Origin of the sequence: Devosia epidermidihirudinis (assembly GCF_000971295.1) — a bacterium.
Taxonomy (GTDB): Bacteria; Pseudomonadota; Alphaproteobacteria; order Rhizobiales; family Devosiaceae; genus Devosia; species Devosia epidermidihirudinis.
This window is the reverse complement of the sequence record NZ_LANJ01000012.1, coordinates 1-56,978: the sequence shown is the minus strand read 5'-3', so window position 1 is coordinate 56,978 and position 56,978 is coordinate 1. Positions and strand designations below refer to the sequence as shown.

53 protein-coding genes and 3 tRNA genes (1 of these 56 running past the window's edge) are annotated in these 56,978 nt (G+C 59.8%); 38 read left to right on the top strand and 18 right to left on the bottom strand.

What is annotated here, in order from left to right:
- Nucleotides 1-855, top strand: the 3' portion of a protein-coding gene (gene clpX / locus WH87_RS07310) for an ATP-dependent Clp protease ATP-binding subunit ClpX (protein WP_046140237.1). It extends 423 nt beyond the left edge of the window; the window shows 855 of its 1,278 coding nt (coding positions 424-1,278); its start codon lies beyond the left edge, outside the window; it ends in the stop codon at nt 853-855.
- A 178-nt stretch (nt 856-1,033) separates the two neighbouring features.
- Nucleotides 1,034-1,426 carry an endonuclease domain-containing protein gene (locus WH87_RS07305; RefSeq protein ID WP_046140236.1) on the top strand — a complete coding sequence of 131 codons (393 nt, stop codon included), beginning with the start codon at nt 1,034-1,036 and terminating at the stop codon, nt 1,424-1,426.
- A 58-nt stretch (nt 1,427-1,484) separates the two neighbouring features.
- On the opposite strand, the gene WH87_RS07300 is transcribed toward WH87_RS07305, so the two are convergent.
- Nucleotides 1,485-2,567 carry a citrate synthase/methylcitrate synthase gene (locus WH87_RS07300; RefSeq protein WP_046140235.1) on the bottom strand — a complete coding sequence of 361 codons (1,083 nt, stop codon included), beginning with the start codon at nt 2,565-2,567 and terminating at the stop codon, nt 1,485-1,487.
- A gap of 85 nt (nt 2,568-2,652) precedes the next feature.
- On the opposite strand from WH87_RS07300, the gene WH87_RS07295 reads away from it, so the two are divergent.
- Entirely contained in the window at nt 2,653-3,786 is a 1,134-nt protein-coding gene (locus tag WH87_RS07295; RefSeq protein ID WP_046140234.1) for a citrate synthase, read from the top strand.
- Nucleotides 3,787-4,037: 251 nt separating this feature from the next.
- Here the strand turns inward: WH87_RS07295 and rocF are convergent, their stop codons facing one another.
- Nucleotides 4,038-5,033 (bottom strand): arginase, encoded by a 996-nt coding sequence (rocF, locus tag WH87_RS07290; protein ID WP_046140233.1) that lies wholly within the window; start codon nt 5,031-5,033, stop codon nt 4,038-4,040.
- A gap of 282 nt (nt 5,034-5,315) precedes the next feature.
- Between rocF and lon the strand changes: the two genes are divergently transcribed.
- The 7 genes from lon to WH87_RS07255 all read left to right on the top strand — a co-directional run bounded on the left by lon (nt 5,316) and on the right by WH87_RS07255 (nt 11,380).
- Complete coding sequence (gene lon / locus WH87_RS07285; RefSeq protein ID WP_046140232.1) at nt 5,316-7,751, top strand: endopeptidase La; 2,436 nt, start codon at nt 5,316-5,318, stop codon at nt 7,749-7,751.
- A 156-nt stretch (nt 7,752-7,907) separates the two neighbouring features.
- Entirely contained in the window at nt 7,908-8,267 is a 360-nt protein-coding gene (locus tag WH87_RS07280) for a hypothetical protein (RefSeq protein ID WP_046140231.1), read from the top strand.
- 797 nt (nt 8,268-9,064) lie between these two features.
- Nucleotides 9,065-10,249, top strand: coding sequence for a Tet(A)/Tet(B)/Tet(C) family tetracycline efflux MFS transporter (gene tet, locus WH87_RS07275; RefSeq protein WP_407060029.1), 1,185 nt, complete (start codon nt 9,065-9,067; stop codon nt 10,247-10,249).
- 203 nt (nt 10,250-10,452) lie between these two features.
- Nucleotides 10,453-10,725 carry an HU family DNA-binding protein gene (locus WH87_RS07270; RefSeq protein WP_046140229.1) on the top strand — a complete coding sequence of 91 codons (273 nt, stop codon included), beginning with the start codon at nt 10,453-10,455 and terminating at the stop codon, nt 10,723-10,725.
- A 134-nt stretch (nt 10,726-10,859) separates the two neighbouring features.
- Nucleotides 10,860-10,935 (top strand) — tRNA-Val (locus tag WH87_RS07265).
- A 223-nt stretch (nt 10,936-11,158) separates the two neighbouring features.
- A tRNA-Asp gene (locus WH87_RS07260) sits at nt 11,159-11,235 on the top strand.
- Between the two features lie 68 nt (nt 11,236-11,303).
- Nucleotides 11,304-11,380: transfer RNA gene (locus WH87_RS07255), tRNA-Asp, on the top strand.
- A 177-nt stretch (nt 11,381-11,557) separates the two neighbouring features.
- On the opposite strand, the gene WH87_RS07250 is transcribed toward WH87_RS07255, so the two are convergent.
- Nucleotides 11,558-11,722: a hypothetical protein gene (locus WH87_RS07250; RefSeq protein ID WP_156458145.1), complete on the bottom strand. Its 165-nt coding sequence runs from the start codon at nt 11,720-11,722 to the stop codon at nt 11,558-11,560.
- Nucleotides 11,723-11,858: 136 nt separating this feature from the next.
- Here WH87_RS07250 and msrA point away from each other — a divergent pair, with 136 nt between their 5' ends.
- The 25 genes from msrA to WH87_RS07125 all read left to right on the top strand — a co-directional run bounded on the left by msrA (nt 11,859) and on the right by WH87_RS07125 (nt 37,498).
- Nucleotides 11,859-12,581: a peptide-methionine (S)-S-oxide reductase MsrA gene (gene msrA / locus WH87_RS07245; RefSeq protein WP_052726581.1), complete on the top strand. Its 723-nt coding sequence runs from the start codon at nt 11,859-11,861 to the stop codon at nt 12,579-12,581.
- Nucleotides 12,582-12,656: 75 nt separating this feature from the next.
- Nucleotides 12,657-13,202: an outer membrane protein gene (locus WH87_RS07240; protein WP_046140227.1), complete on the top strand. Its 546-nt coding sequence runs from the start codon at nt 12,657-12,659 to the stop codon at nt 13,200-13,202.
- A gap of 302 nt (nt 13,203-13,504) precedes the next feature.
- Nucleotides 13,505-14,068, top strand: a complete 564-nt coding sequence (locus WH87_RS07235; RefSeq protein WP_046140226.1) for an outer membrane protein — start codon at nt 13,505-13,507, stop codon at nt 14,066-14,068.
- Between the two features lie 170 nt (nt 14,069-14,238).
- Nucleotides 14,239-14,787 carry an outer membrane protein gene (locus WH87_RS07230; RefSeq protein WP_046140225.1) on the top strand — a complete coding sequence of 183 codons (549 nt, stop codon included), beginning with the start codon at nt 14,239-14,241 and terminating at the stop codon, nt 14,785-14,787.
- Between the two features lie 446 nt (nt 14,788-15,233).
- The gene (locus tag WH87_RS07225; protein ID WP_046140224.1) at nt 15,234-15,599 is read left to right on the top strand and encodes an NADH-quinone oxidoreductase subunit A; all 366 of its coding nucleotides are present in this window, start codon (nt 15,234-15,236) and stop codon (nt 15,597-15,599) included.
- On the top strand, nt 15,590-16,171 hold the full coding sequence (locus tag WH87_RS07220) for a NuoB/complex I 20 kDa subunit family protein (RefSeq protein WP_046140223.1): 582 nt from the start codon (nt 15,590-15,592) through the stop codon (nt 16,169-16,171). Before WH87_RS07225 ends, WH87_RS07220 begins: the two co-directional genes overlap by 10 nt.
- Before the next feature lie 11 nt (nt 16,172-16,182).
- Nucleotides 16,183-16,800, top strand: coding sequence for an NADH-quinone oxidoreductase subunit C (locus WH87_RS07215; RefSeq protein WP_046140222.1), 618 nt, complete (start codon nt 16,183-16,185; stop codon nt 16,798-16,800).
- Nucleotides 16,797-17,993, top strand: coding sequence for an NADH-quinone oxidoreductase subunit D (locus WH87_RS07210; RefSeq protein ID WP_046140221.1), 1,197 nt, complete (start codon nt 16,797-16,799; stop codon nt 17,991-17,993). The genes WH87_RS07215 and WH87_RS07210 overlap by 4 nt, the downstream gene beginning before the upstream one ends.
- Nucleotides 17,993-19,306, top strand: coding sequence for an NADH-quinone oxidoreductase subunit NuoE (gene nuoE / locus WH87_RS07205; protein ID WP_046140220.1), 1,314 nt, complete (start codon nt 17,993-17,995; stop codon nt 19,304-19,306). Before WH87_RS07210 ends, nuoE begins: the two co-directional genes overlap by 1 nt.
- An 11-nt stretch (nt 19,307-19,317) precedes the next feature.
- A complete protein-coding gene (gene nuoF / locus WH87_RS07200; RefSeq protein ID WP_046140219.1) occupies nt 19,318-20,625 on the top strand; it encodes an NADH-quinone oxidoreductase subunit NuoF in 1,308 nt (435 codons plus the stop codon).
- Nucleotides 20,626-20,630: 5 nt separating this feature from the next.
- Nucleotides 20,631-22,697, top strand: coding sequence for an NADH-quinone oxidoreductase subunit NuoG (gene nuoG, locus WH87_RS07195; RefSeq protein WP_046140218.1), 2,067 nt, complete (start codon nt 20,631-20,633; stop codon nt 22,695-22,697).
- A gap of 9 nt (nt 22,698-22,706) precedes the next feature.
- Nucleotides 22,707-23,804, top strand: a complete 1,098-nt coding sequence (nuoH, locus tag WH87_RS07190) for an NADH-quinone oxidoreductase subunit NuoH (protein ID WP_082092546.1) — start codon at nt 22,707-22,709, stop codon at nt 23,802-23,804.
- Nucleotides 23,804-24,292: an NADH-quinone oxidoreductase subunit NuoI gene (nuoI, locus tag WH87_RS07185; protein WP_046140217.1), complete on the top strand. Its 489-nt coding sequence runs from the start codon at nt 23,804-23,806 to the stop codon at nt 24,290-24,292. Before nuoH ends, nuoI begins: the two co-directional genes overlap by 1 nt.
- An 11-nt stretch (nt 24,293-24,303) precedes the next feature.
- Complete coding sequence (locus WH87_RS07180; RefSeq protein ID WP_046140216.1) at nt 24,304-24,912, top strand: NADH-quinone oxidoreductase subunit J; 609 nt, start codon at nt 24,304-24,306, stop codon at nt 24,910-24,912.
- A gap of 15 nt (nt 24,913-24,927) precedes the next feature.
- The gene (gene nuoK, locus WH87_RS07175) at nt 24,928-25,236 is read left to right on the top strand and encodes an NADH-quinone oxidoreductase subunit NuoK (RefSeq protein ID WP_046140388.1); all 309 of its coding nucleotides are present in this window, start codon (nt 24,928-24,930) and stop codon (nt 25,234-25,236) included.
- 11 nt (nt 25,237-25,247) lie between these two features.
- Entirely contained in the window at nt 25,248-27,311 is a 2,064-nt protein-coding gene (gene nuoL / locus WH87_RS07170; protein WP_046140215.1) for an NADH-quinone oxidoreductase subunit L, read from the top strand.
- Nucleotides 27,311-28,876 carry an NADH-quinone oxidoreductase subunit M gene (locus WH87_RS07165; protein WP_046140214.1) on the top strand — a complete coding sequence of 522 codons (1,566 nt, stop codon included), beginning with the start codon at nt 27,311-27,313 and terminating at the stop codon, nt 28,874-28,876. Before nuoL ends, WH87_RS07165 begins: the two co-directional genes overlap by 1 nt.
- Before the next feature lie 10 nt (nt 28,877-28,886).
- Nucleotides 28,887-30,332 (top strand): NADH-quinone oxidoreductase subunit NuoN, encoded by a 1,446-nt coding sequence (gene nuoN, locus WH87_RS07160; protein WP_082092545.1) that lies wholly within the window; start codon nt 28,887-28,889, stop codon nt 30,330-30,332.
- Nucleotides 30,333-31,169 carry a biotin--[acetyl-CoA-carboxylase] ligase gene (locus WH87_RS07155; RefSeq protein ID WP_245622321.1) on the top strand — a complete coding sequence of 279 codons (837 nt, stop codon included), beginning with the start codon at nt 30,333-30,335 and terminating at the stop codon, nt 31,167-31,169.
- A gap of 73 nt (nt 31,170-31,242) precedes the next feature.
- Nucleotides 31,243-32,916 (top strand): ribonuclease J, encoded by a 1,674-nt coding sequence (locus tag WH87_RS07150; RefSeq protein ID WP_046140211.1) that lies wholly within the window; start codon nt 31,243-31,245, stop codon nt 32,914-32,916.
- 91 nt (nt 32,917-33,007) lie between these two features.
- The gene (locus tag WH87_RS07145; protein ID WP_046140210.1) at nt 33,008-33,256 is read left to right on the top strand and encodes a DUF1467 family protein; all 249 of its coding nucleotides are present in this window, start codon (nt 33,008-33,010) and stop codon (nt 33,254-33,256) included.
- Between the two features lie 70 nt (nt 33,257-33,326).
- A complete protein-coding gene (locus WH87_RS07140) occupies nt 33,327-33,806 on the top strand; it encodes a hypothetical protein (RefSeq protein ID WP_046140209.1) in 480 nt (159 codons plus the stop codon).
- 296 nt (nt 33,807-34,102) lie between these two features.
- Complete coding sequence (proS, locus tag WH87_RS07135; protein WP_046140387.1) at nt 34,103-35,452, top strand: proline--tRNA ligase; 1,350 nt, start codon at nt 34,103-34,105, stop codon at nt 35,450-35,452.
- Nucleotides 35,453-35,511: 59 nt separating this feature from the next.
- Entirely contained in the window at nt 35,512-36,819 is a 1,308-nt protein-coding gene (locus WH87_RS07130) for an ABC transporter permease (RefSeq protein ID WP_046140386.1), read from the top strand.
- Entirely contained in the window at nt 36,812-37,498 is a 687-nt protein-coding gene (locus WH87_RS07125; RefSeq protein WP_046140208.1) for an ABC transporter ATP-binding protein, read from the top strand. The genes WH87_RS07130 and WH87_RS07125 overlap by 8 nt, the downstream gene beginning before the upstream one ends.
- 121 nt (nt 37,499-37,619) lie before the next feature.
- Here the strand turns inward: WH87_RS07125 and WH87_RS07120 are convergent, their stop codons facing one another.
- From WH87_RS07120 to WH87_RS07085, 8 genes are read right to left on the bottom strand one after another with little or no spacing between them, the layout of a single operon-like run.
- On the bottom strand, nt 37,620-38,036 hold the full coding sequence (locus WH87_RS07120) for an HIT family protein (protein ID WP_046140207.1): 417 nt from the start codon (nt 38,034-38,036) through the stop codon (nt 37,620-37,622).
- A gap of 3 nt (nt 38,037-38,039) precedes the next feature.
- Nucleotides 38,040-39,164: a hypothetical protein gene (locus WH87_RS07115; protein WP_046140206.1), complete on the bottom strand. Its 1,125-nt coding sequence runs from the start codon at nt 39,162-39,164 to the stop codon at nt 38,040-38,042.
- Nucleotides 39,165-39,218: 54 nt separating this feature from the next.
- Nucleotides 39,219-40,397 carry a GNAT family N-acetyltransferase gene (locus WH87_RS07110; protein WP_156458143.1) on the bottom strand — a complete coding sequence of 393 codons (1,179 nt, stop codon included), beginning with the start codon at nt 40,395-40,397 and terminating at the stop codon, nt 39,219-39,221.
- An 18-nt stretch (nt 40,398-40,415) separates the two neighbouring features.
- Nucleotides 40,416-41,243 carry an endo alpha-1,4 polygalactosaminidase gene (locus tag WH87_RS07105; RefSeq protein WP_082092544.1) on the bottom strand — a complete coding sequence of 276 codons (828 nt, stop codon included), beginning with the start codon at nt 41,241-41,243 and terminating at the stop codon, nt 40,416-40,418.
- Entirely contained in the window at nt 41,203-41,955 is a 753-nt protein-coding gene (locus WH87_RS07100) for a glycerophosphodiester phosphodiesterase family protein (protein WP_046140204.1), read from the bottom strand. The genes WH87_RS07105 and WH87_RS07100 overlap by 41 nt, the downstream gene beginning before the upstream one ends.
- A gap of 60 nt (nt 41,956-42,015) precedes the next feature.
- A complete protein-coding gene (locus WH87_RS07095) occupies nt 42,016-42,474 on the bottom strand; it encodes a RidA family protein (RefSeq protein WP_046140203.1) in 459 nt (152 codons plus the stop codon).
- A complete protein-coding gene (locus tag WH87_RS07090) occupies nt 42,471-43,793 on the bottom strand; it encodes a DNA polymerase IV (protein ID WP_046140202.1) in 1,323 nt (440 codons plus the stop codon). Before WH87_RS07090 ends, WH87_RS07095 begins: the two co-directional genes overlap by 4 nt.
- A gap of 3 nt (nt 43,794-43,796) precedes the next feature.
- On the bottom strand, nt 43,797-44,075 hold the full coding sequence (locus WH87_RS07085) for a DUF3572 family protein (protein ID WP_052726580.1): 279 nt from the start codon (nt 44,073-44,075) through the stop codon (nt 43,797-43,799).
- A gap of 99 nt (nt 44,076-44,174) precedes the next feature.
- Here WH87_RS07085 and WH87_RS07080 point away from each other — a divergent pair, with 99 nt between their 5' ends.
- Both WH87_RS07080 and WH87_RS07075 read left to right on the top strand, forming a co-directional pair.
- Nucleotides 44,175-44,546 carry a response regulator gene (locus tag WH87_RS07080; RefSeq protein ID WP_046140200.1) on the top strand — a complete coding sequence of 124 codons (372 nt, stop codon included), beginning with the start codon at nt 44,175-44,177 and terminating at the stop codon, nt 44,544-44,546.
- Between the two features lie 91 nt (nt 44,547-44,637).
- On the top strand, nt 44,638-46,008 hold the full coding sequence (locus WH87_RS07075; RefSeq protein WP_046140384.1) for a PleD family two-component system response regulator: 1,371 nt from the start codon (nt 44,638-44,640) through the stop codon (nt 46,006-46,008).
- A 407-nt stretch (nt 46,009-46,415) separates the two neighbouring features.
- Here WH87_RS07075 and rpmG read toward each other — a convergent pair whose 3' ends face one another.
- The 5 genes from rpmG to WH87_RS07050 form a co-directional block, all read right to left on the bottom strand.
- A complete protein-coding gene (gene rpmG, locus WH87_RS07070; protein ID WP_035096841.1) occupies nt 46,416-46,583 on the bottom strand; it encodes a 50S ribosomal protein L33 in 168 nt (55 codons plus the stop codon).
- Between the two features lie 94 nt (nt 46,584-46,677).
- Nucleotides 46,678-47,073, bottom strand: a complete 396-nt coding sequence (locus tag WH87_RS07065) for a DUF983 domain-containing protein (RefSeq protein ID WP_046140199.1) — start codon at nt 47,071-47,073, stop codon at nt 46,678-46,680.
- A gap of 4 nt (nt 47,074-47,077) precedes the next feature.
- Nucleotides 47,078-49,363, bottom strand: coding sequence for a ribonuclease R (gene rnr / locus WH87_RS07060; protein WP_046140198.1), 2,286 nt, complete (start codon nt 49,361-49,363; stop codon nt 47,078-47,080).
- A gap of 859 nt (nt 49,364-50,222) precedes the next feature.
- On the bottom strand, nt 50,223-52,898 hold the full coding sequence (topA, locus tag WH87_RS07055) for a type I DNA topoisomerase (protein ID WP_046140197.1): 2,676 nt from the start codon (nt 52,896-52,898) through the stop codon (nt 50,223-50,225).
- Between the two features lie 126 nt (nt 52,899-53,024).
- The gene (locus WH87_RS07050) at nt 53,025-53,606 is read right to left on the bottom strand and encodes an ankyrin repeat domain-containing protein (protein WP_342667177.1); all 582 of its coding nucleotides are present in this window, start codon (nt 53,604-53,606) and stop codon (nt 53,025-53,027) included.
- A 199-nt stretch (nt 53,607-53,805) separates the two neighbouring features.
- Here WH87_RS07050 and murB point away from each other — a divergent pair, with 199 nt between their 5' ends.
- Nucleotides 53,806-54,825: a UDP-N-acetylmuramate dehydrogenase gene (murB, locus tag WH87_RS07045; protein WP_046140195.1), complete on the top strand. Its 1,020-nt coding sequence runs from the start codon at nt 53,806-53,808 to the stop codon at nt 54,823-54,825.
- A gap of 348 nt (nt 54,826-55,173) precedes the next feature.
- On the opposite strand, the gene dprA is transcribed toward murB, so the two are convergent.
- On the bottom strand, nt 55,174-56,277 hold the full coding sequence (dprA, locus tag WH87_RS07040) for a DNA-processing protein DprA (RefSeq protein WP_046140383.1): 1,104 nt from the start codon (nt 56,275-56,277) through the stop codon (nt 55,174-55,176).
- Nucleotides 56,278-56,298: 21 nt separating this feature from the next.
- Complete coding sequence (gene plsY, locus WH87_RS07035) at nt 56,299-56,898, bottom strand: glycerol-3-phosphate 1-O-acyltransferase PlsY (protein WP_046140194.1); 600 nt, start codon at nt 56,896-56,898, stop codon at nt 56,299-56,301.
- Nucleotides 56,899-56,978: the final 80 nt, after the last annotated feature.

The following is a 56,978-nucleotide window of genomic DNA, read 5'->3' as shown; positions in this document are numbered from 1 at the left end:
ACGATGGCTGATGCCACAACGCTGACCGAAGCCGGCTATGTCGGCGAGGACGTGGAAAACATCATCCTCAAGCTGCTGCAGGCCGCCGACTACAATGTCGAAAAGGCGCAGCGCGGCATCGTCTATATCGACGAAGTCGACAAGATCAGCCGCAAGTCTGACAATCCGTCGATCACCCGCGATGTATCGGGCGAAGGCGTGCAGCAGGCTTTGCTCAAGATCATGGAAGGCACCGTGGCTTCGGTTCCGCCCCAGGGCGGTCGCAAGCACCCACAGCAGGAATTCCTGCAGGTGGACACGACCAATATCCTGTTCATCTGCGGCGGTGCATTTGCCGGCCTCGAAAAGATCATCTCGGCGCGTGGTGAAGGCTCGGGCATCGGCTTCTCGGCCACCGTCAAGGACCCGAACGACCGTCGCGTCGGCCAGATTCTTGCCGATGTGGCGCCAGAAGATCTGGTGCGCTTCGGGCTGATCCCCGAGTTCATCGGTCGCCTGCCAGTGCTCGCGACCCTCGAAGACCTCGATATCGCGGCCCTGATCGAAATCCTGACCGCACCAAAGAACGCCCTGGTTCGCCAGTACCAGCGTTTGTTCCAGATGGAAGAAGTCGAACTTTCTTTCCACGAGGATGCCCTCAAGGCGATTGCCGAGAAGGCCATCGAACGTAAGACCGGTGCTCGCGGCCTGCGCTCCATCATGGAAGCGATCCTGCTCGATACGATGTACGACCTGCCATCGCTGGAAGGCGTGGAAGAAGTCGTGATCTCGGAAGAAGTGGTCAAGGGCAAGGACGTCCGTCCGCTCTACATCTACTCCGACCGTAAAAAGGAAGACCTCCCCGCCGGGGCATAAAGGTCTACCAGACTGAATTGAAAACGCCGGGCCCCTGGGTCCGGCGTTTTTGTTTTTGAAGAGTACCCCCACCTAGTCTCCCCCTGAAAAGGGGGAGGGACAGATTTTGGTTGGGGCAAGATCGTGGACTGATACGGATCAAGTTCCTTCCCTTTTCAGGGGGAGGCTAGGAGGGGGTATGGGACAGCGAACCGAACTCGCAAGAAAACTCCGCCGCGAACCAACCCCGGCAGAGCTCAGGTTTTGGGAAATCCTCTATACCTTCCGCCAATCCGGCTGGCATTTCCGCCGACAGGTTCCGGTGGGCCCATATATCGTCGACTTCGCCTGTAAACGGGCGAAACTGGCGTTCGAGATAGACGGTGACAGCCATTATTCTGACGCCGGATTAGCCGCTGATGCCGTGCGCACGGCATACATAGAAGAGCGCGGATATCGCGTAGTCCGTTTCACCAATCTCGATGTGTTGGGAAATCCCGAGGGCGTCTACCTGCTCGTTGCGGATGCGCTGAAGAGTGCCCCTCCTAACCTCCCCCTGAAAAGGGGGAGGAACAGATTGGACGAACGCTGAGCGGATTCCTCCCCCTATCAGGGGGAGGTTAGGAGGGGGTACTCCAATCCCTCGGCCATCAGGCCGCCACCGCCACGCTCGGCCCCACATAAACCGACATCGGCCGGATCAGCCGCCCCGTTAGTGCCTGTTCCCGCGCATGGGCCAGCCACCCGCTCGTCCGCCCCATGGCAAAAACGCACGTGAACGTCTCACGCGGAAACCCAAGCGCTTCCAGCAGCAGCGCGGTGTAGAACTCCACATTGGTGTCCAGCGCCCGATCGGGTTTCTTGCGTTTCAGCAAATCCAGCGCCGCGGCTTCCACCGCCTCGGCCAGTGCCAGCCGGGCAGGGTCGATGGCCCCGCCATTGGCCAGCAGACGCACAGCCGTCTTCAATGCATCAGCACGGGGATCACGCACGCGATAGACGCGGTGCCCAAATCCCATCAGCCGATCCCCACGCGCCAACGCGGCCTCGAGCCAGGCGCTGGCATTGTCAGGCGAGCCAACGCCATCCAGTGCATCCAGCACCGGTCCCGGAGCGCCGCCATGCAGCGGGCCCTTGAGCGCGCTCAGCGCCGCCAACACCGACGATGTCAGGCCCGCCTGCGTCGATGCAACCACACGGCTGGCGAAGGTCGAGGCGTTGAGCCCGTGATCGGACACCGTCATCAGATAGCGATCCAGCGCCGCAGTCTGCTCCGGGCTCGGCACGGTGCCATGCGTCATGCGCAGCGTATCGGCGGCGTGGCTCATCGATGCATCCGGCGCAATAACGTCCAGCCCCTGACGCAGCCGGATCAGCCCAGCGGTGAACACTGCAGGGCCGGCAATCAGCCTCAAGGCCGAGGGTAGATCCTCGCCATCTGGCAATCGGGCCAGCAGCGCGCGCATAGCGTCCACCGGCGGCAGCGCGAGGAGGCTTGCGTCAACGACGGCCAGATGCGCGAACACCTCGCTACGCGCCTTGCCGAGCGCGCGGGGCAGGTCGGCTTCGCTAGCAAAGTAGCCATCGAATAGCAGCGCTATGACGTCCTCATAGGTGCTGTGCCCCACCAGATCGTCCAGCGAGTGCCCGCGAATGATCAGGCGGCCATGGGCGCCATCAACATCGGACAGCCTGGTTTCGGCGGCAACGACGTCTTCAAGACCACTTTTCATCGAACTCTCCTGTGGTTGTTGCGCCTTAAGGTAGGTCGTCGTAGGTTGACGTCAATCTTGACGTAAATGATCAATGTGAGGATCAATGGATTGGCTGAGTGCGAGCGAAGCGCTGGAACTGCTGGGCACCCAGCCGCAGACGCTTTATGCCAATGTCAGCCGTGGCCGCATCACGGCGCGGCCAGATCCCGCCGATAGCCGCAAGAGTCTCTATCGCGGCGAGGATGTGCGCCGTTTGGCCCAGCGCGCCGCTGGTCGGCGCAAGCAGGCAACCATCGCCGTCGACGCCATGCGCTTTGGCGAGCCTGTGATGCAGACATCCATTTCCACCATTGCGCAGGGCAGGTTGCTCTATCGGGGTCGCGACGCGGTGAACTTGGCGGACACGATGTCGCTGGAGGAGATCGCCGCACTCCTCTGGGGGAGTGATCCCGTCACCTGTGACCTGAGTCACGTCGCACAAACGCCCGGCTTTGAAGCCGCCTTCGTTGCCTTGGCGCGCCGCGCGGCCAGTGACGTGCCGACCTTTGGTCGCTCAGGTGCCGTGCTCAAAATTGAAGCCGCGTCGGTGCTCTCCACCATCGCCAGCGGCTTTACCAGATCGGTAGCGGGTTCGTTACATGAAAGGCTCGCCGCTACATGGGAGCGCCCCCGCGCTGCTGACGCCATCCGCCGGGCACTGGTGCTGTTGGCCGATCACGAACTCAACGCATCAACCTTCGCCACACGCGTTGCCGTCTCCACGGGCGCATCGTTGGCCGCAGGCACTTTGGCGGGGCTTTCAGCGCTCACCGGGCCGCTGCATGGCGGTGCGGCTGCCTCTGCGCAGGCGCTGGCTCTTGAAGCCGAGACACTGGGCGCAGAGGCCGCCGTGGTGGCCCGCCTCGCACAGGGACAGTCGATACCAGCGTTCGGCCACCCGCTCTATCCAGATGGCGATGCACGCGCCGCTGCACTGCTCTCTATCTTCGAGCCGGCCGAGCCTTTCGCCGCGTTACAGGAGGTCACCGAGCGCATCACCGGCGAGAAGCCGAATATTGACTTCGCGCTCGTCGCCATGGCCGCCAGCTTCGGTCTGCCCAAAGAAGCGCCCCTGGTGCTTTTCGCCATGGCCCGGACTGTTGGGTGGCTGGCTCACGCCATGGAGCAAGTCGCCACTGGCCAGCTGATGCGCCCACGGGCGGAGTATGTGGGACTGGGGGCGGGCGACGCAACCTAGCTGGATCGTCACCCTCGGGCTCGACCCGAGGGTTCTTCAGACATGCAGGAAGTGCAGAGTCCTCGGGTCAAGCCCGAGGGTGACGACTGGGTGGTGGGTGGTCGTTGTTAGGCCTCAGTACCCCCACCTAACCTCCCCCTGACAGGGGGAGGAACAGATCGAGCTTGGGGCATCGTCGCACCCACCCGCCGCGCGAGTTCCTCCCCCTTTTCAGGGGGAGGCTAGGTGGGGGGACTCTTCAATCCCAAAGCCTACTCAGCCGCCCCCGCCTCGTCCTCCGTCACAAACGCCATTGGACCCGGCTCTTCGCCCATGATCTGACGCCCAAAGAGGCTCGCCACCAGATCAACCAGCAGCGTGGCGCTTTGCCCGCCGTGGTCGAGGAACGGATTGAGCTCCACCACATCCAGAGAACCCGCAACGCCGCTATCGTGCAGCATTTCCATGATCAAGTGGGCCTCGCGATAGCTCAGCCCGCCTGGAACCAGCGTGCCGCCACCCGGCGCGATGGATGGGTCCATGGCGTCGACGTCGAGGCTCACATGCAGATGCCCGCCCGCCTTGCGGACGCGCTCAATCACCGTGCGCATCAGCGCCACAACGCCCAGCTCGTCGATTTTGCGCATGTCGAGCACCTCGACGCCGCGCGATGCCAAAAGCCGCCGTTCCTCGCGGTCCACCGAGCGCGCACCGATCACCGTCACATTGCGCGGATCGATCCGCCCCAGCCAGTCGCCGCGATAGCTGTCGTCGAACTCTGGCTCGCCACACAGCAGCGCCAGCGGCATGCCGTGGAGGTTCCCCGAAGGCGAGGTTTCCGGCGTGTTGTAGTCGGCATGGGCGTCGATCCAGAGTACGAAAACCGGTTTGCCTTTGGTTACGCAATGTCGCGCCACCGCCGAAACCGTGCCCATGGCAATCGAATGATCGCCGCCCAGAAACACCGGGAAATTGCCCGCCTCAAGGATCGCCAGCCCCTGATCACTGGCGCGTTCGGCGAGGTCCAGCACGTCGGCCCGCCGCGCATCGGGCAGGCGCAGGCTAGCGGGGCCCGCATCAATAGCCGGGGCTGGCCGGCGCAGATCGCCGTGGTCCGCCACCTCGTGCCCCAGATCGATCAGGGCCTCGGCCAGGCCCGCCACGCGGAGCGCTTCGGGCCCCATGCCGCAGCCGCGCACGGAGGCGCCTGATGCTGTGGCGACACCCAGCAGATCGATGCGACGCTTGTGCGGAGAATTGGTGCTCATGGCGGCCCTTTCATGGAATGGCAGTCTGGTGCTTGAAACATCAGCATGCCGGACGCACATAACGCTACGAAAGCAGGCGGGCGATCAAGTCCACCATGCATTGAGGGTAGGGCAGGCCCGCAAAGCGAGTTAACCGTTATAAAACGGCAAAGGTTGACTTGCGGGGGCCTAGGACAAACCTATTTATTAACTGGAATCAGCTCAGCCTTCTAAGGTCGGGGCTGTCTATAACGGGCGCGCTACCCACATCCTTTCTCCTGCGCGCCCCGGAAAGGATTAAAGATGTCGGACGTCAATCCCACCGGCGGCGATGCCAGCCGGGATCGGGTTTACCCAGTTCTTCCGCTGCGCGATATCGTGGTCTTCCCCGGCATGATCGTGCCGCTGTTTGTTGGCCGCGAGAAATCCGTCAAGGCGCTTGAAGAAGTGATGCGCGACGACAAGCACATCCTCGTGGTGACCCAGAAGAACGCACAGGACGATGATCCGGCTCCGGACCAGATCTATGCGACCGGCACCATTGCCACTGTATTGCAGCTGCTCAAGCTTCCAGACGGCACCGTCAAGGTGCTGGTGGAAGGGCTGAGCCGCGCCACCATCGATCGCTATCTGCAGACCGTGGACTATTTCGAGGCCGAGGCATCCATTTTGCCTGAGCCAGAGGAAGACGCCACCGAAGTGGAGGCTCTTGCTCGCTCGGCCCAGACCGAGTTCGACAGCTATGTGAAGCTCAACAAGAAGATCTCGGCAGAAGTTGTTGCCGCGGTTGGTCAGATTGAGAACCACTCCAAGCTGGCCGACACCATTGCCAGCCACCTCGTCATCAAGATCCACGAGAAGGAAGACCTGCTCTCGACCGTTTCGGTTGGCGAGCGCTTCCAGAAGATTCTGGGCCTGATGGAAGGCGAAATCGGCGTTCTGCAGGTGGAAAAGCGCATCCGGAGCCGAGTCAAGCGGCAGATGGAGAAGACCCAGCGCGAGTACTATCTCAACGAGCAGATGAAGGCGATCCAGAAGGAACTGGGCGACGGCGAGGAAGGCGCGAACGAGATCACCGAGATCGAAGAGCGCATCGCCAAGACGCGCCTGTCGAAGGAAGCCAAGGCCAAGGCGGAAGCCGAGGTCAAGAAGCTCAAGACCATGAGCCCGATGTCGGCTGAAGCCACCGTCGTGCGCAACTATCTCGATGTGCTGCTCGGCCTGCCATGGGGCAAGAAGAGCAAGGTCAAGCGCGACCTGGTCCTGGCCGAAAAGGTTCTGGACGAGGATCACTATGGCCTCGAGAAGGTCAAGGAACGCATTCTGGAGTATCTGGCCGTGCAGGGCCGTACCGGTTCCCTCAAGGGCCCGATCCTCTGCCTCGTCGGTCCTCCAGGCGTCGGCAAGACCTCGCTTGGCAAGTCGATTGCCAAGGCGACCGGTCGTGAGTTCATCCGCATGGCGCTTGGCGGCGTGCGCGATGAAGCCGAAATCCGTGGCCACCGCCGCACCTATATCGGCTCCATGCCCGGTAAGGTGATCCAGTCGCTCAAGAAGGTGGGTAAGTCCAACCCACTGTTCCTGCTCGACGAAATCGACAAGATGGGCCAGGACTTCCGTGGCGATCCGTCTTCGGCACTGCTTGAAGTGCTCGATCCGGAACAGAACCACACGTTTGCCGATCACTACCTTGAGGTCGACTACGACCTTTCGGACGTGATGTTCGTGACGACCTCGAACACCCTGAACATCCCCGGCCCACTGATGGACCGCATGGAGATCATTCGCCTGTCCGGCTACACCGAGCAGGAGAAGCACGCGATCGCCAAGCAGCACCTGATCCCGGAGACGCTCAAGGAAAACGGGCTTGCCCATGGCGAGTTCGAGCTGAGCGACGAGATGCTGACCGCCTTGATCCAGCGCTATACCCGTGAAGCGGGCGTGCGTAACCTCAAGCGCGAAATCAGCAAGCTGATGCGCAAGGCCGTGGCCGAGATCGTCAAGACCAAGGTCAAGTCGATCGTCATCGATGAAGATAAGCTCGCCAAATATCTTGGTGCGGATATCTACAAGCATGGCGTGATCGAAGCCGAAGCACAGGTTGGTCTGGTGACCGGTCTGGCCTGGACCTCGGTCGGCGGCGAGTTGCTGACGATTGAAGGCGTGATGACACCGGGCAAGGGTCGCATGACCGTGACCGGCAACATCAAGGAAGTGATGAAGGAATCGCTGACGGCGGCCACCGCTTATGTGCGGTCGCGGTCGATCGATTTCGGCATCAAGCCACCGATGTTCGACACGCGCGATATCCACGTGCACCTGCCTGAAGGCGCCACGCCTAAGGACGGTCCATCGGCTGGTATCGGTCTGGCAACGGCAATCGTTTCGGTGATGACCGGTATTCCGGTGCGCAACGATGTCGCCATGACGGGCGAAATCACGCTGCGGGGCAGGGTTCTGCCCATCGGCGGTCTCAAGGAGAAGCTGCTTGCGGCTCTCCGTGGCGGAATCAAGACGGTGCTGATTCCGGAAGAGAACGTGCGCGATCTCGCCGAGATCCCCGATATCGTCAAGGAAGGCATGGAGATCGTTCCTGTCAGCCGGATGGATCAGGTCATTGAGCGCGCTCTGGTGCGCAAGCCTGAGCCAATCGAGTGGCACTTCGACGATACGCCTCCAGCCACCACGGCAACGCCCGATACGGCCGCCGACGACGCTGCAGCCGGTCTGCCGCACTAAGTCGGAAGTACATCCAATATGAACGGCGGCCCAACGGGCCGCCGTTTTTGCATCTATTGCACTCTAAAAATCAAAAGACGGCGCGGCTCCGTCACGCTATGTAATCTGGCCCGATGACCAACATTCTGTTGGGTGCACGGCCTTCGAGATAGCGTCATGACCGTAAAATTGCTTGCAGCGCTTGCTGCCACTGCCTTGCTGACCTTTGCTGTTCCCTCTTTCGCTCAGGAAGAAGAAGTCAGCGACGACGTTGATATCGCCCTGTGGTGTGGCGCAGCCTACACCGTCGTCACCAAGATCGACGGCGTCAGTGCAGAAGACGCTGCCGAGGCAAACAAGGCCGCCGATGCCGCTTTCGCCAAGGCGCATGCCGCTCTCATCGCCGACAATATCGAAGAAGCCGAATATGACCGTCTGGTTGAGTTCTATGTCGAGGCCGCAGTCGAGGACATGACCAATGCCGAAGCCGACCTGCGCTACAGCGACGAAGATTGCTCCGCGCTGATCAACTCGTAATTCGCATTTGATCTGATGAAACGGCGGCCCCAGCGGCCGCCGTTTTTGATTCTGGGGGGCGCTGCGAGATCGCAGTACCCCCACCTAACCTCCCCCTGAGAGGGGGAGGAACTCGCTCCACTCGCGGGCGCCATTCCGCCAAGCCCTCAAATCTGTTCCTCCCCCTTTTCAGGGGGAGGTTAGGAGGGGGTATTCTTGCTCGCGATTTCCGCGCAAGCAGCCACACCCACCATGCCACCCCGGCCTTGAGCCTGGGTCCATCTCGAGCTCGCGTCACCATGGCAGGTGGCTCAAACGACCATCACATAATGGATCCCGGCTCAAGGCCAGGATGACACCGAGCTTGAGAACGACGCGCGCCAAACCCACGGTGCCGTTCCTCCCCCTTTTCAGGGGGAGGCTAGGTGGGGGGTACTCTTGCTTCACCGGCACTCCCACTCCGACGCGGCCGACCACCATCACTGCGTCATTCCCGCGCAAGCGGGAATCTCCCTTCTTCAATCCAACCCCAACGGTGGATTCCCGCTTTCGCGGGAATGACGTCGTGGGTGAAATGCGATGCCTGTTTCTCCTCTGATAGGGGGCAACCACTCCACTCACTGGCACCATCCCGCCAGATCCCACCGCGCGCATTCCTCCCCCTGTTCAGGGGAGGCTAGGTGGGGGTACTCGTCTCCCCCAACATCCTGTCGAAATCTGTCAGCACCACTCGTCATAAAAAGCAGTAACATCAGCGCGCCTTTCCCCGCGGGCGATCAGGCGCGAACCAGTGGAGCCGTGTCGTGAACAAGCCGCTTATGGTCATTCTGGCCGCCGTGACTCTCGACGCGATCGGCATCGGCCTGATCTTCCCGATTCTGCCGGCGCTGTTGCGCGATGTGGGGCACATGACCCAGGTCGCGACGACGCTGGGAATCATGTTGGCGCTCTATTCGGCGTGCCAGTTTCTGTTTTCACCGATTCTGGGTGTTTTGAGCGATCGCTACGGTCGTCGACCGGTGCTGCTAGTGTCACTGGCCGGTGCGGCTATCGACTATCTGGTGATGGCTTTTGCGCCTGAGCTCTGGATGCTGGTGCTGGGCCGGGCCATTTCCGGCATTACCAGCGCGAACATGGCCGTGGCGACCGCGTACATCACCGATATTTCCACCGAAGAGGAGCGCGCACGCCGCTTCGGCCTGTTCCATGCCATGTTCGGCGTTGGCTTTATCATCGGACCGGTGCTCGGTGGTGTGCTCGGCGATATCTGGGTGCGGGCGCCGTTTATCGCCGCGGCTGCGCTCAATGGAATCAATTTGGCACTCGCGCTCTTCGTATTGCCCGAGTCGCGCCATGGCAAAGCCGGTGCGAAATTCGACTTCGAGACGCTCAACCCGTTCAAACCGTTGAAATGGGCGCTGACCTTCAAGGCGCTGATTCCGCTGATGGCCATTTTCGTCATCATGAATTTCGTCGGCACCATGTACGGCACGATCTGGGCGCTGTTCAGCGAGGATCGATTCCAGTGGAATGGTCTGATGATCGGCCTCTCCCTTGGCGCCTTCGGCGTTTTCCACGCGGGTGCGCAGGCTTTTCTCACAGGACCCGCCGTCGCGCGCCTCGGTGAGCGCTGGGCTCTGGTGGTGGGGATGGCCTGCGAGCTGACGGCCCTGGTGATTCTGGGCGTGGCAACACAGGGTTGGGTCATGTTTGCCCTCGCGCCACTGTTCGCCTTGGGCGGTATCGGCATGCCGGCGCTGCAATCGCTGACCACAACGCAGGTCGATTCTGAAAAGCAGGGGCAGTTGCAGGGCGTGTTGGCGAGTCTGGTCAGTCTCGCATCTGTTTTTGGGCCGCTGTTCTTTAGCCTCGTCTATTTCGAGGTGCGCGGCATCTGGCCGGGAATCATCTGGATCGTCGGAGCGGGCATTTATCTGCTCGCGCTGCCGCTCATGCTGGGAATCAGGCGGCGGTTGGTCGTGCCCAATCCGGCCGGTGAATAAGTGGGAAAACCCCCGGAAAAGGCCGGATAACCGGCAAAACCCGCAAAGCCTGCTTGCCGGACGAAATTTTCCGGTCCATTAACAGATTTGTACCGCCGAACTGGCTGAGAAGCCCGGAATTCCTTGCGTTTCGATTAGAATCGACAAAGGGTTTGCGAGTTTTGAGTTCGCCAGCGGGCGGGCATTCACTGTGAGGAAACGCTATGAACAAAAACGATCTGGTTGGCGTTGTTGCCGACAAGGCGACGATCACCAAGGCACAGGCCGCCGAAGCGGTTGACGCAGTGTTCGAGGCCATCACTGGCTCCTTGAAGGCTGGCGAAGAAGTCCGCCTCGTCGGTTTCGGTACCTTTGCTGTGTCGGCGCGCAAGGCTTCGACTGGCCGTAATCCTGCTACCGGCGCTGAGATTCAGATCCCGGCCTCGAACCAGGCTAAGTTCAAGCCCGGTAAGGGCCTGAAGGATGCGATCAACTAAGACCGATTCCCTTCGGCAAGCTGATCGGCCCCGAGCGCTTTGCGCCGGGGCCATTTCTTTTCTGTAATTGGTGTTGACGATTCAGGGCAGGGGCCCTAATCAGAGCGCACTTCACGTCGGGCTTCTGCCCCGGCGGGCGATTAGCTCAGTTGGTAGAGCGCCTCGTTTACACCGAGGATGTCGGCGGTTCGAGTCCGTCATCGCCCACCATTTCCTGCTTAGGGCGGGGTCCCAAATTCCACCATGATCAGCGGTACTTGCCTCACTTTTGCGGTGAGGCTTTTTGTGTTTACGCACAGGCGCTTGATGGCAATTTCACTATCTGTCGGGTTTTTCATGAAAATGACGTGCGGAGCATTTCGCTCGCTTGACTTCGATAGGGGTGGTCGCTAAACGGACACCACGTTGCGCGAACGACTTGTTCGCAAGCGCTGCGGGAGTAGCTCAGTTGGTTAGAGCGCCGGCCTGTCACGCCGGAGGTCGCGGGTTCGAGCCCCGTCTCTCGCGCCACTTCTTCACCGAAGTGTGCCGCAGACTATACTAAGCGAACATGACCTCAGGGTTTGTTCGACTACTCTGCGGGAGTAGCTCAGTTGGTTAGAGCGCCGGCCTGTCACGCCGGAGGTCGCGGGTTCGAGCCCCGTCTCTCGCGCCACCTTCCCCCTTGAATATGCAGGGAATTGGAAAGGTGGCGCTCAGCCCGGACGGGCTCAACACACCGCATTTTCTCCCGATTAAGCTAACCGCATCTCCGCTTTCGCGTAGCCATTTGTGAGCCACACGCGACGGCCGAATGTGCGCATGATGTGAATCTCTCCAGCAGAAAAAATGATCAGTCGACTGCCCCGCGGCGATTGCGATCCTGCGGGAAACCGCCACGTGTATGTGGCCGCGGACGCAGCGGGCGGCGCTTGCGGAACTCTTCGGCCAGTTCAAAGGCGTCGGAGCGATTATCCAGCTCCGCATAGGGATCAATATTTGTCGGCGTTTGCGTCATGCCCTCCCATACCGAATCTGTATGGCAGCGCAAAGGCACGGAATCGGTCATTTCCGCGTGAGGCAGGTGCCTGGGGAGAACTAAAGGCCGATAGAATGCGTATCTAAGGGCAAGTTGCACCAATCAGGATCCGCACATGTCATCCGCAGTCATTTCCACCACGCCACAAAGGCGCAGGATTCTCGCAGCCTTTTTGCTCCTTCCCGCGCTCGCCTTGGGGATTTTCGCCGTTGGCGCCCGCGGCCAGGAAGCCCCCGTCGTCATTCCCGCGCCGACCACTGATGTCAGCGATACTGGTGCGGCTGCCGTCGCTGTATTCGCGGGTGGCTGTTTCTGGGGTGTGCAAGGAGTTTTCCAGCGGGTGAAAGGGGTTACCAACGCTGTGTCCGGCTATTCTGGTGGTGCGGCCGATACCGCGACCTATGACCAGACCAGCACTGGCACCACAGGTCACGCCGAAACCGTTGAGATCACCTATGATCCCAAGGTCGTCAGTTATGGGCGATTGCTGCAGATCTATTTCTCTGTCGCCCACAACCCGACCCAGCTGAACTATCAGGGTCCGGACCACGGCACCCAATACCGCTCGACGATCTTCGCGGTGAACGACGATCAGGCGCAGGTCGCCAAGGCCTACATCGCTCAGCTCGACGGGGATAAGCTCTTCACTGGTCCCATTGTCACGACCATTGAGCCGTTCAAGGCATTCTATCCAGCCGAGCAGTATCATCAGGATTTCCTGACGCTGAACCCAACCTGGCCCTACATCGTCATCAACGATCTGCCCAAGGTAACAGCGCTGCAAAAGCTCTTCCCGAATGAATACCGCGATCAGCCCGTTCTCGTCGGTACTCTATAAAGGCGACGGCGCAGCGGTCGGGAACTTGCAGCGCCGCGCTACGTTGCACTGGTGCACTCTGAGTGGGGGAACCCGATGGGCGTATTCATGCAGGTGGGCTTAGCTGCCATCGTTGGCGTCGCACTTATCCCCGCCTGCGCTGCGGCGGATACAATTTCAATCTCAACGAGTGCGCCTGGCGAAATGCCGGTCCACGAAGCCGCCTTTGATTGGAGTGGCTTCTATGCGGGTGTGTATGGGGCGGCTCGGACGAATGCTCCAAGTGAGGCACAACTGGGCGGAGGCGTGCAACTCGGCGTCAACACGCAGTTCGAATTTTACCTCTTGGGGGCCGAGGTCGCGGTCTCGGGGCTGGCCGGCGGCGATCTTGGCAGCGCTGCCTACGGACAGATACTCGGACGTGCAGGGCTCGTGGTGGCAGACGATCTCGTCGTCTATGCCGCTGGCGGCTACGGCATTAGCCTCGACGACACGACGAAGAGCAACGTTTTGGTCGGTGGAGGCCTTGAGATGGCTCTCACTGATAATGTGAGCGTCGAGGCCAGATATCTGCAGAGCGTCCCGGCGGAGGGTAACGACTCAAATAGTCAGTTCACCATTGGGGCGAACTTCCATTTCTGAATAAGGCGGGGATTCGCGCCTAACGGCCAATCAGAGCCTTTTGGTAACTTTTTTGCTTAAGTTTCGCCACATTTGCTTGACGGCGACTCATCTCCCAGTGCAAATGACGGAGCTTCCGGGGGGAGGAAAGCTTGCCTTTGTATCAAACTGGGCCAATTGCGCGGCATTCGCGCAACACCTACCCCCAAATGGTCATTGAAAGTTAGCCGCACTGCCCAATTTTGGCAGCTTTGGGGTTGTTTCGCGCGTTGAGGTGATGCATCTATCGCTCGACTACGGTTAACTCTATGGGAGTGCAAGATATGTTTGTACGTTCGCTTTCTCTCGGTGTGGCAGCTGCCGCGCTTCTCGTTGGTGGTGCTCAGGCTGCTGACCTCATCATCCCAACGACCCCACAGCCAATCTACGAAGCCGCTGGCTTCTCGTGGGATGGTCTCTATGCTGGCGTCCAGGGCGGCGCTGAGTTCTTCGACGGTTTCACCGCTGGCGTCGTTGGCGCACATGTTGGTGTGAACTTCATCGTTGCTGATCCAATCCTGCTCGGCCTCGAAGGCACTGCAGAATACGTTTGGGGCACCAACAACGGTGTTGACCTGAACCGCGGTGAGTTCTTCGTGAACGCACGCGTTGGTGCTGTTGTTACCGACGCAGTGCTCGTTTACGCACTCGCAGGTGCTGGCGTTGCTACGCAGGAAAACGTCGACAACCGCGGCATCTACCAGCTCGGTGGCGGTGTTGAATTCGCAGTGACCGACGCTGTGTCCGTTCGTGCTCAGCTCGTTGGCCTTGGCGATTTCGACAACAACGCCAACAACGACTTCTTCGACGCTGCTAAGGCAACCGTCGGCGTTTCCTACCACTTCTAAGATTTGCAAATGGGCAGGGCGGCTTTCCGCCCTGTCTGCCTAGCGTCTTGCAAACCCAATTCGGCGAACCGGTTTACCGGTTCGCCGTTTTGGTTTTAGCGGTTGCAAATCACCTGTGGCGTGGTCCATCTGTCCCTCGACTACGGTTAAGTCTATGGGGCTACGCATTAATGTTTGTACGTTCGTTTTCTCTCGGTGTGGCAGCTGCTGCACTTCTCGTTGGTGGTGCTCAGGCCGCTGATCTGCTCATTCCAACCACACCACAGCCAATCTACGAAGCCGCTGGCTTTTCCTGGAATGGTCTCTATGCCGGTGTTCAGGGCGGGGCTCAGTTCGACGAGCTCCTGACCGTTGGTGTCATCGGGGCACATGCTGGTGTGAATTTCATCGTCGCGGATCCGATCCTGCTGGGTCTTGAAGGTACGGCAGAATACGTTTGGAACAACGATGTCAGCGCTGGCGAGTTCTTCGTGAACGCGCGCGTTGGTGCTGTTGTTACAGACGCTGTGCTGGTTTACGGACTTGCAGGTGCCGGAGTTAAGACCGCTGAAGGGGCCGACAATGTTGGCATCTACCAGCTCGGCGGTGGTGTTGAGTTGGCGGTGACGGAGGCTGTGTCTGTTCGCGCTCAGCTGGTTGGTCTCAACGATTTCGACGATACCAACAAGCAGCTGTTCGAAGCGGCCAAGGCCACCGTCGGCGTTTCCTACCACTTCTAAGAATCATTCTGGCCGGGCGGTTCGTGCCGCCCTGCGTTCGGAAATTACGCGGCGGTCCGGTTTCCCGGGCCGCCTTTTTTTGCTTTTTGCGCCAGTGCGTGGCCTGTCAGGAGACGATTCTCCGCCGGCAAATTCTGGCATTGTCCGTATCGACGGGTACCGGCTCGCTCATCGCAGCGCGGTGACGTTTAGAGAATGTCCACCGTCGCAGTTAATTGATGCATCCGTCTGCAGCTGCTTGGAAAGAAAATTCAATTCGCTGCGCGAGATGCGCGCCTACCATGCGTCATATATGATTGTTTTGTTCATATTTTCTTTCCCTTGAAACCCACTAGCCAAAGGTCTAAGCCCAAGCCATCAACTGTCGCGTTGGTCCGCTTGCCCAAATTGCTTGCGGGGCTCTCGCGATACCGGTCGCCCGACCGGCCCAGAAAACAGGCTGCCGCATGACTGATTTGCTCAGCGACTATCTGCCGATCGTCCTTTTCATTGGCCTTGCTGCCGTTATTGGACTTGCGCTCCTCGTTGCGCCGTTCCTTATCGCAGTCAAACGTCCTGACCCCGAGAAGGTGTCTGCGTTTGAGGCGGGTTTCGATGCATTCGACGATGCGCGTATGAAGTTCGACGTTCGATTCTATCTCGTCTCGATTCTGTTCATTATTTTCGATCTGGAAGTTGCCTTCCTCTTCCCGTGGGCCGTGGCCTTCCGGGACGTAGGTTGGTTCGGCTTTTGGTCTGTGATGATCTTCCTCGGCGTTCTGACCGTCGGGTTTATCTATGAATGGCGGAAAGGGGCTCTGGAATGGGATTGAGCGAACAAGACGGCACGCTTATCGCGCCGCGCCCCACGGGCCTCATTGATCCGCGCACTAACAAGCCGGCAGGCGCGACTGATCCATTCTTCACCGAAGTGACGGATGAGTTGGCTGACAAGGGATTTCTCTTGTCTACAGCAGCTCAGCTCATCACCTGGGCCCGTACGGGCTCGCTGATGTGGATGCAGACGGGTCTGGCATGCTGCGCCGTTGAAATGATGCAGATGTCCATGCCTCGCTATGACATCGAGCGCTTTGGTACCGCGCCGCGTGCCTCCCCACGCCAGTCTGACGTGTTGATCGTTGCCGGTACGCTGACCAACAAGATGGCTCCGGCTCTGCGCAAGGTCTATGACCAGATGCCAGAGCCTCGTTATGTCATCTCGATGGGCAGCTGCGCCAATGGCGGCGGTTATTATCACTATTCTTATTCGGTCGTGCGCGGTTGCGACCGTGTGCTGCCAGTGGACATTTATGTTCCTGGCTGCCCTCCAACCGCTGAGGCGCTTCTTTACGGCATCCTGTTGCTGCAGAAGAAGATTCGCCGCACTGGCACAATCGAACGTTAGGATCGCTGATTATGGATGAAGCAATCCAGGTTGATCCATTGGCGGATCTCGGTGAGCACATTGCGGGGCAATTGGGTAGCACACTGTTAGCAAAGGCCGTCGCATTCGGCGAACTCACGCTCGTTGTGGAGCGGGATTCGATCGTTTCTGTGGCGACGTTCCTGCGTGACGATCCGCGCTGCCGTTTTATCTCGTTTGTCGATGTGTGTGGCGCTGACTATCCCGAGCGCGACGAGCGCTTCGAGGTCGTCTATCACTTCATGAGCCCGCATCTGAACCAGCGCATTCGCGTAAAGGTTTCGGCTGATGACATGACGCCGGTGCCCTCGATTACTGACGTGTTCGTCGGGGCAGGTTGGTTCGAGCGCGAAACTTACGATCTCTATGGTGTGCTGTTCTCTGGCCACCCAGACCTGCGCCGTATCCTGACCGACTACGGTTTTGATGGTCATCCGCTACGCAAGGATTTCCCGACCACTGGTTTCGTCGAAGTTCGCTACGACGAAGAGCGCAAGCGTGTGGTCTATGAGCCCGTGCGTCTGGCGCAGGAATTCCGTTCGTTCGACTATCTGTCGCCCTGGGAAGGTACTGATTACGTGCTGCCCGGTGACGAGAAGGCCAAGCAATGAGTGTTTCGGAAACCGAAGTTCGCAACTTCACTATCAATTTCGGCCCGGTCCACCCGTCAGCGCACGGCGTGCTTCGTCTGATTCTTGAGCTTGACGGCGAAATCGTCGAGCGTGTCGATCCCCATATTGGTTTGCTGCATCGCGGCACCGAAAAGCTGATCGAATCCAAGACCTATCTTCAGGCCGTCCCGTACTTCGACCGCCTCGACTACGTGGCGCCGATGAACCAGGAGCACGCCTTTGCTCTGGCCGTCGAGAAGCTGCTGGGACTGACCGTGCCGCGCCGCGGCCAGTTGATCCGTGTGCTGTATTCGGAAATCGGGCGTCTGTTGGCTCACCTGATGAACGTGACCACGCAGGCGATGGACGTTGGTGCTCTGACGCCGCCACTGTGGGGCTTCGAGCAGCGCGAAAAGCTGATGGTGTTCTACGAGCGCGCTTCTGGCGCGCGTATGCACGCTGCTTATTTCCGTCCGGGTGGGGTCCATCAGGATCTGCCTCAGGCGCTGATCGATGACATCGAAACGTTCTGCGAGACCTTCCCGAAGGCGCTTGCTGATATCGATAGCCTGCTGACCAACAATCGCATCTTCAAGCAGCGTAACGTCGATATTGGCGTCGTGAAGCTGGAAGACGCCTGGAACTGGGGCTTTTCGGGCGTTCTGGTGCGTGGTTCGGGTGCTGCCTGGGATCTGCGCAAGAGCCAGCCTTATGAATGCTACGACGAGATGGAATTTGACGTTCCAATCGGCAAGAACGGCGACTGCTACGACCGCTATTTGATCCGTATGGAAGAGATGCGCCAGTCGACCCGCATCATGAAGCAGTGCGTGGACAAGCTGAATGCTCCCGAAGGCAAGGGCCCCGTGTCCTCGCTCGATGGCAAGGTTGTGCCGCCAAGCCGTGGTGAGATGAAGAAGTCGATGGAAGCTCTGATCCATCACTTCAAGCTCTACACTGAAGGCTACAAGGTCCCAGCTGGCGAAGTTTACGCCGCTGTTGAAGCGCCAAAGGGCGAGTTCGGCGTTTATCTGGTCAGCGATGGCACCAATAAGCCATATCGCTGCAAGATCCGCGCGCCAGGCTTTGCGCATCTGTCGGCCATGGATTTCCTGTGTCGCGGCCATATGTTGGCTGACGTTTCGGCGATCCTGGGTTCCCTCGATATCGTGTTCGGAGAGGTTGATCGCTGATGGTTGCGCGTCGCCTTGCGGATGAGTCGGTTCAGCCGCCAAACTTCGCTTTCAATGCTGAGAACGCCAAATGGGCTGATTGGAAGATCGGGCTTTACCCGGCTGGTCGTCAGCAGTCCGCTGTTATCCCGCTGCTTATGCGTGCGCAGGAACAGGACGGTTGGGTTACCCGCGCCACGATCGAGAAGGTCGCCGATATGCTCGGCATGGCCTACATTCGTGTGCTCGAAGTCGCCACGTTCTATACGCAGTTCCAGCTTCAACCGGTCGGCACCCGCGCTCACGTCCAGGTTTGCGGCACAACGCCGTGCATGCTGCGTGGGGCTGAAGGTCTGATGGATGTTTGCAAGAGCAAGATTCATCATGAGCCGGGCCATCTCAATGCCGATGGCACGCTGAGCTGGGAAGAAGTCGAATGCGCCGGCGCTTGCGTCAACGCACCGATGGTTACGATCTTCAAGGATACCTATGAGGATCTGTCTGAAGAGCGTTTGGCCGAGATCATTGATGCCTTTGCCGCCGGCAACGGCGCCTCGATCAAGCCGGGTACGCAGACCGAGCGTCTCAATGCGGCGCCTGAAGGTGGACGCGTCGTGTTGCTCGAAGAAGCGACTACGTTCCGCGAAAAATTCGTTCCGCCCCCACCGCCACCGGAGGCCGCAGCACCAGCTGCCGCTGCTGCGCCGGCATCGCCACCTCCGACAACGGCCGCCAAGCCGAAGGATGTAAGCGAAGAGTCTGCTCCTGCGCTCAAGGGACCGTCCAGAGAGGGCAAGGTTTCTGAAGCCAAGGCCGAGGGTGAGCGTAAGGCTGCTGGGGCTTCTGCCCACGCCGATGGCGAACCCAACAAGGCCATGCGTCCGGATGCGACTGGCTCTGAGTCCGAAGCGGCCAAGGTCGATGGTGGAAAAGCTCCAGGCAAGTCTACTGCAAGCGCGCCTGCCGATGGCGCTGCGGCGACCGGTACGACGAAGACCCGCACCATCATCGCTCCCAAGGCGAACCCGAAAGAGGTCAATCCCGTTGCCGAAAAGGGCGGGGATGCACCATTGTTCGTGGCGCCGGAAGGTGCTGCCGACGATCTCAAGCTGATCGCCGGTGTTGGTCCTGTGCTGGAGCGTCGCCTCAATGCGCTTGGAATCACCAAGTGGGGCCAGGTCGCCGCTCTGACGCCAGAGCAGATCGATCAGGTTGAAGGCTCGCTCAACTTCAAAGGTCGCGTTGAACGCGACGACTGGTTGAAGCAGGCCGAAGTGCTCGCCCGTGGTGGCGAGGAGGAATATGTCCGCGTCTTCGGCAAGAAGCCGCGTTAGGAGTGTGAGAATTGCTCGCTGACAAGGATCGCATCTTCACCAACCTTTACGGCCAGGGCGATTGGCGCCTCGAAGGCGCGCGCAAGCGCGGCGGCTGGAATGGTACCAAGGAATTCCTCGACCAGGGGCGCGACTGGATCACCAACGAGGTCAAGGCCTCGGGTCTTCGTGGTCGTGGCGGCGCGGGTTTCCCGACCGGTCTCAAGTGGTCGTTCATGCCCAAGGTCAATGATGGTCGGCCGCACTACCTGCTGGTCAATGCCGACGAGTCAGAGCCCGGTACATGTAAGGATCGCGAGATCCTTCGCCACGATCCGCATCACCTTATCGAAGGCTGTCTGATCGCCTGCCGCGCCATGGATGCCCATCTGGCATTCATTTATGTCCGTGGCGAGTTCGTGCGTGAGCGCGAGCGGCTGGAGCAGGCCGTTGAAGAGGCTTATGAAGCCAAGCTGATCGGCAAGGACAACATTCACGGCTGGGATCTGGACATCATCGTCCATCACGGCGCTGGCGCTTACATCTGCGGTGAAGAAACCGCGCTGATGGAATCGCTGGAAGGCAAGAAGGGTCAGCCACGTCTCAAGCCGCCATTCCCGGCTGGCATGGGCGTTTATGGCAACCCGACCACGGTGAACAATGTCGAGTCGATCGCTGTTGTGCCGGAAATCCTGCGCCGTTCTGCTGGCTGGTTCTCTTCGATCGGCCGTCCGAATAACGTCGGCACCAAGCTGTTCATGGTTTCTGGCCACGTCAACAAGCCTGCGACTTTCGAGGAAGCCCTGGGCGAAAGCTTCAAGGACATCATCGAAAAGCATTGCGGCGGCATTCGCGGCGGCTGGGACAATCTGCTTGCAGTGATCCCTGGCGGCGCATCGTGCCCTGTGGTGCGCGGCGAAGACATGATGACTGCGATCATGGACTTTGACGGCCTCCGCGAGAAGAAGTCGTCGTTCGGCACGGGCGGCATGATCGTCATGGACAAGTCCACCGACATCATCAAAGCCATCTGGCGCATTTCGGCTTTCTTCAAGCACGAGAGCTGCGGCCAGTGCACCCCTTGCCGTGAAGGCACGGGCTGGATGATGCGCGTGATGGAACGCATGGTCGAAGGCCGCGCTCAGAAGCGCGAAATTGACATGCTGTTCGAAGTGACCAAGCAGATCGAAGGTCACACTATCTGCGCTCTTGGCGACGCGGCGGCTTGGCCTGTTCAGGGTCTGATCCGCAACTTCCGCGACGTCATCGAGGCGCGCATTGAGCAGTACACATATTCGTCCACCAGCGATGGCGCCGTGCCATCGATTGCGGCGGAGTAGGGCTGATGGCAAATATCAAGGTCGACGGCGTACTCGTCGAAGTTCCTGACTACTACACGCTGATGCAGGCCGCTGAAGCAGCTGGCGCGGAAATCCCGCGCTTCTGTTATCACGAGCGCCTGTCTGTAGCTGGCAACTGCCGCATGTGCCTCGTTGAGGTTAAGGGCGGTCCACCAAAGCCACAGGCGTCGTGCGCCATGTCGGTCAAGGATCTGCGTCCTGGCCCAAATGGCGAAGCGCCAGAAATGTTCACCAACACGCCGATGGTCAAAAAGGCCCGCGAAGGCGTGATGGAATTCCTGCTGATCAACCACCCCCTGGATTGCCCGATCTGCGATCAGGGCGGTGAGTGCGATTTGCAGGATCAGGCCATGGCTTATGGCGTGGACAAGAACCGTTTCGCGGAAAACAAGCGCGCCGTCGAAGACAAGTACATTGGCCCACTGGTCAAGACGTCGATGAACCGCTGCATTCACTGCACGCGTTGCGTCCGTTTCACCACTGAAGTTGCCGGCATTGCCGAAATGGGTCTGCTGGGTCGCGGCGAAGACGCTGAGATCACGACGTACCTCGAAAAGGCACTGACGAGCGAGTTGCAGGGCAATGTGATCGATCTGTGCCCAGTGGGTGCGCTGACCTCCAAGCCTTATGCATTCCATGCCCGTCCATGGGAGCTGAACAAGACCGAATCCATCGACGTGATGGACGCGGTTGGTTCGGCCATCCGTGTGGACAGCCGTGGTCGCGAAGTGATGCGCGTTCTGCCGCGGATCAACGAGGCGATCAACGAAGAATGGATCTCCGACAAGACCCGTTTCATCTGGGATGGTCTCAAGAGCCAGCGTCTGGATCGGCCCTATGTGCGTCGCAACAAGAAGCTCGGCGCGACCACCTGGGATGATGCATTCCAGACCGTGGCCAAGGCTCTCAAGAAGCCAGGCGCACGTATTGGCGCAATTGCTGGCGATCTCGCCGGCGTTGAAGAGATGTTCGCGCTGCAGGCGCTGCTCGCGTCGCTCGGTTCGACCAATGTCGATGCGCGCCGTGTTGGCTCGGGCCTGACCCCGGCCAATGGCCGCGCATCCTACATCTTCAACTCGACGATTGCCGGCATTGAACAGGCTGATGCGATCCTGCTGATTGGCACCAATCCACGCAAGGAAGCTTCGGTTCTTAACGCTCGTATCCGCAAGGTATGGCGCGCAACCGGCCTTCCAATCGGGGTGATTGGTGAAGCCGCTGATCTGACCTACCAGTACCAGCATCTCGGTGCCGGCAGCGACACTCTGGCTGATCTGGCTGCAGGCAATGGTGATTTCGCCAAGGTCTGGGCCAATGCCAAGAAGCCACTGGTGATTGTGGGCGAGGGCGCAGCGACTGCTGACGTGCTGGCGACTGCCGCCAAGCTGGCGACCAGCAATGCCGAGCTCGCTGAAGGCTGGAACGGGTTTGCCGTGCTGCACAATGCGGCGTCGCGCGTTGGTGCGCTCGATATCGGTTTTGTGCCGGGCAAGGGCGCAGCCGACTCCGAAGCCATGCTGTCGGGTGGCGTGGACGTGCTGTTCCTTCTGGGCGCAGACGAACACGATCTGGCCAACCTCGGTGAGACGCTCGTCGTCTATATCGGTTCGCATGGCGACAATGGCGCACATCGCGCCGACGTCATCCTGCCTGGCGCGACCTACACCGAAAAGAGCGCGACCTATGTCAACACCGAGGGCCGCGTGCAGGTGACGAACCGCGCCGTGTTCCCACCCGGCGATGCCAAGGAAGACTGGGCGATCATTCGCGCCTTGTCGGCCGTTGTCGGTTCGCCTCTGCCATTCAACTCGCTGGCTCAGCTGCGTGCGGCGCTCTATGCGCAGTATCCGCATCTGGCGCGCGTCGATGCGATTGCCGCTGGCAATGGCGCGGACGTGGCCAAGCTGGCCAAGGGCTCGACCAAAGGCAAGAAGACAACTTTCGTGTCGCCGATCAGCGATTTCTATCTCAGCAACCCAATTGCACGCTCGTCGGCAACCATGGGCGAGTGCGCTGCAACTGCCGCTGGTTTGCGGCAGGCTGCAGAGTAGGGGAGCACAATGGACTTTATTACCTCTGCTCTCGACTACCTGCTCGGTATCCCGGTTCTCGGCTGGGGCACGCATGTTGGCTTCGTCTATATGGCGCTGCTGCTGCTGGTTTGCCTGCTGGTGTTCACCGCATTCATCCTGCTCGCTGACCGCAAGATCTGGGCTGCAGTCCAGATCCGCCGTGGTCCCAACGTTGTGGGTCCGTTTGGTCTGTTTCAGAGCTTCGCCGACCTTCTGAAGTTTGCCTTCAAGGAAGTGGTGATCCCGGCTGGCGCTGACAAGGTTCTGTTCATCATGGCGCCGCTGATTACGGCAACTCTGGCGCTCGGCGCCTGGGCCGTGATCCCGGTGAATGCCGGTTGGGTGATTGCTGACCTCAATGTCGGCATCCTCTATATCCTCGCGATTTCGTCGCTGGGCGTTTATGGCGTGATCATCGGCGGCTGGGCGTCTAACTCGAAGTACCCCTTCCTCGGTTCGCTCCGTTCCGCCGCCCAAATGGTGTCGTACGAAGTCTCCATCGGCCTCGTGATCATCACTGTTCTGCTCTGCGTTGGCTCGCTGAACCTCAGCGATATTGTCACCGCGCAGCAGGAAATGGGCCTGGCCCATACGCTTGGCGTGCCATGGTTGAGCTTCCTCAACTGGTTCTGGCTGCCGCTGTTCCCGATGTTCGTGATCTTTTACGTATCGGCGCTGGCGGAAACTAACCGTCCTCCGTTCGACCTGGCGGAAGGTGAATCCGAGCTCGTGGCCGGTTTCATGACCGAGTATTCGTCGACACCCTACATGCTGTTCATGCTGGGCGAGTACATCTCGATCCTTCTGATGTGCGCGATGACCACCATCCTGTTCCTGGGTGGCTGGGCCAGTCCGATTGATCTGCCGCCATTTACATGGATCCCCGGTGTGATTTGGTTCGTGCTGAAGCTGACCTTGGTGTTCTTCATGTTCGCCATGGCCAAGGCCATCGTGCCGCGCTACCGCTATGACCAGCTGATGCGTATTGGTTGGAAGGTGTTCTTGCCGATCTCGCTGCTGACGGTCATCGTTCTTGCATTCATTCTCCAGCTCACCGGTTGGGGCTGGCACGGAGGGGTTGCCTGATGCGCGCTACCCAAGTCGTCAACACGCTGCTGCTGAAGGAACTCGTTTCGGCGTTTTTCCTGGCCATGCGCTATTTCTTCGCGCCAAAGCCGACCATCAACTACCCCTTTGAAAAGGGGCATGTGAGCCCGCGTTTTCGTGGTGAGCACGCGCTGCGCCGTTACCCCAATGGGGAAGAACGCTGCATCGCCTGCAAGCTGTGCGAAGCTATCTGCCCTGCACAGGCGATCACCATCGAGGCTGGTCCGCGCCAGAACGATGGTACGCGCCGCACGGTTCGCTATGACATCGACATGGTGAAGTGCATCTACTGCGGTTTCTGTCAGGAAGCCTGCCCGGTGGATGCCATCGTGGAAGGTCCGAACTTCGAATTCGCCACTGAAACGCGTGAAGAGCTCTACTTCTCGAAGGAAAAGCTCCTCGACAACGGCGACCGTTGGGAGCGTGAAATCGCTGCCAACCTCAGCGCCGACGCTCCGTATCGCTGAGAGGGAAGAGCATGACCCTTCCACTATTCTTCTTCTATCTGTTCTCGATCGTCGCGGTCGCTTCGGCGTTCATGGTGATTTCGGCACGCAACCCGGTTCATGCCGTGTTGTTCCTGATCCTGGTGTTCTTCAACGCTGCGGGCCTGTTCATGCTGGCGGGGGCTGAGTTCCTCGCATTGATCCTGATCGTGGTCTATGTCGGTGCCGTGGCCGTGTTGTTCCTGTTCGTCGTGATGATGCTCGACGTGGACTTCGCATCGCTGCGCCAGGGGCTGCTGCAATATGCGCCGATTGGCGCGGTCGTCGGTATCGTGCTGCTGCTGGAGCTGCTGTTGGTCGCAGGGAGCTTCGTGATCTCGCCAGAAGTGGCGGGGGCATCAGGACTGCCAATTAATCCGAATATCGACAACACCCGCGCGCTGGGGCAGGTGCTCTATACGCGGTATGTGTTTGTCTTCCAGGGGGCCGGCGCTGTGCTGCTGGTGGCAATGATCGGGGCGATTGTCCTGACGCTGCGCCACAAGCCAAACGTCAAGCGGCAGGACCCGAACGTCCAGGTGGGCCGCAAGGTCTCCGAGACGCTGGAAGTCGTTAAAGTCAAAAGCGGTCAAGGGTTGTAGGAGGCTTAAATGGGCTTGGGTATTGGGCTCGGTCACTACCTGACCGTGGGGGCCATCCTGTTCACGCTCGGCGTGTTCGGAATTTTCCTCAACCGCAAGAATATCATCGTCATCCTGATGTCGGTGGAATTGATCCTTCTGGCGGTCAATCTGAACTTCGTGGCGTTTTCCGCCCAACTGAACGATCTGCAGGGGCAGGTCTTCGCGCTGCTAATCCTGACAGTGGCCGCTGCTGAAGCCGCCATCGGTCTCGCGATCCTGGTTATTTTCTACCGCAACCGCGGCTCCATCGCGGTTGAAGACGTCAACATGATGAAGGGCTAAGAACCACCGCTATGATCCAAGCGATTGTTTTCCTGCCCCTCATCGGCGCCCTGATTGCAGGGTTGCTGGGGCGCATCATCGGCCATCGGCTGAGCGAGTACATCACCACCGGCCTGCTGCTCATTGCTGCAGTGCTGAGCTGGGTGGTTTTTCTGCCGGTCGCCTTTGGCGGCGGGCTTGCTGGCGCCGTGGCTGATGGCCATACGGCTGTCGTCAAAGTTGAAGTCATGCGTTGGATCCAGGTCGGTGACATGGATCTGCGCTGGGTGCTGCGCGTCGATACGCTGACCGCTATCATGCTGGTTGTGGTCAACACCGTGTCCGCGCTGGTTCACACCTATTCGATCGGCTACATGGCCGACGATCCGCACCGCAGCCGCTTCTTCGCTTACCTGTCGCTCTTCACCTTCGCCATGCTGATGCTGGTGACGGCGGACAACTTCCTGCAGATGTTCTTCGGCTGGGAAGGCGTGGGTGTTGCATCGTATCTGCTGATCGGTTTCTGGTACACCAAGCCATCTGCAAATGCGGCAGCCATGAAAGCCTTCGTCGTCAACCGTGTTGGTGACTTTGGTTTCCTGCTTGGCATTTTCGGCGCCTTCATGGTGCTGGGCCACATCGACTTCGACAGTGCATTCCATGCCGTTCCCGGCGCCGCTGGCGTGACCATCGATTTCCTCGCCTGGAAGCTCGATGCGATGACTGTGGTCTGCCTGCTGCTGTTCATGGGTGCCATGGGTAAGTCGGCGCAGTTCCTGCTGCACACGTGGTTGCCTGACGCTATGGAAGGCCCGACCCCAGTGTCGGCGCTGATCCACGCGGCAACCATGGTGACGGCCGGTGTGTTCATGGTTGCGCGCCTGTCGCCGCTGTTCGAGGCATCGCCTGTGGCATTGACGTTCGTCATGATCATCGGCGCCATCACTGCGTTCTTCGCAGCGACGGTTGGTCTGGTGCAGAACGACATCAAGCGCGTGATCGCTTACTCAACCTGTTCGCAGCTCGGCTATATGTTTGTGGCCCTGGGGGCAGGGGCTTACTCAGCAGGTGTCTTCCACCTGTTCACGCACGCCTTCTTCAAGGCTCTGCTGTTCCTGGGCGCCGGCGCGGTGATCCACGCCATGCATCACGAACAGGACATGCGGAACATGGGCGGTCTTCGCAAGAAGATCCCTGTCACCTACGCGATGATGCTCATTGGTACGCTGGCACTGACTGGTGTTGGTATTCCCGGTAGCGAATTCCTCGGTTTTGCAGGGTTCTTTTCCAAGGACTCGATCATCGAAGCGGCTTACGCCGTTGGCGGCAATACCGGCATGTTCGCTTTCTGGATGCTGGTGATTGCGGCGCTGTTCACGAGCTTCTACTCGTGGCGCCTGATCCACCTGACGTTCCACGGCTCGCCACGTGTTGCCGAAGCTGACCACCATGACGACCATGCTCATGATGATCACGCGGCCCATGATGACCATGGTCACGACGCGCACCACGGTTCGGCCTATGACCATGCGCATGAGCCACCAAAGGTCATGCAGATCCCGCTTTATGTGCTCGCCGTCGGCGCAGTGCTGGCTGGTGCGGTGTTCTACGGCATGTTCTTCCACGACGTAGAACACATCGAACACTTCTTCGCTGGTTCTATCGTTGTGGACCACGACATCATCGAAGCCGCCCACCATGTGCCGGTTTGGGTGAAGTGGAGCGCTACTTTTGCAATGCTGATCGGCTTCGTGACCGCATGGTTCATGTATATCCGTCGAACCGATCTGCCGGGCAAGCTCGCCGCACAGAACCCGGGGCTCTACAAGTTCCTGCTCAACAAGTGGTACTTCGACGAGCTCTACAACGTGATCTTCGTCAAGCCGGCCTTGTGGATTGGACGCGCCTTCTGGAAGGGCTTCGATGACTGGCTGATCAATGAAAAGATCACCGAGGGCCTCGGCCGTCGCGTTCAGAACGTCACCTCCTGGGTCGTCAAGCTGCAGTCCGGGTACCTCTATCACTACGCTTTCGCCATGCTGATCGGCATTGCGGCACTGCTGACCTGGGCCATTGCGGCCGGGGGACTGATCTGATGACCTTTGACAATTCTATCCTCACAGTCCTGACCTTTCTGCCCCTTCTGGGCGCAGTGTTGATCCTGCTCACGCCAAAGACCTCGCTCGATGCGATCCGCTGGATCGCTCTGGCGACGACAGTGGTGACGTTCGTGCTGGCGCTGTTCATGTGGCAGGCTTTCGATCCATCCAATGCCGGGTTCCAGTTTGTGGTGAACCGGCCATGGATCGGCGATACCATTGGCTACCGTGTTGGTGTCGATGGTATCTCGGTGCTGTTTGTGGTGCTGTCGGCACTGCTGATGCCGTTCTGCGTGCTGTCGAGCTGGGAATCCGTTGAGAAGCGGATGAAGGAATACATGATCGTATTCCTGATCCTGGAAACCCTGATGATCGGCGTGTTCACTACGCTCGATCTGGCGATGTTCTACGTGTTCTTCGAAGGCACGCTGCTTCCGATGTTCCTGATCATCGGTATCTGGGGTGGTTCGGCGCGTATCCAGGCCAGCTACAAGTTCTTCTTCTATACCTTCGTCGGCTCGGTGCTGATGTTGCTGGCGATCATGGCGATGTACTGGAATGGCGGCACGACCGACATTTCCAAGCTGCTGACCCATCAGTTCCCCGAATCCATGCAGCCTTGGCTGTGGTGGGCATTCTTCGCCTCCCTCGCGGTCAAGATGCCAATGTGGCCATTCCATCGCTGGCTGCCAGAGGCCCACGTTCAGGCACCGACTGCTGGCTCGGTGATCCTTGCGGCAATTCTGCTCAAGCTCGGCGGCTACGGCTTCCTGCGCTTCAGCCTGCCGATGTTCCCGGACGCTTCACTGCAGTTCGCCAACATCATCTTCTTCCTGTCCGTTGCGGCGATCATCATCACGTCGCTGATCGCTCTGGTGCAGACGGATATCAAGAAGCTCATCGCGTACTCGTCCGTTGCCCATATGGGCTTTGTGACCATGGGTATCTTTGCCGGTAACTCGCTGGGTATTCAGGGCGCGCTGTTCCAGATGATTTCGCACGGTATCGTGTCTGGCGCGCTCTTCCTTTGCGTCGGTGTCATTTATGACCGCATGCATACCCGTGACATTGCTGCCTATGGCGGCCTTGTGTCGCGTATGCCCCGCTATGCCTTCGCGTTCATGGTCTTCACCATGGCCAATGTCGGCTTGCCCGGCACGTCTGGCTTCGTCGGCGAATTCCTGACGATGATGGGCGTGTTCCAGGTCAACACCTGGGTGGCGTTCGGCGCTGCGTTCGGTGTGATCCTGTCGGCCTGCTACGCGCTGTGGCTCTACCGCCGCGTGATCTTCGGCGCACTGACCAAGGAAAACCTCAAGGCGATCCTCGATCTCAATCTGCGCGAGAAGGTCATCCTGTATCCACTGATCGTGCTGACGATCGTGTTCGGTTTCTATCCGGCGCCGATCCTCGACACGACTGCAGCAGCAGTCGATAAACTTGTAGCCCAATATTCGGCATCGGTCGGTATCGACCTGAGCGCGCCTAACCCACAGCTGGGCGCTTCCGCCGAGCCCGTTGCCGCCAGCGAAGCGCCGGCGGCCCCGGCAGCGTCGCACTAGGAGACTTCCCGTGAACTCAGACGTTACAGATTTCGCGAGCTTGGCTCCCGCCTATCCAGAAATGCTGCTGGCGGTTGGCGCCGTCGTGCTGCTGCTGGTTGGTGTTTTCATCAACAAGGAGCGCTCGCTCCTCGTGTCCTACAGCGCGGTTGTGCTGTTGGTGATTGTGGCAGCGCTTGTGGTGCTGCAGCCCGTCGATGGCGTGCTGTTCAACGGCGTGTTCATCGCCGACGGTTTCGCGCGCTATATGAAGGTGCTGGTGCTGGGCGGTTCAGCCTTTGCACTGATGCTGGCTTTGCCGCATGCCGTGGAGAACGGCACGCACAAGTTCGAGTACTCGATCCTCGTGCTGCTGGCGACGCTGGGCATGATGATGATGGTTTCGGCCAACGATCTCATGAGCCTCTATATCGGCCTCGAGCTGCAGTCCCTGGCACTTTACGTGCTGGCGGCGATCAAGCGCGATGACAGCCGTGCGACTGAAGCGGGCTTGAAGTATTTCGTGCTGGGCGCGCTCAGCTCGGGCATGCTGCTCTATGGCGCGTCGCTGATCTATGGCTTCACCGGCCACACCAATTTGCAGCAGATCGTGCTGGCCATTGCCACCGAAGGTCGTTCCATCGGTCTGATCTTTGGTGTCGTGTTCCTGCTGGCTGGTATTGCGTTCAAGATCTCTGCCGTGCCGTTCCACATGTGGACGCCGGACGTGTATGAAGGCGCGCCGACACCAGTGACGGCGTTCTTCGCCACGGCACCGAAGGTGGCAGCAATGTCTCTGATGGTGCGCCTGGTGATCGACACCTTCCAGCCGATTGCGCATGACTGGCAGCAGATCGTTATCTTCCTGTCGATCGCTTCGATGGTTCTGGCTGCGTTTGCGGCCATCGGCCAGAAGTCGATCAAGCGCCTCATCGCGTATTCATCGATTGGCCATGTGGGCTTCGCGCTCGTTGGTCTGTCTTCGGGCAGCCAGGGCGGTGTTGAAGGCGTCGCGGTCTATATGGCGATCTATATCGCCATGACCGTTGGTCTGTTCGCGTGCATCCTGTCGCTGCGGACGGACAAGGGCTATGTGGAGAACATCGACGAGCTGGCCGGTGCGGCCCAGACGCGGCCATTCGTTGCTGCTGTGATGGCTATCCTGATGTTCTCGCTGATCGGTATGCCGCCACTCGCTGGCTTCTTTGCCAAGTGGCAGGTGTTCCTGGCTGCTATTGATGCCCAGCTCTACGTCCTGTCGGTCATCGGCATGCTCGCGTCCGCCATTAGCGCGTTCTACTATCTGCGCGTGGTGAAGGTCATGTACTTCGACGAACCTGTGCATGAGTTCGAGGCCGTGCCTGCTGAGCTCAACATCATCATGGCTGTCAGTACATTCCTGATCGTGACGTATTTCTTCACCGTCGGCAGCCCGCTGTCGAGCCTGGCGCGTAGTGCTGCTGGAAGCCTGTTTTAGGTGACCGACTTTACACTCGGGCCCAAGGCGCGGATGGCCGGGTATCGGCTACGCAGCTTTGAAACCATTGGGTCCACCAACACAGAAGCGCTTGCGGCAGCTGCCGCAGGCGATACAGGCGGTGTCTGGTTTGTCACCGCGCAGCAGAACGCCGGCCGTGGTCGCCGTGGCCGTCAATGGGAAAGCCCTGTTGGCAATCTCGCAGCGACCTTGCTCATCGTTCCGGAATCCAGCCCTACTTTGGCGGCAACCCTCGGGTTCGTAGCGGGCGTTTCGCTCAATCGTGCGCTGTCATCGATTCTCCCAAGCGGTTTGGTCAAGATCGGCATTGATGGTGCGGATGGTCAGTCTGATGGCTCCAAGGCACGGATTGCGCTCAAGTGGCCCAATGATGTGCTGGCGGACGGCGCCAAGCTGGCGGGCATTCTTCTTGAAGCGCAGAAGCTGAGCGATGGCCGTCACGCCATCGCGATTGGCTTTGGCGTCAACGCTATTGCCGCGCCGCAGGGTTTGCCTTATCCCGCGACAAGTCTTCTCGATCTTGGCGTATCGCGTGATGCGCAATCGGTGTTTGAGGCCCTCAGCGATGCCTGGGTCGACACTTTTGGTATGTGGAATGACGGTCGCGGCATTGGCGACGTTCTGAAGCAATGGCGCGCATCGGCGGCCGGGATTGGCGCGCCAGTGGCGGTCAATCAAAACGGCGAAGTGTTGCGCGGAATTTTTGAAACCATCGACGACGAAGGACGATTGATCGTTCGTTCGGACGACGACCGTCGCATCGTGATTACCGCGGGCGACGTACATTTTGGGGCCACGGCCAGCGCCCGAAGCTGACCACAACAATTGCGCAGGCGACCGGCGACCAATGATCGCTCCGGCGTTGCGCTCGAAAGGACTGAACTGACCCATGGCTAAAAACCAAAGGGACGAACTCGTCTTTGTGCCACTCGGTGGCGTAGGCGAGATTGGCATGAATATGGGCGCTTATGGCTTTGGCCCCGAGCGCTCGCGTAAGTGGATCGTCGTCGATTGCGGCGTGACCTTTGGCGGTCCGGATCTGCCCGGCATCGAACTGATTATGGCGAACCCCGAGTTCCTCGAGGAACGCGCTGACGACATTCTCGGCCTGATCCTCACCCACAGCCACGAAGATCACTACGGTGCAGTGCTTGACCTTTGGCCGGGTTTTGAAAAGCCAGTGTTCTGCACGCCATTCACGGCCGCAATGCTGGCGGCAAAGCGGGCAGGGGACGGGATTGTCGAGAATGTCGACATCACCATCATGCGTCCCGGCAAGCCTTTCAATGTCGGCCCGTTCACCATTGAAGCGATCAACGTTGCGCACTCGATCCCGGAATCGAACGCCTTGCTGATCTCGACGCCAATTGGGCGCGTGCTGCATACCGGCGATTGGAAGCTTGATCCGACGCCAGTTGGCAATGCGCCGACCGACGTCGCACGTCTGCAGAAGATTGGCGAGGATACTTCCACGCCTCTCGCACTGATCTGCGACTCGACCAATGCGCTCAAGGACGGCGAAAGCCCGAGCGAGGCAGAAGTTGCCGCCAATCTGGCTGCGATGATCGCTGAGTCGCCAAATCGCGTTGCGGTGACCACGTTCGCGTCGAACGTTGGTCGTGTGATTTCCATCGTTCGTGCCGCGCATCTGGCTGGTCGTCAGGTGGTGATGTCGGGTCGCTCGTTGCACCGCATTATGGGCATCGCCAAGGAACTTGGGATGCTCGAAGGCTTGCCGCCTTTGCTCGACCAGGACGCTTATCGTGGGCTAGCCCGCAACAAGATCGTGTTGATCTGCACTGGCAGCCAGGGCGAGGCCCGGGCCGCAATTGCGCGCATCGCCCGTGGCGAGCATCCGGTGATTGATCTCAGCGCCGGCGACCGGATGATTTTCTCGTCCTGGGCAATCCCGGGCAATGAGCGCGAAGTCATCGACATCCAGAACATGCTGATCGACAAGGGCGTCGAGGTCATTACGCAGAATGACGGTCTGGTGCACGTCACTGGCCATCCGCGTCGCGATGAGCTCCGCAAGCTCTATTCATGGGTCAAGCCAGAGGTGCTGGTGCCGGTGCATGGTGAAGCTGTTCACCTGCAGGCTCATGCCAAGCTCGGTCGTGAGCAGGGCATTCCTAACGTTTGCGAAGCGCGCAATGGTGATCTCGTGCGGCTGTTCCCCGAGCCCATGACATTCCCGAGCGAAGTGCGTACCGGCGAGCTCTATCTCGATGGTCTGGTGCTCTGCACGCCGGAAGAATCAGGGGTCAAAGGTCGTCGTCGCCTCTCATTTGGCGGCCACGTTGTGGTCAGCCTTTGTGTCAACGGCGGCGGGCAGGTCGTCTCGGGTCCCGATCTGGTGATCGAAGGCTTGCCGGAGACCGAAGACGAATCTTTGAGCGACTTGGTGGAAGACACTATTGCTGGTGTGCTGAAGTCGGTGCCTCCCAAGCGTCGCAGCGACACCGAAGTTCTGAACTCCGCCCTGTTCAAGGCCATCCGCAACGAGGTCAATGCGTATTGGGGCCGCAAGCCGAACGTATCGGTTTTCGTGCACCGCGTCTGATCTCTCTCCTGCGTCAATAGGCAACGGCGATTCCCGCTTTCGCGGGGATCGCTAGACGCGTAACTTCCCGCCAACAGGAAAGGGACTTTCCATGCAAATCGGGTCGTTCATCGCCGTTTTCTTCGTGGTCTGGTGGCTCGCCTTTGTGGCTGTTTTGCCAATTGGCCAGCGTAGCCAGGCTGAGGCTGGTGAGGTTATCGCTGGAACAGAGCCGGGCGCACCTGTTGCCCCCCGGCTGCTCTACAAGCTATCGCTCGCCACTGGAATCTCCATCGTGATCACCGCATTGCTGCTGTGGGGCCTCAGCAACGAAACTCTCCACCACTATTGGAACCGCTAACAGCGTTTGGCCGCAATTGAGCCTGCTTCCCTGTTAGGGATGGGTCTCTCAGACCCATCCTGGATACACGATGAAGCTATTTCTGTTGCTGCCGCTTTTGATGTTCGCCACGCCTGTCTCAGCCGCGTGGGAAGCTGACAGCAATACCAGTAAGAAGTCGTGGTTCTACGCCGCCTTTGGGCGTGATGACGCCCGCACTGTCGAACTTCAGGTTTATTGCGACTTCAAATTTCCCGGTGAATTGACCCTCTTGCTGTTCACCGGCGAGGATTTTGACCCACGCGGTGAAGATGCTGGCGACCTTGACGTCACAGCGTCCGTCGATGGCACCAAGTTCGGTCCCCTCAAGGGCTACAATGACGACATTGGTGGCGAGCGAACGATCGTGGTCGAGAGCTCAAATGAAGGGGGTGTGCTCGACGTGCTCAACGCGATGCGTGGCGCCAAGAATCCGGTACAAATTAGCTACAAGCAAACACGGCACAGCTTCTCGGTCGAAGGCATAGAAGAGAGCGTAGGGTCGGTGATTGATGGCTGTCAGCGCAAATAAGGTTGCAGGCGCTACAAACAAAAAAGCGGGGCACTAGGGCCCCGCTGAATTGAGTTTGATCGACAATACGCTGGTCTTAGGTGCGCTACTGAAGCGCGCTGCCAACGCTCCTCCCTTGACGTTGTCGACGTCCGGCGGTTTGGACCGCCTTTGCTTTATTGTGAGGGACCCTAACAACAAGATTTGAGACTGTCACGCAGATTCTGCATGCCTTCCATGCTTGCATCGGATGGACGAGTAGGATTTGAGTGGGCATCAAGAAAAGCCTTGAGTCGACTGTCCTTTCGGGAGCCAACATGCGTCTGTCTCGCTACTTCCTGCCTGTTTTGCGTGACGTTCCGAAAGAGGCAGAGATTGTCTCGCATCGCCTGATGTTGCGGGCCGGGATGATCCGCCAGCAGGCCTCGGGCCTCTATTCGTGGCTGCCACTCGGCTACAAAGTGCTGATGAAGGTCCAGAAGATCATCGAAGAGGAGCAGAACCGCTCCGGCGCGATCGAGCTTTTGATGCCGACCATCCAGTCGGCTGATCTCTGGCGCGAGTCCGGGCGTTATGACGCTTATGGCAAAGAGATGCTGCGCATCGAAGATCGCCACGAGCGCGAATTCCTCTATGGTCCGACCAACGAGGAAATGATCACCGACATTTTCCGCACTTACGTAAAGTCCTACAAGGACTTGCCGTTGAACCTCTACCACATCCAGTGGAAGTTCCGCGACGAGGTGCGTCCTCGCTTCGGCACCATGCGCAGCCGCGAATTCCTGATGAAGGACGCGTATTCGTTCGACCTGAACAAGGAAGAGGCCGTGAAGGCCTACGAGCGCATGTTCGTCGCGTATATGCGCACCTATGCCCGCATGGGTCTGACAGCCATTCCAATGCGGGCCGACACCGGCCCAATTGGTGGTGATCTGAGCCATGAGTGGATCGTGCTGGCGGACACCGGCGAAAGCGCAGTGTTCTGCGACAAGCGCCTGCTCGATAAGCCTATCCCAGGCAAGGACACCGATTTCCGCGGCGACCTGCACCCGATCTTTGAAGACTGGACCTCGATGTATGCCGCGACCGAAGACATGGTCGATATGGCTGAGTTCGAGAGCACGGTTTCGGAAGAAAATCGCGTTTCTGCGCGCGGTATCGAAGTTGGCCATATTTTCTACTTCGGCACCAAGTACTCCGAGCCCATGAAGGCGACCGTAACCGGTCCCGACGGCAAGGAAATCACAGTGCATATGGGCTCTTATGGCGTCGGCCTTACCCGGCTGGTGCCTGCCATCATCGAAGCGTTCCACGACGAGTCCGGCATTGTCTGGCCCGTCAGCGTCGCGCCGTTTGAGGCCGTGCTCATCAATCTCAAGGCAGGCGATGCGGAATGCGACGCGGCTTGCGACAAGCTCTATGCCGAGTTGAACGCGGCTGGCCTCGATATGCTCTATGACGATCGGGATCAGGGCGCTGGCGCCAAGTTCACGACGGCAGACCTTGTGGGCATTCCGTATCAGATCATCCTTGGGCCACGCGGCCTCAAGGCTGGCGAAGCGGAAATCAAGCACCGCAAGACCGGCGAGCGCGAGACGCTGCCGATCGCGGACGCGGTGGCGCGCCTGAAGGGCCTGATCGAACCACAAAGAAAGACTGACATTTGACCGATACGGCGCAGCCTGCACTGAACAAGGGCACGCGCGCCTTTTCGCGCTTTGAATGGATGGTGGCGGGCCGCTATCTGCGGGCCCGCCGCAAAGAGGCGTTCATTTCGGTGATCGCCAGCCTGACCATGGTCGGCGTTGCCATTGGCGTGGCGACGCTGATCGTCGTTATGTCTGTGATGAACGGCTTCCGTGCCGAATTGCTGACCAAAATACTCGGCCTTAATGGGCACTTCACGGCCTTCCCGATTGAGCGTCAGTTCACCGACTACAAGGAAACCGTTGAGGCGCTGCAGCAGGTCGATGGCGTGAAGTTTGCCGTCTATTTCGTTGAAGGCCAGGTGCTGGCGTCGGCGCGTAACAGTTCGACCGGCGTTACCGTTCGCGGCATGGACGAAGCGAACATCAAGAAGCTCAGCCTGCTGTACAACGCGGCAGAGCAGGGCGGTTGGGACCAGTGGGACACCTCCAAGGGTGTCGCAATAGGTTATCGTCTGGCGCAGACCTTGGGGCTGTCTCTGGGCGATCAGGTGCAGATCATCAACCCGAACGGGGCGATGACGCCGTTTGGTTCGACCCCCCAAATTCGATCCTATCCGGTCAATGTGATCTTCAATCTCGGCATGGTCGAGTTTGACAGCTTCTTTATGTACATGCCCATCGAGCCGGCGCAGGACTTCTTCAAGATGTATGAGGATGTGCTGAAGCCGGGGCAGGCGCCGCTGGACCCACTTGCCACGGACGAAGAGATCGACGCGGCATACCAGCGCGTCGCACAGGCGACCGCCGTCGAGATTTTCATTGATGACCCGGACAATGTCACGGTGATGCGCGAGCGTCTCCAGAGTGATCCCAACACGCGCCCGTTGGTCATGACGGACTGGCAGCAGCGCAATGAGACGTTCTTCTCGGCGCTTCAGGTCGAGCGTGTCGTGATGTTCACGATCCTGTCGATGATCATCCTTGTGGCCGCGTTCAACATCATTTCCAGCCTCATCATGCTGGTGAAGGACAAGAGCTCCGATATCGCCGTGTTGCGCACCATGGGGGCCACGCGAGGGGCCATCATGCGCATATTCTCGATCACCGGGACCACTATCGGTTTCATCGGGACATTTGCGGGACTGGTGCTGGGCCTGGTCGTTGCGGCGAATGCCGAGACGCTGCGGGCCTTTGTGTCGAACACGCTCGGTGTGGCGATCTTCCCGCCTGAAGTGTTCTTCCTGTCGTCGCTGCCATCCAAGACTGATCCGATTGAGGTGACCGTCGTGGTTTGCCTCGCGCTTGGTCTCAGCTTCCTTGCCACGCTTTATCCGGCTTGGCGCGCCGCTCAATATGATCCAGTCGAGGCCCTGCGTTATGAGTAAGCCACATCTGGTTCTTCGCGATGTTCATCGCCACTATGGTCAGGGTGACAAGGTCATCCGCGTGCTCGAGGCGGCAAACCTGACCGTGCAGAGTGGTGAGTTGGTAGCGCTTGTTGCCCCATCGGGTGCGGGCAAGTCGACGCTATTGCACCTGTCTGGGCTGCTGGAGAGCCCTCAGGGCGGCGAGATCGAGATCATTGGCATTCCGACCAGCAAGTTGGGTGACCGCGGGCGTACGCAGCTCCGCCGTTCGACTGTCGGATATGTCTATCAGTTCCATCACCTGCTGCCCGAGTTCACGGCGCTGGAGAACGTCTCCATGCCGCAGCTGATTGCGGGCGTGTCTCCTGCCGATGCTGACAAGCGTTCCATGGAGCTGCTGGATCTGTTGGGTGTTGGGCCACGGGCATCGCACCGGCCGGCCGAGCTGTCTGGGGGCGAGCAGCAGCGTATCGCGATCGCGCGTGCGGCGGCAAACCATCCCAAAGTGATTCTGGCGGATGAACCGACGGGTAATCTCGACCCTGAGACCAGCGATATCGTATTTGGCGCCTTGGCCAACCTAATCAAGAACGAAGGCGCTGCGGCGCTAATCGCCACGCACAATCATGATCTTGCGCGCCGCGCCGATCGCGTGGTGACGCTCAAGGGCGGTTTGGTCGTCGACCACATTTTGTGATTGGGCTAAACGGGCGCATAATCCGTTCTCCTTGCTCAAGGAGAACGGTAATGACCTTGCTGATGATCATTGGGACTATGGCTATCGTGGGTGTGCTGACAGCGAAGTCCTGGCACCTGCACTAGAGCTGCGCTGCAATCTCGCTGGCCAAAGCTGCCAGTTCTGCATCGTCGGCTTTGCCGCCGGCGTGAGGCGCCAGGGCTGTGCCTTCATAGGCCGGAATAATGTGGAAGTGCAGATGGAACACCGTCTGCCCGGCAGTGGCTTCGTTGAACTGCGCCAGCCGAATGCCATCAGCATTGGTGGCTGATTTGACGGCCTTGGCGACTTTTTGGACCAGAGGAATGACGGCCGCGAGGGCGGCTGGGTCGGCATCGAGCAAATTGCGCGAGACGGCCTTGGGAATGACGAGGGTGTGACCGCGCGATTGCGGGAAGATGTCCATCATCACCAGTGCGGTTTCATCCTCATAGACCTTATGAGCCGGGATTTCGCCGCGCAGAATTTTGCCGAAAATGTTGGACGGGTCATAGGTCATGGATCATTCCGCCGGCTTAAAGTCGTCCGGCTGGCCCTTCTGGAAAAAACGGAAACGGAAGTAGTTGAGGACGGCGAGGCCGGTGAATGTCACCGGTACGTAGCGGAAGCCTCGACGGATGAAGAACAGCGCGATGTTGACTGCGGTGCCTGCACTCATCGGGCCTTTGCCCATGGCGGAGGTGAAGGAGGAAGGCACGATGTGGCGGTAGATCAGCGCATCGGAGCGGTAGAAGTCGCGAGCGCGCCAAGCGAAAGCGCGCTTGGACGATGAATAAGCCTTGAGCTCGTCCATACCCATGTCGCCATGGAACTCGACTTCAGAACCAACTGCCCACACTTCTGGTGGTGCCAGGCGCGTCTTGCCCATCTCGGTGAACAGCTCGGTGAGGTCGCGGAACGTGACGTAGTTGGCGTCCCAACAATCGTCGGACTTGGCGCCATGTGCGAGCACGAGAACCTCGGCGCGCTCCAGTTTTTCCTTCATCGCCGCGTAGTTGCCTGCCGAGAAGTCGACACCGGACTTGGCGGTCTCGACTATGCCGCCAAGGCTAGTGAGCTTGGCGACCATGGCTGCCCCAAAGGCACCACCCGCACCAGTGACCAGAAAGTGGCGTCCCTTGATCTGGCATGTGGTGCCGAAGATCAGGTCGAAGACGTTGGCAAAGGACGAGAAGAAGTTGTGCGGATAGACGTGGTGCATGGCGTGGTAGTTGTTATCCACCCACAGCAGGCCCTGCTGGCCGCCCACACGGTCCATGGACATGTGATTGTAGTCCAGCCCCTCTTCGCGCAGCGTCATGACCAGCATGATGGTGCGGAGCGCCGCGACGGCGGCAATTACGGGCCATGGGAAGATGAACAGGAATACGACCGTTCCTGCCATTGAAGTCAGGTATTCCGGCAGAATGTGGAACCAGATATTGGCCCGGGCATAGGCCGGGTTGATCTGCATATCGAGGCCCAGGAACTTATGGTGCACCCAATGCCAGGATGAGAACTTGCGCAGCAGCGGGATGCGCGAGTTTTCCCATTTGTGAAGCACCCAATGCAGCGCGTCGAACAACGCGGTCGAAACCACGAATACGAGGAAGGCCTGCAGCAGAAAAACGACAATGTCCCAGATCATGGGTTCCTACATAAGGCCGTTATGGGCTTGGGGAAAGTGGCGATAGTGACACGGCTAGCGGTCGGTGCGCTCACCCTTGCGGAATGGTGTGAACTGGTCGAGCAGCGCCTGTTCATGGGCCACGGCGTTGCGTTCACGGTTGAGGAAGTCTGAAACCGCCTTGCGCAGACCAGGATGGGCTATCCAGTGGACGGAATGGGTGGTTGCGGGGGCATAGCCGCGGGCGAGTTTGTGTTCGCCCTGCGCGCCTGCTTCGACCACGGCCAGCTTGTGGGCGATGGCGTAGTCGATGGCCTGATAATAGCACAGCTCGAAATGCAGGAACGGCACGTCGCGGGTGCAGCCCCAATTGCGGCCATAGATGCGGTCGTTACCGACGAAATTGATGGCACCCGCGATGGGCTCCGCTCCGTCATAGGCCAGCATCAGCACGATGCGATCTGCCATGGTTTCGTTGAGGCGCGAGAAGAACTCGCGATTGAGATAGGGCGTGCCCCATTTGCGGGCGCCGGTGTCCTCGTAGAAATCGTAGAACGCGTCCCAGTGATGCTCCTGCAGGTCGCTGCCGGTTAGCCATTTGACCGTGATGCCATCGGCCAATGCGTCGCGACGCTCCCGGCGGATGGTCTTGCGCTTGCGGGAGGATAGGGTCTCGAGGAAATCGTCGAAGGTCGCAAAGCCCTCGTTATGCCAGTGGAACTGGGTATCGACGCGGTGCAGCCAACCGTCAGCCGTGATCTCGTCAGCTTGATCTGCTGGTACGAAGGTGGCGTGGACGGACGATGCGTGGCGCTGCCCTGCGAGCTGCTGAGCGGCAGAGAGCAGGGCGACTGTTACCTCGGCATCGCCGGAGGGAACCAGCAGCTTGGGCGCGGTTACAGGCGTGAAGGGGACCGAGCATTGCAGCTTGGGGTAATAGCTGCCGCCGGCCTCCTGAAACGCATTCGCCCAGCCGTGATCGAAGACGTACTCACCCATGGAGTGGGACTTGAGAAACAGCGGCATCAGGCCGACCGGAGTATCATTCTCATCGCTCAGCAGGATGTGCTGAGGCTGCCATCCCGTCCGGCCATTGGCGCAACCGGATTGCTCAAGCGCGAGGAAAAAGGCGTGATCCAGGAATGGGTTATCCGGCTTTCCATCATGTGATGGAGCAAGGTTGTTCCATACCTCCGCTGGAATGCTGGCGGTCGAAGGATGGATGGTCGCGCGAAATGTGGGCTGGGGTGCCAAGAGAATGTCCGGCGAGTGTCAACAGGTCCGATAGAAATAGGACGGATCGCCTGACATTGTAAGGTTGCGGTCGCGGCGGATGACGGAGATTTTCTCGCCACGGGCAGCGCAGGCTGTCTCGAAAAATCGAGGGTCCGTGTCGGTGTACTCGATTTCTATGACATTGCGGCCGTAGACGTCCGTGTAGGCGTCGCATTCGGCGTACATCTGGCAACTCTCAACGATGGCGAAATCGAAGCCTGCTGACTTGCCCTGCGGCCCCAGGTCAGCGCCATTTTTCTGTGCGAAAGCCAGTCCGAGGCTGTGGGCATGGGCGGCGAGGGCGCTGGCATAGGCAAGGTTGTCCGCCACCGTCAGCGCGCCGTTCGAGCGCGAATACGTGTCTAGATTGTCTGCCTCAATGGCCTGGAAGCCGTCACGGGCGCATTGGGCGATCCAGCGTGCGGTGACCAGAAACAGCGCAGCGCGTTTTTCAAACGTGCTGGTGTCGAGGATAATTTCACCGGGCCAGTTCGGGTCCTCAACAAATGAACCGTCGGGACGGGTCAGGAGCACGCTGGTCGGTAAAGCCGTCCATAGATACTGCTCGTGCGGCTGGGTTTGAAAGGCGTTGATGTAGCAGATGTTGTAGAGGTCGGGCACAGGTGGCTCGGTGCGATCGCGGCTCAACACGGTGACGCCATCGGGTGGCGGGTAGGCGCCGCCGAGCTGGGAATCGTACTGCCCACCAGCAGGTGGCAGGATGATCGTTGCCGCTAGGGTGGCGGGGCTCGCGAGCATCAGGATGCCCGCGAGCAGACAGCACCTATGCAGGGTCAAAACCTTCAAAGACGATCTGGTCGACATGGTCACGTGCCTTGGCGGCTTCCTCTGTCGAACGGATGGTCCAGGCCGTCACAGGCTTGCCGAGGACGCGCCAGAAGCTGATGGCGGGCAAGTTGAGGGCGTTCTTGTCACAGGAAATGAAATCGAACTGGGTCTCATGCCAATGCAGCAAGTGGCGGAGGGTGAAACGCTGTTCGGCCGTGAGATGTGAATCCTCGTTGGCGTCTTCGTAGTCGTAGGTGATGATGCCGCGTGGCCCGGCGAAACCGAACTGGCGGATAGCCGTCAGCAGGTTCGGATCGAACGACTCGATGGTCACTGGGCCTTCATAGGACTTGAGGGCCTCAGCAACGGCGCGGGCCAGCAATTGCGTACCGGCAGTGTCGCGCTGGTGCTTGAGCTCGATCTGGAGCAGGGCGCGTCCGGCAATCTGCTTGAGGAAGTCGGTAAAGCGCTGTGGGCAATCCCCGCTGGCGCTATCCAGAAGTGGCGTCGTGGTCAGGTCTGCTGCGAGCGTGTCCGCCACGGCGCCAACCTTGCCCGTCAGGCGGGAGAGGTCGTCGTCGTGGAAAATGACAGCGACGCCGTCGCTGGTGAGCTGAACGTCACATTCGATTGCGAAGCCGCCGGCAATGGCGGCCTCAAAGGCGCTGGCGCTATTTTCGATGATGCCTTCGGCGCGGTTATGCAGGCCGCGATGGGCGATCGGATCGGGAAAGAGAGCGTCGGTCATGCTGGCCTCGTACTAGTTGGAGGGCCTCATTGGCACCAGAATGTGACGTTCGCGTTACGCTCAGACTTCGATGATGGCTTCGATTTCTACCGCTGCGCCGAGGGGCAGGGCAGCGACGCCGAACGCAGCGCGGGCATGCTTGCCCTTGTCGCCGAGAACGCCGATCAGCAGGTTGGATGCGCCATTGGCCACCAGATGCTGCTCAAAGAAGTCAGGTGTCGAGGCGACCAGGACAGTGATCTTGAGGACGCGCTTGATGTCTTCCAGCGGGACGCCTGCGAGGTGGACGATCTGGGAGAGGACGTTGACGATGGCGACTTCGGCAGCATTGCCGCCCTGAACCACGTTCATGTTGTCGCCGAGACGGCCGGTGATAACGGTTCCGGAGGCAATCGAGATCTGACCCGAGACAAAAACGAGATTGCCGCTGCGGGTGACGGGAACATAGGAGGCTACTGGTGCCGTCGAGGCTGGCAATTCATAGCCGAGTTCGCGGAGCTTTTCGATTGGGCTGGTCATCTGGTCTTGCCTTCGTTTTTGTCGTCTTCGGTCTCAACCGGCGCAGGGTCCGGTCGCTGTTTGTAGAGTTTGCCTCGCACAACAGCCTCTCGCCCGAAACGGTTTCGGACGCGGTCCATCGCGCGCTCGGCAGCAGCCTTGCGGGCCACATTGGGCTCCAGCAAATCCGCAGGATCGTTGCCGTCAGCGGTATCAATACCGGAAACACCGATTCCGATCAGTCGGAAAGCAGTGCCGTCGATCTCTCTTTCGAGCAGCGACAACCCGGTCTCATAAATCACATTTGCGAGCTGCGACGGGATCATTAAGTGCCGGGCGCGAGTACGCAAGCGGAAACCGGCAGACTTCAACTTTAGGGTGACCGTGTCGCCGACGATATTCTTGGCCTTGAGGCGTTCGGAAAGGCGCTCCGAAACCTTTAGTAGTTCTGTTGAAAGTTCGTCCAGGCTACTGATATCATTGTTAAATGTAGTTTCTGATGAGGCGGTTTTCATCTCGCTATCGTTGGAGATGCGGCGGCTGTCGATGCCGCGCGATAGACGAGAGAGACGCGCGCCGGTTTCTCCGTATCGCCGCATCAGGTTCTCGGGCGGCTCCTCCTGTAGCTGGCCGATAGTGGTGAGGCCGTCTTTCCGAAGCGTTTCGGCGAGTACCTTGCCGACGCCAAAGATGAGGCTGATGGGTTTGGGTGCCAGGAACGCTATGGTCTCCGCAGCGCCGATCACTGCAAAGCCGCGAGGCTTGTCCAGGTCTGAGGCAATCTTGGCGAGGAACTTGTTGTGACTCAGGCCGACGGAGATAGTCACGCCGATCTCTGTCTCGACAGCGCGAGCAAAGCGGGCGAGCACCACTGCTGGTGGGGCCTTGTGCAGCGCCTGGGTGCCGGACAGGTCGAGGAAAGCTTCGTCAAGTGAGAGTGGCTCCACCAGCGGCGTCAGGGCATCCATGTGCGCGCGGATCTGACGGCTGACCGCCACGTATTTTGCCATGTTCGGCTTAATGATCACTGCATCGGGGCAAAGCTGGCGAGCCTTGAACATGGGCATGGCTGAGCGGACGCCATATTGGCGAGCGATGTAGCAGCAAGTGGAAACGACGCCACGGACGCCGCCGCCGATAATCAGCGGCTTATCGCGGAGGGAAGGATCATCGCGCTTTTCGACTGACGCATAAAAGGCGTCGCAATCGACGTGGGCGATTGAGAGGTCGAACAGTTCGTCATGAAATTGTAAGCGCGGTGAACCACATGTAGGGCAGCGACGTGGTTCGGACGCCGTCCCATGATGCAGGCAATCGCGACAGAGCCAGTTTTTCGCCATCGCTCACCCGGCTGGGTTGAGGCGATACCATACCCGCATGAACTCTTCCGGGGATGTGCCCGTGTTGGCGCAGAGGGCGAGCAGAATCGGTTCGTTTGATGCAAAGTAATCGATAAGGCCGCGCTGGAATGCCGGTGCGCCAACGGAGCGGCGGAGTGCATCAGGATCGAGGCCAGCAAATTGCATGAAAGCCAACAGCTCGTCTGGGTTTTCCGCAAGGTAGCCCAGGCAGGAATCGGCCAGAGTTGTGACGGAAGGTTCGACTTTCTCAGAACGCAGCAAAGCCGGCCTCATTTGGTGTTTTGTAAGAGTTTGCATGGTAGCTGAAGCGTGCGGCAATGCGAAGTGCCGCCAGCGTCCTAGTGGCGCAAGGATAGATAAATGCCAAAGACTGTGATGATCGTCGAAGACAATGAGCTCAATATGAAGCTCTTCAACGATCTGCTCGAATCGCGCGGATATGCCGTCATCCAGACCCGCAGTGGGATGGAGGCGCTTGATCTTGCGCGTGCGCATCATCCTGATTTGATCCTGATGGATATCCAGCTTCCGGAAGTTTCCGGGCTGGTCGTGACCAAGTGGCTCAAAGATGATGATGAGCTGGCGCACATCCCGGTCATCGCCGTTACTGCTTTTGCCATGAAGGGCGATGAAGAACGGATTCTGCAAGGCGGGTGCGAGGGTTACATCAGTAAGCCCATTTCTGTGCCTCACTTTCTGGAAACTATTGCACGCTACATTGGTCCTGCCTGATCACTGACTGCCTTACTTTGGCAAGACTGGTCGGCACGCTCCATGCCGACGGTAGTTGCTGTCGGCCAGCGAACAGGTTTTCGAGGCTGTAGTGACCGCACGCGTACTCATCGTCGACGATATCCCGACCAATGTCCGGCTGCTCGAGGCCCGGCTTTCGGCTGAATATTATGAAGTCGTGACAGCGTCGTCCGGGCCGCAGGCGCTGGAGATTTGCCAGACTTCAGATGTCGATATCGTCCTGCTCGATGTGATGATGCCCGGCATGGACGGTTTTGAGGTGTGTCGCCGGCTGAAGGCTGACCCGAAAACCCATCATTTACCGGTACTTATGGTCACTGCGCTCGATCAGGCTTCTGATCGGGTGAAGGGGCTTGAGGTTGGGGCGGATGACTTTCTGACCAAGCCTGTCGATGACATGCAGCTAATGGCGCGGGTGAAGAGCCTGGTGCGGCTGAAGTCGCTTACGGACGAGCTGCGGGCGCGGGCGATGACCGGGCAGCAGATTGCTATTGAAGACGCTTTGCGGGCCATGGATAACATTTCTACGGTGGGTGGCTCGATCTTGATCATCGACACCGATGAACGCCACGCCGAGCGCATCAAGGGCTATCTTTCACCCGAGCATAAAGTCGACATCCTGACACAGCCGGCCGACGCCGTGTTCCAGGTGACTGGCGCGCATTACGAGCTGGCGCTGGTGACAATGGCGCTGACGGACTTCGATCCGCTGCGCGTCTGCTCGCAAATTCGTACGCTTGAGCACACGCGGACGCTGCCGATTATTTTGATGGCGGACGAGTCCGACAAGCCGCGCGTGGTGCGGGCGCTTGATCTGGGCGTCAATGATTTCATCATGCGGCCCGTGGAGCGCAATGAACTCTCGGCGCGGGTGCGAACGCAAATTCGCAGGCAGCGCTATGCACTTGAGCTGCGCCAGAGCGTGCACAACACCATGGCGCTCGCCGTGACGGACGATATGACGGGGTTGTATAATCGCCGTTATTTCGAGCGCCACCTGACGGTGATGCTGGGCAAGGCCCAGAGCCAGGACCGCGATATGGCCCTGATGATTCTGGACATCGACCACTTCAAGGCGGTGAACGATACCTATGGCCACGACGTTGGTGATGCGGTGCTGAAAGAGTTTTCGGCCCGCATGAAACGGAACATTCGAGGGGTCGATCTCGCCTGTCGTTTCGGGGGAGAAGAATTTGTCGTGATGATGCCGGACACCGATGTGCAGCAGGCGGATGTGGTCGCTGAACGGGTTCGGCAGGCGATTTCTGAGCGGGGATTCGATGTGGGTGTGGGGCGGCCGCTTTCGGTGACGGTGTCGGTTGGCGTTGCGCTCTATGAGGGCGGGACTGATACACCGGAATCACTGATCAAGCGGGCCGACGTGGCGCTGTATCGGGCCAAGCATGAGGGGCGGAACCGGGTCGTTTTCGACGCGGCGTGACCCCCGGCAGCAATTGCTGCAATTGGATGCGTTAGGGTTATCTGTTATAATTAACAAAAGGTTATCTGGCTGTGAGGCCCGGATTTCCTTGTGTTTTGGCGCGGCGGGCGTAGGGTCCAGCCAGACAGCAGGCACGCCCTTGGGTGACGCTGCTGATCGCTCCCTGCGCTATCCTGGGTCCGCCGCAACTCCTGGGATCCGTAGGGCGGCTGGTCCGGATGTGGACAGAGTGGCCTCTTCGACATGCCACTCCGGATCAGCCACTTTTACCGTTCGCGCATTGTGACAGACCCGGCGTATGCGCTAGCAGACTGTTAGCACCTGCGCGCGAAAAGCCTGACAAACGGCGACAAAAAAGCCCCGGAAAAATCCGGGGCTTTTGTCTATCCGTCGAAAACGGCGCCAGATTACTTGATCTTGGCTTCCTTGAATTCAACGTGCTTGCGCACAACCGGATCGTACTTGTTGTACGAGAGCTTCTCGGTCTGGGTGCGGGCGTTCTTCTTGGTGACGTAGTAGAAGCCAGTATCAGCCGTCGACACGAGCTTGATCTTGACGGAAGCGGCTTTGGCCATTGGAGTATCCTCGACAAACAATAAGGCGCCACGAAATCGCGGCGCTTTGAATTTGGGCGCAACCTACGGATTTGCCGCAGATTGTCAAGTCGGCTTAGTCAATCTGACCAGTTCCGAAGCCATACATGCGGTTGGCCCACTGCAGGCCAACGATCGCACCCTTGATGGAGGGGAGCATGGCGAGAGGCATTATGATCGACAATGGGACCATGGTGTACAGGTAGGTCAGTGGATTGACGTGGTAGACCATGTCCATGTGCAGCATGATCGCGACCAGGATGTGGCCGACGATCATGATGGCGATGTATGGCGGGAAGTCATCGGCGCGGTGCAGATTGAGCTGCTCGCCGCAGACGTCGCAGTTTTCAGCAACCTTGAGATAGGCGCGGAACATCTTGCCCTGACCGCAATGCGGGCACTTGCACAGCGTGCCACGCCACATTGCCTGCCAAACACTGCGTTCTTCGAGGGTTTTGACTTCGCTAGCCATCCGATTACCTCTTCCTACGTCCCTTGGGACCGTACGACCTAGGTGGGCGCTTTTGGCCCTTTCTTGAAGATGACGGATTGACGCGGACGCCCTCCGACAGCAGCTCAAAGCGCAGTGCGCCTGCGACTGGGGCGGCCTCCAGTAGCCGAACGGTTACGCGATCGCCGAGAGCAAATTTCTCGCCGGTGCGATCACCGATCATCGCCTGCCGCTCTTCGACATAGCGATAATAATCCTGACCGAGCGTCGAGGCGGGAATGAAACCGTCAGCGCCGGTTTCGAGCAAACGCACGAACAGGCCGGAGCGGGTGACGCCGGAAATGCGACCTTCGAATCGGGCGCCAATCTTGGTGGCCAGGAACTGGGCCAGCAGGCGGTCGGCGGTTTCGCGTTCGGCCGACATGGCACGGCGCTCAGTGGAGGAGAGGTGCTGCGCGATGCCTGCCAGCTTGAGGGTTTCGTTTTCGGACAGGCCATCATCACCCAGATCGAGTGCGCGGATCAGCGCGCGGTGAACGATCAGATCCGAATAGCGGCGAATGGGCGAGGTGAAGTGGGCATAGCGGTCGAGATTGAGGCCGAAGTGGCCGTAGTTCTCGGCTGAGTATTCGGCCTGTGCCTGGCTGCGCAGGACCATCTCGGACACCTGTTCGACATTGCCCGCCTTGCGGGCCTGGCCGAGAATGCCATTGAAGTCGGAAGCGCGGACGCTGTCAGACTTCTTGATGGAAATATCGAGCGAGCCAAGGAAATCGCGCAGGGCCTGCAGCTTTTCGCTGCTGGGCTCGTCGTGGACGCGATAGAGCAGGTTGGATTTCTTCTGCTCCAGCGTTTCCGCGGCAGCGACGTTGGCGGCGATCATCATTTCTTCGATCAGCCGGTGGGCATCGAGCCGCTCTGGAATGCGGATGTCTTTGACCATGCCCTTTTCGTCGAGCACGATCTTGCGCTCTGGCAGATCGAGGTCGAGCGGACCACGCTTGTCACGTGCCGACGCCATGGCATCATAGGCCGCGTAGAGCGGGCGCAGAATGGGTTCGAGCAGTGGACCCGTCTGGTCATCGGCATTGCCATCAATGGCCGCCTGAGCCTGTTGGTAGCTCAGTTTAGCGGCCGAGCGCATCAGGATGCGATGGAAGCTGTGATTGCGCTTCTTGCCATCGGCGCCAAACACCATGCGAACGGCCAGAGCGGCTCTCGGAACGCCTTCTTTGAGCGAGCATAGCTCGTTGGAAATACGCTCGGGCAGCATAGGCACGACACGATCAGGGAAATAGACCGAGTTGCCACGCGTGTAGGCTTCGCGATCCAGCGGGGTGCCGGGGCGGACATAGGCTGCAACGTCCGCAATGGCGACGATGACGACGTGGCCACCGGGATTGGCCGGGTCCTTGTCGGCTTCGGCATAGACGGCGTCGTCATGATCCTTGGCATCGAACGGGTCGATGGTAATGAGCGGCACATCGCGCCAGTCTTCACGGCCCTTGAGCGTTGCCTCGGTGGCCTGATCGGCCTCGCGAATGACGCTGGCGGGGAAGCGATAGGGAATTTCGAGGTTGTGAATCGCGATCATAGAGACCGCGCCTTCGGACATGGGATTGCCGATGACCGCGACGACCTTGGCGCGCGGGATCATCAGGCGGCCGGAGAGCTTGACTTCGACCTCCACAAGATCGCCATCGGCTGCGGTGAGCAAGTCACCGAGCGGAATGCGCATTTCCTTCTGCTTGCGATCAACGGGGATGAGGCGGGCGCCTTCATCGTCCATGCGCACAATGCCGATCTGGCCGCGACGCGGCTTGTCGAGAATCTTCATCGCCTTGGCGGTGTAGACCGGAATGTCATCGTCGCCGGCATCAATGCGGGCCAGGATGCGATCGCCGGGCGCGGGCACCACGCGGACATTTGGACCCGCCAGTACGGTTACGCGGGGGCGTTCGCCTTCTTCCTCGTTCCACTGCGCCGGGAAGGCGTGCAGATGGTCCGGATCGGCATCGGTGGGGATATCGAGCACGGTAACGGCGGGCAGGGCGGCAGTGCGGCGCAGCGCCTTGCGGGTGCGCGTGATGATGCCATCGCCTTCAAGCTCGGCCAGCATGGCCTTGAACGGGCGACGCATATCGCCGCGAATGCCGAACACCTTGGCAAGATCGCGCTTGCCCTTGATGTCGTCGGTGTTCTTGAGCGCTTCGAGCAGTTGCTCGCGGGTTGGCAGGGTGCCAGCGGCTGGCTGGCGCGGGCGGCGTGGGCCCGACGTTGATTTGGTTTTGGTCGTTGGCGCTTTGGCCATGGGTAGCTTTCTATAAGGCGCATCACCGAATGTGGGAGCGCCGGACTGTAATGTTGGCCCGGACTCCATGGGGCGGGCGAGTTGGACTAGATATGGACTGGAATGGTGGGGGGTACAACGGGGCGGTGGCCCGAGAGCCAACAGCCAGACGCAGGGCTGGCGTTATTTGTTGGAATTCAGCCAAGTTATACCAAGGTCTGCCGGGTTGGCATGAACTTGTCCAATCAAGCCATTGAAAAGTCTAAATGGCTGGCCATATCGGCATTCGAGCGGAAACGCTCATTCCCCTTAATCTATTTTTGGCTTGCACCCAAGGGGTGCGAAGCATGGAGGTTTGTTATGCCCGCCCTTAGGCTCTGTCTGTCATGTGCTGGACCTCGGCCACGCGCCGCCGTTCGTTGCCCATGGTGCATGGCCGATTATTCGTCCCCCCGTCGCCCGCCAGAGCATCTGTTCGGCACCAGCGATGGCGAGAAACGCGCGGCAAACCAAGCCTTTGACCCGGCGATAGCCGATCCCGAGAGGATGCGACCAAAGGCCCATTAGCCTTACCAGCGCAAATGGCCATGATGGTGGCAGCAGCGTGTGCCGGAAACGACCGCGCTGCAGGGGTTCGAGCGCTGAACAGCTAGGCGCTCACCCCGCCTTTTCCAATAACTTGCCCGGGCCACGGCCCGGGCTTTTTGTTTTTAGGGGGTGTGGGGGTGATTGAGCGGCGATCGGAGTACCCCCTCCTAGCCTCCCCCTGATAGGGGGAGGGACAGATCGCATTTGGGGCACGCGTTTGGTTCACCCGCTGTCCGGTTCCTCCCCCTGTTCAGGGGGAGGCTAGGAGGGGGTGCTCTATCGACTAGGACCCCTAGAACGGGACGTCTTCGTCCGAGACGGTCTTTTTGGCGGCGGCTTTCTTTGGCGCGGCTTTTTTGGCAGCCGGCTTTTCAGTGCCGTCCTTGGCGGCGGCCTTGGTGGCTGCAGCTTTGGTTGTTGTCGTCTTCTTTGCAGCAGGCTTTTTGGCTGCGGCTTTCTTGGCCGGCGCCTTTTTGACCTTGGTGCCGGTGGCCTCGGCGCGGGCAGCGATCCACTGCATCGCCTGCTCGACGGTTACGGCCTCGGGCGCAATATCCTTGGGGATGGTGGCGTTGATCTTGCCCTGGTTGACGTAGGGACCATAGCGGCCTGCGCGGACCGTGATGGGGCCTGCGTCGTGCTCGAAGGTTTGGATGGCTGCCACGGCAGCACCGCCGCGCTTGAACCCGCCAGCGGCCTTCTGCGCGAGAAGATCGACAGCGCGGTTGAGACCGACAGTGAAGACTTCTTCGACATCGGGCAGGTTGGCGTATTTGCCATCGTGCAGGATGAAGGGGCCATAGCGACCCAGCCCAGCAGAAATGGGGAGCTGGGTTTCAGGATGCAAGCCCACTTCGCGCGGCAGCGACAGCAGCTTGAGCGCTGCTTCGAGCGTCATGGTGCCCGCGTCCCAGCCCTTTGGAATGGAGGAGCGCTTTGGCTCCTTGCCATCGCCGAGCTGGACATAGGGACCGAAACGGCCGGTCTTGAGGTGGACGTCTTCGCCCGATTCTGGATCGGTGCCGAGAACGCCGTCGCCGGCTGCGGCTTCGCCCGACTGGCCGTTGGCCGCGTCGGAGAGCTGCATGGTGTGGCGGCATTCAGGATAGTTCGAACAGCCGATGAAGGCGCCAAACTTGCCGAGCTTGAGCGAGAGCTGGCCGGTGCCGCAGGTTGGGCACAGGCGCGGATCGCCGCCGTCGGGCTTGGGCGGGAAGATGCGGCTGGCGAGCAGGTCGTTCAGGGCGTCGAGCACCTCGGAGACGCGGAGATCCTTGATCTCGGTGGTCGCAGCGGTGAAGTCCTTCCAGAAGTCGCGAAGAACCTGTTTGTATTCGAGTTCGCCAGCCGAAATGAGATCGAGCTGCTGCTCGAGATTGGCGGTGAAATCGTACTCGACATAGCGCGTGAAGAAGCTCTCGAGGAAGGCGGTGACGATGCGGCCGCGATCTTCGGGGTGCAAGGCCTTGCCTTCGAGGCGGACATAGTCGCGGTCCTTGAGGGTGGTGAGCGTGGCCGCGTAGGTCGATGGGCGACCGATGCCCAGCTCTTCCATCTTCTTGATGAGGCTGGCTTCGGTGTAGCGGCTCGGCGGCTGGGTGAAGTGCTGCTCGATATCCACTGCCTGCAGGCTTGGCTTGTCGCCAACGGCCAGTGGGGGCAGCTCGCGGCTGTCTTCGTCCTCGGTCTCTTCATCGGACTTGGCCTCGACGCCATAGAGCGCGAGGAAGCCGGGGAAGGTAACGACGGAGCCGACGGCGCGCAGCTCGACGCTGCGACCGGGCACATTGACCGCGATATCAACCGTGGTGCGGTCGATCTCGGCTGATTTCATCTGCGACGCGAGCGTGCGGCGCCAGATCAGGCCATAGAGCTTGGCCTGGTCGGCATCGAGGTGGAGCTGCTCGGGGCGCTTGAACATATCCGTCGGACGGATGGCTTCGTGCGCTTCCTGGGCATTCTTTGCCTTGGTCTGATAGATGCGTGGCTTTTCGGGCAGATACTCCTCGCCGTAGTATTTGCCGATGACCGAGCGGGCCATGGAAATGCCTTCAGGCGCCATCTGCACGGCGTCGGTACGCATATAGGTGATCAGACCGTCTTCGTAGAGGCGCTGGGCGATCTGCATGGTGCGATTTGGCGACAGGCCTAGGCGCGAGGACGCGTCCTGCTGCAGCGAAGAGGTGGTGAACGGCGCGTAGGGATTGCGCTTGGTCGGCTTCTTTTCAACGGACGAGACGTTGAACTGGCCGGACTCGATGAGCTTTTTCAGCTCGGCGGCGTTTTCGCCGGTCTTGATGTCGAGCTTGTCGGTCTTTTTGCCATCGACCGAGAACAGGCGGGCGAGGAAACTCTTGCCGGACTGGGCGAGCTTGGCCTCGACGGACCAATACTCGTCTGCCTTGAACTTTTCGATCTCTGCTTCGCGGTCAGACACGAGGCGCAGCGCCACCGACTGCACGCGGCCAGCCGAGCGGGAGCCCGGGAGCTTGCGCCACAGGATGGGCGAGAGGGTGAAGCCCACGAGATAATCGAGAGCGCGGCGGGCCAGATAGGCATCGACCAGCGGCATATCGATGTCGCGCGGCTTAGCCATAGCGGCCAGCACGGCATCCTTGGTGATGGCGTTGAACAGGACGCGGCTGACTTCGGTGTCCTTCTTGATCGCCTTTTTCTGACGCAGAACGTCGAGCACGTGCCAGGAAATGGCTTCGCCTTCGCGATCAGGGTCAGTCGCCAGTATCAGGCCATCGGCTCCCTTGAGAGCGTTGGCGATGTCGGCGATGCGCTTCTTGGAGGCCGTATCGACCTCCCAGGACATGGCAAAATCTTCGTCAGGACGAACCGAACCGTCCTTGGCCGGCAAATCGCGGACATGGCCGAAGGATGCCAGGACTTCATAGCCCGAGCCCAAATATTTGTTGATTGTCTTAGCTTTAGCCGGACTTTCAACGACGACGACCTTCATGGAAATCCTGTTCCGCAACCGCTTCTGTAAGGTGGCGCAACATGGTGAAGCGAAAGGAGCGTGTCAACGGGCTCGCTTTCACACTGGGTATCCTCCCCATAGGGGAGAGAAATCTTTGGCCGGTTTTCAGCGGGCAAGGAGAGCCGCGATTGCGCTGTAACCACGCTCAGTTGCGTGCTCAGGGGCGGTGACGCCATTGCCATCGGGTATGGCCGGATCGGCGCCGCCATCGAGAAGCGCGGTCACGATGCGCTGATAGGTCTCGGTGCCGTCGCCCAGAATCACGGCCTCCATCAGGGCGGTCCAGCCGAGATTGTTGACGTGGTTCGGATCCACGCCTGCTTTGAGCAGTGCTTCTACGGTTTCGAGATGCCCGCGTTCAGCGGCCGGAATAAGGGCCGTGCCGCCGAAACGGTTGAGGCTTTTGAGGTCGGGGCCATGATCAAGGATGAGGCGGAGGATCTCGAGGCGACCGCGGGCTCCGGCAAGCAGGAATGGGCTATCGCTGATCCGATCCTTGGCGTTGACGTCGGCCCCCGCTTCGAGAAGGAGGCGCGCCGAGGCGATGTCATTGTTCCAAACGGCGACGAGCAGCGCGGTCTGGCCCTCTGCATTGCGTTGATCGGGTGCTTCGCCGGCCTGCAGCAGACTGGCCAAAGCTCGGCTGTCGCGCTGCGTTACGGCATCGAGCACATCAGCTTTGGCCATCGTGATACTCCCCAACAATAGAAGCATGGCTAGGATGTAACGCACTGAATGTCCTCTCTATCTTTGTCGGCAGCATGGCATAGAGCGCGCTAAAGCGGGGGTCACTGATATTTGAGCGCTGGAGTTGGCCGTTAAGGGCCGCCATGCTAGCGAGGGGTTGGGCATTGCCCGACCACCCAAACATTGGTGTTTAGGCCAAATGACCGTTCCAAGCCTTTCCTTGATTCCAGATTTCGACCTGACCACGCGCAATACGCTGGCGCTGGGCGCGCGTTCGCGCCTCGGGGTGCTGATAACAGCGCCAGAGATGGTACCAACACTGCTGTCGGAGGCCGCTGCGGATGGCTTTGCCCTGCGCATTCTGGGCGGCGGGAGCAATGTGGTGCTGGCGCCGGATTTCGATGGTGTGACCGCGATGATCGCCATCATGGGGCGACGTGTCGTTGAAACCGGGGCTGAGGGCACGCTGGTTGACGTTGCGGCGGGCGAGAACTGGAACGAGCTGGTCGGCTGGACGGTAGAGCAGGGGCTGGGTGGGATTGAAAACCTTGCCGGTATTCCCGGAACAGTTGGCGCTGCGCCCGTTCAGAACATCGGCGCCTATGGCGTTGAGGTGGCCGACGTGATCGAGACGGTCACGGTGTTTGACCGCGACGAGTTGCGCGAGCGGGTGTTTGCCAAAGACGAGTGTGCGTTTGCCTATCGCGACAGCCTGTTCAAGCGGGAGGCTGGACGGTTTGTGGTGCTGTCGCTGCAGCTTCGGCTGCCAGCGGTATGGGTGCCCAATGTGAGCTTTGCCGGCCTGTCTGAGCTGGGTGAGGGGGCCGAGGTGACGCCACGCGCCGTGATGGAGCGGGTGCTGGCGCTGCGTGGGTCGAAATTGCCGGATTGGCGGGTGACGCCGAATGCCGGGTCGTTCTTCCAGAACCCGATTGTTGGGGCCGCGGATGCGCAGGCCCTGCTGGCGGAATTTCCGACAGCACCGAACTTCTTGCAGGCCGATGGGCGGCTAAAGCTTTCGGCTGGCTGGCTGATCGAAAAGAGCGGGCTGAAGGGGTTTCGGCTGGGACCAGTGGGCATGTCGGAGCGCCATGCGCTGGTGCTGGTGAATTATGGGGGCGCCGTGGCGGGGGATGTCGCGGCGCTGGCTGACCATGTGAAGCGAACGGTGCGCGAGCGGTTTGGTGTGCAGCTGGCTGAGGAGCCGGTGTTTTTGTAGTGCCCGCGTTTCCTTGGGTTTGTGCGTCTACCCCCTCCTAGCCTCCCCCTGCAGAGGGGGAGGGACTGCATCGCGTTTCTGGTGGGATGTGACCCCATCCACTGTAAGGTTCCTCCCCCTATCAGGGGGAGGTTAGGTGGGGGTACTCGGGTGAATCACTCTCACCCTTGATCCCTCCCCACAAGGGGGAGGGAGACGACTGCTTCACTCCCCACCATAGTCATCACCCGGCTCGTCCGGGTGATCCATGCCGCACCCATCGAAAGCTGGATTGCCCGGACGAGCCGGGCAATGACGATGAATTGGAAAAACGGCGCACACCCGCGGCCGTTGGTTCAGGTTTCTGGCCTAAGAGTACTTCAGCGCCACGAGTTGGCCGCTCGACCATTCGATCAGGCCGGCGAGGTCCAGCTCCAGCAGCAGCATTTGCATGGCTGATACTGTGAGGTCGGATTGGCGGATGAGTTCGTCGACTTCGACGGGTGTCGAACTGATGAGCTGGAGCAGGCGGGTGCGGTCGTCTTCGGTGGGGGCGGCTTCAGGGGATGGGTCGAGGTCGGGTTCCCAATCGCGGTCAAAGAGGTAGGAGCGGGCCGGGTCGGCGCTGCCAAGGGTTTCGATGATGTCCTCTGCGCAGGTGATGAGCTTGGCGCCCTGCTGGATCAAGGCGTTGCCACCTTCGGCGCGAGGATCGAGCGGGGAGCCGGGAACGGCGAAGACGTCGCGGTTTTGTTCCAGCGCCAGGCGGGCAGTGATAAGAGAGCCGCTCTTTTTGGCGGCCTCGACCACGACGATGCCCAGCGATAGACCGGAAACCAATCGGTTACGCCTCGGGAAGTCACGGGAGCGGGGTTCCCAGCCCAGCGGCATCTCGGTCAGCAGGGCGCCGCCATTGTCGAGAATGTCATGGGCAAGCGGGATGTTTTCTTCTGGATAGATCTTGTCGAAGCCACCCGCGAGGACGGCAATGGTGCCTGTCGTCAGCGTGGCTTTGTGGGCGGCGGCGTCGATGCCACGGGCAAGGCCGGAGACGATGGTGTAACCGCGCTCGCCAAGATCGGTGGCAAGCAGGCGGGTCATCTTGATGCCGGCCGATGAGGCGTTGCGCGCGCCGACGATGCCGACAGTGCGCTGCCAATCGAGGTTTTCGCCGCCGGCCATGGTGACCAAAGGCGGGGCGGCGGGGATGAAATTGAGCAGAGGTGGATAGGCCGGCTCGCCACTGGCGACGAGGCGGGCGCCGTAGCGATCAAGCCCGGCGAGTTCATCCTCGGCCTGGGCCTGCGTGGTGATGCGGAGGGGCTTGCCGGTGCGCTTGAGAATGTCTGGAAGGGCATCAAGCGCTGCTTCGGCAGAGCCGAAACGATTGAGCAATTGGCGGAAGGTGGCGGGCCCGACATTGTCGGTGCGGAGCAGGCGAAGCCAGGCGGTTCGTTGGGCGGGCGTCAACATGGTCGCGCCCGCCGCCAAGGTTTATGGGGCCTTCTTTTCCGAGCCAATCTTGGGCTCGGTGCCGCGCAACAAACGCATGATGTTGGCGCGGTGCTGGAAGAACAGCAGGATGGCCAGCAATCCAGCGGTGGCCGCCAGCTTCTCGTTGACGATCACGTAGGCAAAGATCGGCGCGGTTGCGGCGGCAGTAAGCGCGGCCAGCGAGGACATTTTCTGGGCGAAGGCGATGAGCAGCCAGACGGCGCAGAAGATGAGGCCAACAGGCCATGCCAGCGCCAGCAGCGAGCCGATCATCACGGCGACACCCTTGCCGCCCTTGAAGCCCAGCCAGACCGGGAAGCAATGGCCCGCAAAGGCCGCGATAGCAGCGACCATGGCAGCGTCTTCGCCCCAGAGGCCACGGGCCAACAGAACGGGCAGCGCGGCCTTGGCGGCGTCGAGAATGAGCGTGGCAGCAGCGAGCCAGCGATTGCCGGTGCGCAGCACATTGGTTGCGCCAATGTTACCGGAGCCGATGGCGCGGATATCGCCGAGACCGGCAGCGCGGGTCAGCAGCAGGCCAAACGGCACCGAGCCGCAGAGATAGCCCAGAATGGCTGCATAGATCAGGTTGATGGTCATCGACTGCTCCCCAGGGCTTTAGGCAGAATTAGCCTGAGGGCGAGGTTGGCGACAAGGGGGCGGGGGCGGTTGGCGGCTGA

What these genes read in the sequence shown, in the direction of transcription:
- WH87_RS07305 (WP_046140236.1), top strand. Translation starts at nt 1,034, where the DNA reads ATGGGACAGCGAACCGAACTCGCAAGAAAACTCCGCCGCGAACCAACC.
- WH87_RS07300 (WP_046140235.1), bottom strand. Translation starts at nt 2,567, where the DNA reads ATGAAAAGTGGTCTTGAAGACGTCGTTGCCGCCGAAACCAGGCTGTCC.
- WH87_RS07295 (WP_046140234.1), top strand. Translation starts at nt 2,653, where the DNA reads ATGGATTGGCTGAGTGCGAGCGAAGCGCTGGAACTGCTGGGCACCCAG.
- rocF (WP_046140233.1), bottom strand. Translation starts at nt 5,033, where the DNA reads ATGAGCACCAATTCTCCGCACAAGCGTCGCATCGATCTGCTGGGTGTC.
- lon (WP_046140232.1), top strand. Translation starts at nt 5,316, where the DNA reads ATGTCGGACGTCAATCCCACCGGCGGCGATGCCAGCCGGGATCGGGTT.
- WH87_RS07280 (WP_046140231.1), top strand. Translation starts at nt 7,908, where the DNA reads ATGACCGTAAAATTGCTTGCAGCGCTTGCTGCCACTGCCTTGCTGACC.
- tet (WP_407060029.1), top strand. Translation starts at nt 9,065, where the DNA reads ATGGTCATTCTGGCCGCCGTGACTCTCGACGCGATCGGCATCGGCCTG.
- WH87_RS07270 (WP_046140229.1), top strand. Translation starts at nt 10,453, where the DNA reads ATGAACAAAAACGATCTGGTTGGCGTTGTTGCCGACAAGGCGACGATC.
- WH87_RS07250 (WP_156458145.1), bottom strand. Translation starts at nt 11,722, where the DNA reads ATGACGCAAACGCCGACAAATATTGATCCCTATGCGGAGCTGGATAAT.
- msrA (WP_052726581.1), top strand. Translation starts at nt 11,859, where the DNA reads ATGTCATCCGCAGTCATTTCCACCACGCCACAAAGGCGCAGGATTCTC.
- WH87_RS07240 (WP_046140227.1), top strand. Translation starts at nt 12,657, where the DNA reads ATGGGCGTATTCATGCAGGTGGGCTTAGCTGCCATCGTTGGCGTCGCA.
- WH87_RS07235 (WP_046140226.1), top strand. Translation starts at nt 13,505, where the DNA reads ATGTTTGTACGTTCGCTTTCTCTCGGTGTGGCAGCTGCCGCGCTTCTC.
- WH87_RS07230 (WP_046140225.1), top strand. Translation starts at nt 14,239, where the DNA reads ATGTTTGTACGTTCGTTTTCTCTCGGTGTGGCAGCTGCTGCACTTCTC.
- WH87_RS07225 (WP_046140224.1), top strand. Translation starts at nt 15,234, where the DNA reads ATGACTGATTTGCTCAGCGACTATCTGCCGATCGTCCTTTTCATTGGC.
- WH87_RS07220 (WP_046140223.1), top strand. Translation starts at nt 15,590, where the DNA reads ATGGGATTGAGCGAACAAGACGGCACGCTTATCGCGCCGCGCCCCACG.
- WH87_RS07215 (WP_046140222.1), top strand. Translation starts at nt 16,183, where the DNA reads ATGGATGAAGCAATCCAGGTTGATCCATTGGCGGATCTCGGTGAGCAC.
- WH87_RS07210 (WP_046140221.1), top strand. Translation starts at nt 16,797, where the DNA reads ATGAGTGTTTCGGAAACCGAAGTTCGCAACTTCACTATCAATTTCGGC.
- nuoE (WP_046140220.1), top strand. Translation starts at nt 17,993, where the DNA reads ATGGTTGCGCGTCGCCTTGCGGATGAGTCGGTTCAGCCGCCAAACTTC.
- nuoG (WP_046140218.1), top strand. Translation starts at nt 20,631, where the DNA reads ATGGCAAATATCAAGGTCGACGGCGTACTCGTCGAAGTTCCTGACTAC.
- nuoH (WP_082092546.1), top strand. Translation starts at nt 22,707, where the DNA reads ATGGACTTTATTACCTCTGCTCTCGACTACCTGCTCGGTATCCCGGTT.
- nuoI (WP_046140217.1), top strand. Translation starts at nt 23,804, where the DNA reads ATGCGCGCTACCCAAGTCGTCAACACGCTGCTGCTGAAGGAACTCGTT.
- WH87_RS07180 (WP_046140216.1), top strand. Translation starts at nt 24,304, where the DNA reads ATGACCCTTCCACTATTCTTCTTCTATCTGTTCTCGATCGTCGCGGTC.
- nuoL (WP_046140215.1), top strand. Translation starts at nt 25,248, where the DNA reads ATGATCCAAGCGATTGTTTTCCTGCCCCTCATCGGCGCCCTGATTGCA.
- WH87_RS07165 (WP_046140214.1), top strand. Translation starts at nt 27,311, where the DNA reads ATGACCTTTGACAATTCTATCCTCACAGTCCTGACCTTTCTGCCCCTT.
- WH87_RS07150 (WP_046140211.1), top strand. Translation starts at nt 31,243, where the DNA reads ATGGCTAAAAACCAAAGGGACGAACTCGTCTTTGTGCCACTCGGTGGC.
- WH87_RS07145 (WP_046140210.1), top strand. Translation starts at nt 33,008, where the DNA reads ATGCAAATCGGGTCGTTCATCGCCGTTTTCTTCGTGGTCTGGTGGCTC.
- WH87_RS07140 (WP_046140209.1), top strand. Translation starts at nt 33,327, where the DNA reads ATGAAGCTATTTCTGTTGCTGCCGCTTTTGATGTTCGCCACGCCTGTC.
- proS (WP_046140387.1), top strand. Translation starts at nt 34,103, where the DNA reads ATGCGTCTGTCTCGCTACTTCCTGCCTGTTTTGCGTGACGTTCCGAAA.
- WH87_RS07130 (WP_046140386.1), top strand. Translation starts at nt 35,512, where the DNA reads ATGGTGGCGGGCCGCTATCTGCGGGCCCGCCGCAAAGAGGCGTTCATT.
- WH87_RS07125 (WP_046140208.1), top strand. Translation starts at nt 36,812, where the DNA reads ATGAGTAAGCCACATCTGGTTCTTCGCGATGTTCATCGCCACTATGGT.
- WH87_RS07120 (WP_046140207.1), bottom strand. Translation starts at nt 38,036, where the DNA reads ATGACCTATGACCCGTCCAACATTTTCGGCAAAATTCTGCGCGGCGAA.
- WH87_RS07115 (WP_046140206.1), bottom strand. Translation starts at nt 39,164, where the DNA reads ATGATCTGGGACATTGTCGTTTTTCTGCTGCAGGCCTTCCTCGTATTC.
- WH87_RS07105 (WP_082092544.1), bottom strand. Translation starts at nt 41,243, where the DNA reads ATGTCGACCAGATCGTCTTTGAAGGTTTTGACCCTGCATAGGTGCTGT.
- WH87_RS07100 (WP_046140204.1), bottom strand. Translation starts at nt 41,955, where the DNA reads ATGACCGACGCTCTCTTTCCCGATCCGATCGCCCATCGCGGCCTGCAT.
- WH87_RS07095 (WP_046140203.1), bottom strand. Translation starts at nt 42,474, where the DNA reads ATGACCAGCCCAATCGAAAAGCTCCGCGAACTCGGCTATGAATTGCCA.
- WH87_RS07090 (WP_046140202.1), bottom strand. Translation starts at nt 43,793, where the DNA reads ATGGCGAAAAACTGGCTCTGTCGCGATTGCCTGCATCATGGGACGGCG.
- WH87_RS07080 (WP_046140200.1), top strand. Translation starts at nt 44,175, where the DNA reads ATGCCAAAGACTGTGATGATCGTCGAAGACAATGAGCTCAATATGAAG.
- rpmG (WP_035096841.1), bottom strand. Translation starts at nt 46,583, where the DNA reads ATGGCCAAAGCCGCTTCCGTCAAGATCAAGCTCGTGTCGACGGCTGAT.
- WH87_RS07065 (WP_046140199.1), bottom strand. Translation starts at nt 47,073, where the DNA reads ATGGCTAGCGAAGTCAAAACCCTCGAAGAACGCAGTGTTTGGCAGGCA.
- rnr (WP_046140198.1), bottom strand. Translation starts at nt 49,363, where the DNA reads ATGGCCAAAGCGCCAACGACCAAAACCAAATCAACGTCGGGCCCACGC.
- topA (WP_046140197.1), bottom strand. Translation starts at nt 52,898, where the DNA reads ATGAAGGTCGTCGTCGTTGAAAGTCCGGCTAAAGCTAAGACAATCAAC.
- WH87_RS07050 (WP_342667177.1), bottom strand. Translation starts at nt 53,606, where the DNA reads ATGGCCAAAGCTGATGTGCTCGATGCCGTAACGCAGCGCGACAGCCGA.
- murB (WP_046140195.1), top strand. Translation starts at nt 53,806, where the DNA reads ATGACCGTTCCAAGCCTTTCCTTGATTCCAGATTTCGACCTGACCACG.
- dprA (WP_046140383.1), bottom strand. Translation starts at nt 56,277, where the DNA reads ATGTTGACGCCCGCCCAACGAACCGCCTGGCTTCGCCTGCTCCGCACC.
- plsY (WP_046140194.1), bottom strand. Translation starts at nt 56,898, where the DNA reads ATGACCATCAACCTGATCTATGCAGCCATTCTGGGCTATCTCTGCGGC.